The sequence below is a fragment of the Thermoplasmata archaeon genome, assembly GCA_015063285.1.
In the GTDB taxonomy this organism is placed as follows: domain Archaea; phylum Thermoplasmatota; class Thermoplasmata; order Methanomassiliicoccales; family Methanomethylophilaceae; genus Methanoprimaticola.
In genome coordinates, this window is sequence record SUST01000002.1 from 170,572 (window position 1) to 228,242 (window position 57,671).

55 protein-coding genes, 3 tRNA genes and 1 pseudogene (2 of these 59 only partly in view) are annotated in these 57,671 nt (G+C 50.7%); 26 read left to right on the forward strand and 33 right to left on the reverse strand.

Features of this window, described 5'->3' with window-relative positions:
• The 4 genes from E7Z62_02200 to E7Z62_02215 all read right to left on the reverse strand — a co-directional run.
• A protein-coding gene (locus E7Z62_02200; GenBank protein MBE6521929.1) for a methyltransferase domain-containing protein crosses the window boundary here: on the reverse strand, positions 1–306 show its 5' portion. The gene continues 1,170 nt to the left of window position 1, outside the view; only the first 306 of its 1,476 coding nucleotides appear in the window; the start codon lies at positions 304–306; its stop codon lies off the left edge, out of view.
• Between the two features lie 132 nt (positions 307–438).
• Positions 439–837 (reverse strand): ribonuclease HI family protein, encoded by a 399-nt coding sequence (locus tag E7Z62_02205; protein ID MBE6521930.1) that lies wholly within the window; start codon positions 835–837, stop codon positions 439–441.
• Entirely contained in the window at positions 837–1,175 is a 339-nt protein-coding gene (locus E7Z62_02210; protein ID MBE6521931.1) for an aspartate 1-decarboxylase, read from the reverse strand. The genes E7Z62_02205 and E7Z62_02210 overlap by 1 nt, the downstream gene beginning before the upstream one ends.
• 214 nt (positions 1,176–1,389) lie before the next feature.
• Positions 1,390–1,462 (reverse strand) — tRNA-Asp (locus E7Z62_02215).
• 125 nt (positions 1,463–1,587) lie between these two features.
• Between E7Z62_02215 and E7Z62_02220 the strand changes: the two genes are divergently transcribed.
• Positions 1,588–1,992 (forward strand): glyoxalase, encoded by a 405-nt coding sequence (locus E7Z62_02220; protein ID MBE6521932.1) that lies wholly within the window; start codon positions 1,588–1,590, stop codon positions 1,990–1,992.
• A gap of 24 nt (positions 1,993–2,016) precedes the next feature.
• Here the strand turns inward: E7Z62_02220 and E7Z62_02225 are convergent, their stop codons facing one another.
• Positions 2,017–3,222, reverse strand: coding sequence for a SufD family Fe-S cluster assembly protein (locus E7Z62_02225; GenBank protein ID MBE6521933.1), 1,206 nt, complete (start codon positions 3,220–3,222; stop codon positions 2,017–2,019).
• 4 nt (positions 3,223–3,226) lie between these two features.
• Positions 3,227–3,934 (reverse strand): ABC transporter ATP-binding protein, encoded by a 708-nt coding sequence (locus E7Z62_02230; protein ID MBE6521934.1) that lies wholly within the window; start codon positions 3,932–3,934, stop codon positions 3,227–3,229.
• A 177-nt stretch (positions 3,935–4,111) separates the two neighbouring features.
• On the opposite strand from E7Z62_02230, the gene E7Z62_02235 reads away from it, so the two are divergent.
• Positions 4,112–4,690 (forward strand): flavodoxin family protein, encoded by a 579-nt coding sequence (locus E7Z62_02235; GenBank protein ID MBE6521935.1) that lies wholly within the window; start codon positions 4,112–4,114, stop codon positions 4,688–4,690.
• Here the strand turns inward: E7Z62_02235 and E7Z62_02240 are convergent, their stop codons facing one another.
• A complete protein-coding gene (locus tag E7Z62_02240; protein ID MBE6521936.1) occupies positions 4,691–5,413 on the reverse strand; it encodes a hypothetical protein in 723 nt (240 codons plus the stop codon).
• A gap of 122 nt (positions 5,414–5,535) precedes the next feature.
• Between E7Z62_02240 and E7Z62_02245 the strand changes: the two genes are divergently transcribed.
• On the forward strand, positions 5,536–7,740 hold the full coding sequence (locus tag E7Z62_02245; protein ID MBE6521937.1) for a hypothetical protein: 2,205 nt from the start codon (positions 5,536–5,538) through the stop codon (positions 7,738–7,740).
• Positions 7,737–9,011 (forward strand): hypothetical protein, encoded by a 1,275-nt coding sequence (locus tag E7Z62_02250; protein ID MBE6521938.1) that lies wholly within the window; start codon positions 7,737–7,739, stop codon positions 9,009–9,011. The genes E7Z62_02245 and E7Z62_02250 overlap by 4 nt, the downstream gene beginning before the upstream one ends.
• Here E7Z62_02250 and E7Z62_02255 read toward each other — a convergent pair whose 3' ends face one another.
• The 7 genes from E7Z62_02255 to E7Z62_02285 form a co-directional block, all read right to left on the reverse strand.
• Positions 9,012–9,788 (reverse strand): ABC transporter, encoded by a 777-nt coding sequence (locus tag E7Z62_02255; protein MBE6521939.1) that lies wholly within the window; start codon positions 9,786–9,788, stop codon positions 9,012–9,014.
• On the reverse strand, positions 9,785–10,642 hold the full coding sequence (locus tag E7Z62_02260) for an ABC transporter ATP-binding protein (protein ID MBE6521940.1): 858 nt from the start codon (positions 10,640–10,642) through the stop codon (positions 9,785–9,787). The genes E7Z62_02255 and E7Z62_02260 overlap by 4 nt, the downstream gene beginning before the upstream one ends.
• Before the next feature lie 81 nt (positions 10,643–10,723).
• Positions 10,724–11,332: a 4Fe-4S dicluster domain-containing protein gene (locus E7Z62_02265; GenBank protein ID MBE6521941.1), complete on the reverse strand. Its 609-nt coding sequence runs from the start codon at positions 11,330–11,332 to the stop codon at positions 10,724–10,726.
• Positions 11,333–11,383: 51 nt separating this feature from the next.
• Positions 11,384–12,151, reverse strand: coding sequence for an ABC transporter ATP-binding protein (locus tag E7Z62_02270; GenBank protein ID MBE6521942.1), 768 nt, complete (start codon positions 12,149–12,151; stop codon positions 11,384–11,386).
• A 24-nt stretch (positions 12,152–12,175) separates the two neighbouring features.
• The gene (locus E7Z62_02275; GenBank protein ID MBE6521943.1) at positions 12,176–13,243 is read right to left on the reverse strand and encodes an iron ABC transporter permease; all 1,068 of its coding nucleotides are present in this window, start codon (positions 13,241–13,243) and stop codon (positions 12,176–12,178) included.
• Positions 13,233–14,342: an iron ABC transporter permease gene (locus E7Z62_02280; protein ID MBE6521944.1), complete on the reverse strand. Its 1,110-nt coding sequence runs from the start codon at positions 14,340–14,342 to the stop codon at positions 13,233–13,235. The genes E7Z62_02275 and E7Z62_02280 overlap by 11 nt, the downstream gene beginning before the upstream one ends.
• 7 nt (positions 14,343–14,349) lie before the next feature.
• On the reverse strand, positions 14,350–15,726 hold the full coding sequence (locus tag E7Z62_02285; GenBank protein MBE6521945.1) for a hypothetical protein: 1,377 nt from the start codon (positions 15,724–15,726) through the stop codon (positions 14,350–14,352).
• 251 nt (positions 15,727–15,977) lie between these two features.
• On the opposite strand from E7Z62_02285, the gene E7Z62_02290 reads away from it, so the two are divergent.
• The 6 genes and pseudogenes from E7Z62_02290 (at position 15,978) to E7Z62_02315 (ending at position 24,808) form a co-directional block, all read left to right on the forward strand.
• The gene (locus E7Z62_02290; protein MBE6521946.1) at positions 15,978–17,003 is read left to right on the forward strand and encodes a magnesium chelatase ATPase subunit I; all 1,026 of its coding nucleotides are present in this window, start codon (positions 15,978–15,980) and stop codon (positions 17,001–17,003) included.
• A 29-nt stretch (positions 17,004–17,032) separates the two neighbouring features.
• Positions 17,033–18,865 (forward strand): annotated as a pseudogene (locus E7Z62_02295) (VWA domain-containing protein).
• 10 nt (positions 18,866–18,875) lie between these two features.
• A complete protein-coding gene (gene cobN / locus E7Z62_02300; protein ID MBE6521947.1) occupies positions 18,876–22,604 on the forward strand; it encodes a cobaltochelatase subunit CobN in 3,729 nt (1,242 codons plus the stop codon).
• A gap of 39 nt (positions 22,605–22,643) precedes the next feature.
• Complete coding sequence (locus E7Z62_02305) at positions 22,644–23,495, forward strand: ABC transporter ATP-binding protein (GenBank protein ID MBE6521948.1); 852 nt, start codon at positions 22,644–22,646, stop codon at positions 23,493–23,495.
• Positions 23,492–24,238 carry an ABC transporter gene (locus tag E7Z62_02310; protein ID MBE6521949.1) on the forward strand — a complete coding sequence of 249 codons (747 nt, stop codon included), beginning with the start codon at positions 23,492–23,494 and terminating at the stop codon, positions 24,236–24,238. Before E7Z62_02305 ends, E7Z62_02310 begins: the two co-directional genes overlap by 4 nt.
• A 9-nt stretch (positions 24,239–24,247) precedes the next feature.
• A complete protein-coding gene (locus tag E7Z62_02315) occupies positions 24,248–24,808 on the forward strand; it encodes an isochorismatase family protein (GenBank protein MBE6521950.1) in 561 nt (186 codons plus the stop codon).
• Between the two features lie 2 nt (positions 24,809–24,810).
• Here the strand turns inward: E7Z62_02315 and E7Z62_02320 are convergent, their stop codons facing one another.
• A complete protein-coding gene (locus E7Z62_02320) occupies positions 24,811–25,287 on the reverse strand; it encodes a hypothetical protein (GenBank protein MBE6521951.1) in 477 nt (158 codons plus the stop codon).
• Positions 25,288–25,397: 110 nt separating this feature from the next.
• Between E7Z62_02320 and E7Z62_02325 the strand changes: the two genes are divergently transcribed.
• Together E7Z62_02325 and E7Z62_02330 are read left to right on the forward strand one after the other, a co-directional pair.
• Entirely contained in the window at positions 25,398–27,149 is a 1,752-nt protein-coding gene (locus E7Z62_02325) for an ABC transporter ATP-binding protein (protein MBE6521952.1), read from the forward strand.
• Positions 27,146–28,951: an ABC transporter ATP-binding protein gene (locus E7Z62_02330; protein ID MBE6521953.1), complete on the forward strand. Its 1,806-nt coding sequence runs from the start codon at positions 27,146–27,148 to the stop codon at positions 28,949–28,951. Before E7Z62_02325 ends, E7Z62_02330 begins: the two co-directional genes overlap by 4 nt.
• A gap of 47 nt (positions 28,952–28,998) precedes the next feature.
• Here E7Z62_02330 and E7Z62_02335 read toward each other — a convergent pair whose 3' ends face one another.
• Positions 28,999–29,535 carry a flavodoxin family protein gene (locus E7Z62_02335; GenBank protein MBE6521954.1) on the reverse strand — a complete coding sequence of 179 codons (537 nt, stop codon included), beginning with the start codon at positions 29,533–29,535 and terminating at the stop codon, positions 28,999–29,001.
• 100 nt (positions 29,536–29,635) lie between these two features.
• Between E7Z62_02335 and gltS the strand changes: the two genes are divergently transcribed.
• Positions 29,636–30,814, forward strand: a complete 1,179-nt coding sequence (gene gltS / locus E7Z62_02340) for a sodium/glutamate symporter (GenBank protein ID MBE6521955.1) — start codon at positions 29,636–29,638, stop codon at positions 30,812–30,814.
• A gap of 47 nt (positions 30,815–30,861) precedes the next feature.
• On the opposite strand, the gene E7Z62_02345 is transcribed toward gltS, so the two are convergent.
• Positions 30,862–30,934: transfer RNA gene (locus tag E7Z62_02345), tRNA-Gly, on the reverse strand.
• Positions 30,935–31,124: 190 nt separating this feature from the next.
• Between E7Z62_02345 and E7Z62_02350 the strand changes: the two genes are divergently transcribed.
• Positions 31,125–34,562, forward strand: a complete 3,438-nt coding sequence (locus tag E7Z62_02350; GenBank protein MBE6521956.1) for a tetratricopeptide repeat protein — start codon at positions 31,125–31,127, stop codon at positions 34,560–34,562.
• On the opposite strand, the gene truD is transcribed toward E7Z62_02350, so the two are convergent.
• The 4 genes from truD to E7Z62_02370 are packed head-to-tail and all read right to left on the reverse strand — an operon-like array spanning position 34,556 to position 38,089.
• Complete coding sequence (gene truD, locus E7Z62_02355) at positions 34,556–35,866, reverse strand: tRNA pseudouridine(13) synthase TruD (GenBank protein ID MBE6521957.1); 1,311 nt, start codon at positions 35,864–35,866, stop codon at positions 34,556–34,558. The genes E7Z62_02350 and truD overlap by 7 nt on opposite strands.
• Before the next feature lie 2 nt (positions 35,867–35,868).
• Entirely contained in the window at positions 35,869–36,129 is a 261-nt protein-coding gene (locus E7Z62_02360) for a DNA-directed RNA polymerase subunit L (GenBank protein MBE6521958.1), read from the reverse strand.
• A gap of 17 nt (positions 36,130–36,146) precedes the next feature.
• Positions 36,147–36,917, reverse strand: coding sequence for a DUF126 domain-containing protein (locus E7Z62_02365; protein MBE6521959.1), 771 nt, complete (start codon positions 36,915–36,917; stop codon positions 36,147–36,149).
• Positions 36,914–38,089 (reverse strand): DUF521 domain-containing protein, encoded by a 1,176-nt coding sequence (locus tag E7Z62_02370; protein ID MBE6521960.1) that lies wholly within the window; start codon positions 38,087–38,089, stop codon positions 36,914–36,916. The genes E7Z62_02365 and E7Z62_02370 overlap by 4 nt, the downstream gene beginning before the upstream one ends.
• An 87-nt stretch (positions 38,090–38,176) precedes the next feature.
• On the opposite strand from E7Z62_02370, the gene E7Z62_02375 reads away from it, so the two are divergent.
• Both E7Z62_02375 and E7Z62_02380 read left to right on the forward strand, forming a co-directional pair.
• Complete coding sequence (locus E7Z62_02375) at positions 38,177–38,464, forward strand: hypothetical protein (GenBank protein MBE6521961.1); 288 nt, start codon at positions 38,177–38,179, stop codon at positions 38,462–38,464.
• A gap of 44 nt (positions 38,465–38,508) precedes the next feature.
• The gene (locus E7Z62_02380) at positions 38,509–40,317 is read left to right on the forward strand and encodes an SEL1-like repeat protein (GenBank protein MBE6521962.1); all 1,809 of its coding nucleotides are present in this window, start codon (positions 38,509–38,511) and stop codon (positions 40,315–40,317) included.
• 124 nt (positions 40,318–40,441) lie between these two features.
• Here the strand turns inward: E7Z62_02380 and E7Z62_02385 are convergent.
• Positions 40,442–40,516: transfer RNA gene (locus tag E7Z62_02385), tRNA-Ile, on the reverse strand.
• Between the two features lie 93 nt (positions 40,517–40,609).
• Here E7Z62_02385 and E7Z62_02390 point away from each other — a divergent pair.
• A complete protein-coding gene (locus tag E7Z62_02390) occupies positions 40,610–41,077 on the forward strand; it encodes a hypothetical protein (GenBank protein ID MBE6521963.1) in 468 nt (155 codons plus the stop codon).
• Positions 41,078–41,079: 2 nt separating this feature from the next.
• Positions 41,080–41,535 (forward strand): exosome protein, encoded by a 456-nt coding sequence (locus E7Z62_02395; GenBank protein MBE6521964.1) that lies wholly within the window; start codon positions 41,080–41,082, stop codon positions 41,533–41,535.
• Here the strand turns inward: E7Z62_02395 and E7Z62_02400 are convergent.
• The gene (locus tag E7Z62_02400) at positions 41,501–42,763 is read right to left on the reverse strand and encodes an HlyC/CorC family transporter (GenBank protein ID MBE6521965.1); all 1,263 of its coding nucleotides are present in this window, start codon (positions 42,761–42,763) and stop codon (positions 41,501–41,503) included. The two genes, E7Z62_02395 and E7Z62_02400, sit on opposite strands and share 35 nt — an antisense overlap.
• A 174-nt stretch (positions 42,764–42,937) precedes the next feature.
• On the opposite strand from E7Z62_02400, the gene E7Z62_02405 reads away from it, so the two are divergent.
• Positions 42,938–43,444 carry a cysteine hydrolase gene (locus E7Z62_02405; protein ID MBE6521966.1) on the forward strand — a complete coding sequence of 169 codons (507 nt, stop codon included), beginning with the start codon at positions 42,938–42,940 and terminating at the stop codon, positions 43,442–43,444.
• Here E7Z62_02405 and E7Z62_02410 read toward each other — a convergent pair whose 3' ends face one another.
• On the reverse strand, positions 43,445–43,987 hold the full coding sequence (locus E7Z62_02410; protein MBE6521967.1) for a hypothetical protein: 543 nt from the start codon (positions 43,985–43,987) through the stop codon (positions 43,445–43,447).
• A gap of 42 nt (positions 43,988–44,029) precedes the next feature.
• Here E7Z62_02410 and E7Z62_02415 point away from each other — a divergent pair, with 42 nt between their 5' ends.
• A complete protein-coding gene (locus E7Z62_02415; GenBank protein MBE6521968.1) occupies positions 44,030–44,266 on the forward strand; it encodes a hypothetical protein in 237 nt (78 codons plus the stop codon).
• Here the strand turns inward: E7Z62_02415 and E7Z62_02420 are convergent.
• Positions 44,252–45,163: a hypothetical protein gene (locus tag E7Z62_02420; protein ID MBE6521969.1), complete on the reverse strand. Its 912-nt coding sequence runs from the start codon at positions 45,161–45,163 to the stop codon at positions 44,252–44,254. The genes E7Z62_02415 and E7Z62_02420 overlap by 15 nt on opposite strands.
• Before the next feature lie 131 nt (positions 45,164–45,294).
• Here E7Z62_02420 and E7Z62_02425 point away from each other — a divergent pair, with 131 nt between their 5' ends.
• Complete coding sequence (locus E7Z62_02425) at positions 45,295–45,603, forward strand: hypothetical protein (protein ID MBE6521970.1); 309 nt, start codon at positions 45,295–45,297, stop codon at positions 45,601–45,603.
• A 52-nt stretch (positions 45,604–45,655) separates the two neighbouring features.
• Positions 45,656–46,783 carry a radical SAM protein gene (locus E7Z62_02430; protein ID MBE6521971.1) on the forward strand — a complete coding sequence of 376 codons (1,128 nt, stop codon included), beginning with the start codon at positions 45,656–45,658 and terminating at the stop codon, positions 46,781–46,783.
• Between the two features lies 1 nt (position 46,784).
• Here E7Z62_02430 and cysK read toward each other — a convergent pair whose 3' ends face one another.
• Positions 46,785–47,690 (reverse strand): cysteine synthase A, encoded by a 906-nt coding sequence (cysK, locus tag E7Z62_02435; GenBank protein ID MBE6521972.1) that lies wholly within the window; start codon positions 47,688–47,690, stop codon positions 46,785–46,787.
• 72 nt (positions 47,691–47,762) lie between these two features.
• Between cysK and E7Z62_02440 the strand changes: the two genes are divergently transcribed.
• The 3 genes from E7Z62_02440 to E7Z62_02450 are packed head-to-tail and all read left to right on the forward strand — an operon-like array spanning position 47,763 to position 50,828.
• Positions 47,763–49,145 carry an MFS transporter gene (locus E7Z62_02440; GenBank protein MBE6521973.1) on the forward strand — a complete coding sequence of 461 codons (1,383 nt, stop codon included), beginning with the start codon at positions 47,763–47,765 and terminating at the stop codon, positions 49,143–49,145.
• 53 nt (positions 49,146–49,198) lie between these two features.
• Positions 49,199–50,239: a cation transporter gene (locus tag E7Z62_02445; protein ID MBE6521974.1), complete on the forward strand. Its 1,041-nt coding sequence runs from the start codon at positions 49,199–49,201 to the stop codon at positions 50,237–50,239.
• Positions 50,240–50,249: 10 nt separating this feature from the next.
• On the forward strand, positions 50,250–50,828 hold the full coding sequence (locus E7Z62_02450) for a hypothetical protein (protein ID MBE6521975.1): 579 nt from the start codon (positions 50,250–50,252) through the stop codon (positions 50,826–50,828).
• Here the strand turns inward: E7Z62_02450 and E7Z62_02455 are convergent.
• The 7 genes from E7Z62_02455 to E7Z62_02485 all read right to left on the reverse strand — a co-directional run bounded on the left by E7Z62_02455 (position 50,806) and on the right by E7Z62_02485 (position 56,872).
• Complete coding sequence (locus tag E7Z62_02455; protein MBE6521976.1) at positions 50,806–51,162, reverse strand: hypothetical protein; 357 nt, start codon at positions 51,160–51,162, stop codon at positions 50,806–50,808. The genes E7Z62_02450 and E7Z62_02455 overlap by 23 nt on opposite strands.
• Positions 51,146–52,093 (reverse strand): PHP domain-containing protein, encoded by a 948-nt coding sequence (locus E7Z62_02460; GenBank protein ID MBE6521977.1) that lies wholly within the window; start codon positions 52,091–52,093, stop codon positions 51,146–51,148. The genes E7Z62_02455 and E7Z62_02460 overlap by 17 nt, the downstream gene beginning before the upstream one ends.
• A 13-nt stretch (positions 52,094–52,106) precedes the next feature.
• The gene (locus tag E7Z62_02465; protein ID MBE6521978.1) at positions 52,107–53,897 is read right to left on the reverse strand and encodes a ribosome biogenesis/translation initiation ATPase RLI; all 1,791 of its coding nucleotides are present in this window, start codon (positions 53,895–53,897) and stop codon (positions 52,107–52,109) included.
• Between the two features lie 68 nt (positions 53,898–53,965).
• Complete coding sequence (locus E7Z62_02470) at positions 53,966–54,415, reverse strand: GtrA family protein (GenBank protein MBE6521979.1); 450 nt, start codon at positions 54,413–54,415, stop codon at positions 53,966–53,968.
• A gap of 73 nt (positions 54,416–54,488) precedes the next feature.
• Positions 54,489–55,604, reverse strand: coding sequence for an acyltransferase (locus E7Z62_02475; protein ID MBE6521980.1), 1,116 nt, complete (start codon positions 55,602–55,604; stop codon positions 54,489–54,491).
• On the reverse strand, positions 55,601–56,380 hold the full coding sequence (locus E7Z62_02480) for a hypothetical protein (protein MBE6521981.1): 780 nt from the start codon (positions 56,378–56,380) through the stop codon (positions 55,601–55,603). Before E7Z62_02480 ends, E7Z62_02475 begins: the two co-directional genes overlap by 4 nt.
• Positions 56,381–56,404: 24 nt before the next feature.
• Positions 56,405–56,872 carry a hypothetical protein gene (locus E7Z62_02485; protein MBE6521982.1) on the reverse strand — a complete coding sequence of 156 codons (468 nt, stop codon included), beginning with the start codon at positions 56,870–56,872 and terminating at the stop codon, positions 56,405–56,407.
• Positions 56,873–56,995: 123 nt separating this feature from the next.
• Between E7Z62_02485 and E7Z62_02490 the strand changes: the two genes are divergently transcribed.
• Positions 56,996–57,671 carry the start of an MATE family efflux transporter gene (locus E7Z62_02490; protein MBE6521983.1) on the forward strand. The gene runs 701 nt beyond the window's last position, so the window shows 676 of its 1,377 coding nt (coding positions 1–676); the start codon lies at positions 56,996–56,998; its stop codon lies off the right edge, out of view.

Below are 57,671 nucleotides of genomic sequence, written 5' to 3' on the forward strand. Positions count from 1 at the left end.
GGCGTTCATTGGATGGAAATCGCATTTGATCCCGAAGTCATGCGCATTCTTTTCGGCCTGTTTCAGCATTCCTATGCTCAGGTCGATACCGGTGACGTCATGGCCATCCATTGCCAAAGAGATGGCGAAAAAACCAGGGCCAGTTCCGATGTCAAGAACTCTAAGTTTCTCTTTTTTGGGGGCATATCTGTAGATAAGTTCCATCCATAGGTCTTTATCCTTAGATTTGAGCTGTTCCCTGACCAATTCGCTGTACTCTTCTGCAGCAGAGTCCCATGCCTCCATGGTTGTGGATTCCTCGTCCATTCGATAGCCTCATTTCATACTTTCCAGATGATTATTAAAAGGCTGAGCACGAGGCGGAAAACAATCTAAAAAAGATTGGATAGTTCCTCAATATCTAGGGCCATCAGTAGATGGATCGGATCACCCTAACGCTCAATGTCTATCCATTTCCTCATTCAAAAGGAAATCAGCACGGGGTATGAGCTCTTCAGATCTGCGTACATTGCGGAACCTCACCTTAGGGATCATCGAGGACAGATTCTTAGCATCGTCATAGAGTGCCTTCATGTCAGGATTCTTGACCTTGTATTCTCCGTTCATCTGTCTGATGACCAGTTGGGAATCCATGACGAACTCTGCTTCGGTACCTTTCAGGTCCAGGATCTTTGCGATACCGGCTATGAGCCCTCTGTACTCGGCATAATTGTTAGTGTGGATCCCGAGATACTCTGCATGCTCGTGTACGACCTCGCCGTCCTCCACGACAACGATCGCGTATGCGGACTTCCCCGGATTCCCTCTGGAGCCTCCGTCGGAGTATACAGTGAACATCAGTACACCAGTTCCCTTGAGACCCTGTTCTTCTCATCGACAAGAATGACGTTTGCCTTGATGGGCCGGTCGGTGAGTTCGAATCCCATGATGATGACCCTGTCTCCTTCTTTGCAGAGGTGTGCTGCAGCGCCGTTTATGGCGATGATGCCCGAATCACGTTTGCCCGGAAGGATGTATGTCTCGAAGCGGTTCCCGTTGTTCACATCAGCGATGAGGACCTTCTCTCCGTTCCACATTCCCGCTTTCTCGAGGAGAGCCTCATCTATGGTGATGCTTCCCTCGTAATCGAGGCGGGTTTCGGTGACGGTGGCCCTATGGATCTTGCTGCGGAGCAACCAACGCATATTTCTCGATACATCCGCATCGTTTATCATAGTGTCGGTGGTATGGTCAGTAACACTTTGACAATATAGATTATTAATTTATATACTGAGAAAATGCGGCAACGGCCATCCGAAAATAATGGACAAAGGCACCGCCCGGAAAGAGAACCTTAACGGCATCGGATGTCAGAAGAACACAATTCTTAGTCGAAAGAAAAAAGATGAGCGCCCTGGACGGAATTTGAATCCGTGTCGAAGCCTCGACAGGGCTTCATGATAGGCCGCTACACTACCAGGGCAACAATCCAGAGTATAATGGATTCATATTTAACCGTTTGGGGAGCATGATAGAACCACATCCATGGGGCTAGCAGGGAGACTGCTGGGAAGTGGTCTTTTATCCTCATCAGTAGATGCAGATTTCATGCCATTAGGGGATCCTCACGGAGCGAATTTCGAATACACGGTGGAAGGTCTGCCGGAATCGGTCCATGTATGCACAGTCCCCGTCAGGGATGTTTCCAGGGCGTTGGGATTTTACAAGGACATTCTGCACATGGAGGTCCTATCAGAGGATGACAGGGAAGCGTATCTCATCAGACGGGACTGCAGGATCATCCTCAAAAGGTCAGATGCTGTGGGCGTCGATACAGGACTCTATTTCGGTGTGGATTCTCCGTATAACACGCGCAGGCGTTTGATCGACGAGGGAGTGATCTTCGCACAGGAGCCCAAGCGCGGACCGTTCGGCACATTCTGTTCGATTCGCGATGATGACGGGAACGTCATCCATCTGATAGAGAGGAATGCGGATTTTAAAAAGGAATGAGGGGTCTCCCCCTCGATTTCAGTTTCAGTCCCCGAGGTTGGCCTTGGCGATGGCCTCATCCAGTTCCTTCTGGAGTTCTGGGGGCAGTCCGTTGATGGAACCGCCGGAGAGGAATCCCTTGACGATCATGCTGACCGCCTCATCCTCGCTGAGTCCTCTGGACATCAGGTACTCGATCTGATCCCTTGCGACCTTACCGACAGCCGCCTCATGTGTCATCTCGACATCTGCGATATGGGCTTCCAGCTCGGGGATGGCAAGAGTCGTTCCTCCATCCTTCAGGATGATGCTCCTGCATTCGAGGTGTCCCTTGGATTCTGGTGCGTTACCGACCATGCGTCCTCTGGCGCACATCTTTCCGCCCATCGAGATGGACCTGCTCATGATCTCGGCCCTGGATTTCCTTCCGTTGAGGTTGACCATTCCGCCCGTGTCTATGTCCGAGCTCTCGTGAGCTATGCACATCGTGTTGTATGTGGCCGAGGAGTTGTCTCCGAGTGTCGCCACAGGGAAGCTCTGGAGAGTTCCGACAGGGTTCAGGATGACGTAGTTGTTGGTGTAATGGCTGTTCTTACCTACGATACAGTTGGTCCTGGGGCGGACTCCCGTCTGCTTCCCCCAGCTGTGGATCATGCTGAATGTCAGGCTGGAGTTGTCTCCGATGTAGATCTCGGATACGCCGACATGCAGGGCATCGTTTGCATGGTGGGCGGTTGAGCATCCCGTGATCATCTCCAGTGATGCATCGTCCTCGACGATGATGATGTTGTGGAGATTCTGAATGGACTTGTTCTTGTTCAGAAGCATGCAGGTCTGGAGAGGATACTTGATGTGGTATCCGGATTTCACCCTGACGAAGTAACCGTCCCCGTCCTCGAGGTAGGTCTTCGCGGTGTACTTGTCCTTGGTGGGGTCCATAGCCTTCCAGTAATAGTCCTTCAGACCATCGTATTTCTTCACGGCCTCTGCTGTGCTCATGAGCTCCAGACCCTCCTGCACCTTGGGGGAGCAGTGGCTGGGCTTGTTGTCGATGAACATCAGCGTACCGGAGCGGTCCATCTCGTCTGCGACGATTCCGACGTTCTCCATGTATCTTTTGTAGTCGGAGCTCTCAAGGTCGTCGACTTTGATCTGGTCGTCCGCTCTCTCCTCGTAGTGTTCGAGGTCGATGTCCTTTCCGTAGGCGGCCTGCTTCTTGAGTGCCTCTTTGACGGTATCGCTGTTCGGCATCTCTTCACTCTCCGTAGCCGTGTTCCCTGATCTCTTTCAGGAGTTCCATCGGGTCGCCCACACGGTCGACGACTCCGTTCTTCATCACATAACCGTACTTCGCACCGATGTAATCCATGATTTGACCGGTGTGAGTGATGACCAATGACGACACATGCCTTCCGGTACTGTCCCTTCCCTCTTCCAGGATGTCGTGGACCTTCCTTCCGATCAGGTCGATGCTCTCTAGATCGACTCCGGATTCAGGTTCGTCCAAAAGGAGCAACTCGGGGCTCTGCGCTGTGAGCTGCAGGAGCTCGGACCTCTTGATCTCTCCGCCGGAGAAACCGACGTTGATCTCCCTGTCCATGAACTTCTCCATCCTGAACCTGTCGGCCTCGGCGATCGCCTTATCCGCATCGTTGGCTGTGGCGCGCAAGAGATCCCCGAGTTTGACTCCGTAGATGTTCGGAGGCCTCTGCATCATCATGCCGATTCCCATTTTGGCACGCTCGTCGACAGGCATATCTGTGATGTTCTTGCCCTTGAACAGGATCTCTCCCTGCGTGACCTTGATGGTGCTGTAACCCATGATGCTGGCCAGAAGAGTGGATTTACCACTGCCGTTGGGTCCGAAGAGTATACTGGTCTCGCCCTCCTTCACAGTGAGGTTGACTCCTTTGAGGATCTCCCTTCCGCCTGCTTCTACATGGAGGTCGACGATGTTCAGCATGTCAGTCATTTGTTCACCTTGAATGCTTTCCTCGAATGAGTGGACATATATATTGCGTGCGCCCGACGACCGCGCATATTTCGAAGAATCGGGGGTGCTTTGCTCCTTCTCAAGCACTATATTGCTATTTTGGGGTACCGGCCAACAATTATGTAGTCACCGTCCGATGCGGAGCGCATGAAAGTCATCGCCATCAACGGCAGTCCCCGCCCGATTGGGAACACGAGCAACATCCTGCACGACGTACAGGACCTCTTCGAGAGGGAAGGCATCGAGATGGAGATGATCTGCGTCTACGACTACCATTTCATGAACTGCAACGTCTGTCTGACCTGCGAGATTCGCGGGGACGGAAGATGTCAGGACGAGGACGACGGGCTGAATGACATCCTCGACAAGCTCAGGGAGGCGGATGCGGTATTGATCGCTTCGCCGACCTATTCCAATGCATGTCCTAGTGTTCTTCAGACGTTCCTCGAAAGGGCCTCCCTGGTCTACGAAAAAGGAGATCTGGGTCTTAACGGCAAAGTAGGCGGGGCGATAGCCGTTTGCGGTCACGACGGAGGTTCGATCGTCTATAACCAATTGGTCGATTTCCTGCTCCGCAACGGCATGTCGGTGTGCGGGTCAAATCCCCTGCCGATTGTACATGCATTGAATTCTCCTCAATACGAGGATGACAAACAAGGGATGAAAGGGGTGCATGCCCTGGTGAGGAACATGACCTCCCTCATCCTGAAGCTGAACGGCTACTGATCAGAAGAAATACCAGCCGCAACCTTCCGCTATGGATATCTTGGCGACGGCTTCCATCCTGTCCACGGGTCCGCCGTAGCGGTTTACGTAGACTTTTCCTTCCTTCGGAAGGGCATCCCTCAGGATAGCGACTTCTTTCAGAAGAGCCTCCGCGTCAGCGGGTGTGAACTTCTTCTGAGCCTTGGCGCTCTGGGGTGCGGATGCTGTGATCGGACAGTTGTATTTGGCAGCGATCTCCGGGAGTTTGCTGGTGTCGGGTCCGAATGCGCCTATGCATCCACGGCCCTTATCCCACGACAGAGGGCATTTAGCGCAGAGTTCGTTCATCTCATCGAACTCGAGCTGATCCCAGCCGGTTATGACATCGTCCTTGTCGCATGCCTTCAGGACCTCATCCTTCCTTCCGTCCGAGAGCCCTTCCATGGGGATCCATCCGGTGCATACCTTCTGGGCCAGCGGTTTGAGCAGTTTGATGTCCTCCTCTTTCTTGACCTTGGTCATATAGACGGCATCGGTCTCCTCATTGATCCTGTTTCTTTTGATGAAGGCTTCCCAGTCGCCAACGGCCTTCTTGGCCTTATCCAATTCGACGATCTCCTCATATTCTGCGATGTCTTCGAATCCCTTATCGCTCTTGACATGAGCTCTGATTATTGTTGACCTCAAATCCCTGCAAGAAGCGTTCTTGGCTTCCATTTCACATATCCCGATGTTTATCCCCATCAGTTAGCCTCCAAAGATGTGGTATAGGTTTCTATGATAAAGAGTGTTCCTATTCTCAGTCGGAATTCTTACGTATTATCGCTGTTAATTCGAGTGTTTTATCCTTCAATCCAGAGTATAGAATGGACGTAGCGTCCAATGCTATTTATCGTTCGGTAATGATTCCTGTTTTGATGCCGATGTATCAGCTCGCATTGTACGGAAAGGGCGGTATTGGGAAATCGACCATGGCTGCCAACATGTCGGTCGCCCTGGCAAGGAAAGGCAAGAGGATCATGCAGGTAGGATGCGATCCAAAGCACGATTCTACCAGGTTGCTCCTCAATGGTAAGGCGCAGCCGACCGTACTCGATTATGTCCGCAACACCCCTATCGGCAAAAGGAAACTGGAAGATCTCATAATGACAGGTACGGACGGGGTCCTTTGCACCGAGGCAGGAGGTCCTGAGCCCGGTATCGGCTGTGCCGGACGCGGTATCCTGACAACATTCGATACCCTGAAGAAGCTGGGTGCGGACGAATTGGATGTCGACATGAAGATCTACGATGTTCTCGGGGATGTGGTCTGTGGAGGATTCGCTGTTCCGCTCAGAGGCGAATATGCTGACGGGATTATTCTGGTCACATCAGGCGAATTCATGGCGATGTATGCTGCCAACAATATCATGAAAGGTCTCGGGAACTTCGATACGGGCTCTCCTCGTTTGATCGGTATCATACTCAATTCGCGCGGAGTTGAAGGCGAGGAGGAGCTGGTCAGGAGATTCGCATCCGCAACAGGTACGGAGGTAATCGCGGTCATTCCCAGGGACGGGCTCTTTGCCGAAGCGGAAGGGAACGGACATACCGTCAGAGAGATGTTCCCTGATTCCAAGATATCAGAGTCTATCGATTCTATAGCACAGAGGATCATCGATGTTTCGGAAGGGAAGAGGGATTGCGTCTATCCCAAACCATTGAACGATGACCAGCTTTCGGATCTGGCCGCTGGAAGGGAGATACGTTCGGGAGAGCCGCCGGCACCGACACGAGATTCTTGCGGCGGATGCGGAGGATGCAAGAGGTCGATCAAGGACTCTCGCATCATGATGTCATGTGCCGCGTACGGTGCCCTTTCTGCATACATGAAGGTAAGGGATTACGCCGTAGTGCTGCACGGACCTGAGAGCTGCCTGTACTTCATGGATACGTCCAGGAGCAAGGCGATAGTGGAGCTCTATGACAAAGACATATTCCCGACCGTGCCCACACACAACATAAGGTGCACAATGATGGACGACGCCGTCTCCATCTTCGGAGGCGTGAAGTATCTGGAGAAGGCACTTCTGGATACTATAGCTGATGGCCACACGAGGATCGCTGTCATCACTACATGCATGCCGGGAATAATCGGGGACGATTGCATTAGCGTCATAGACAGGATCATGAAACAGAATCCCGGGGTGGAGATTCAATACGTGCCTGCCGACGGAGACATATGCGGCGAATATACGGACGGATTCATGATGGCTGTCTCCAACATTGTACAGGATATCGACCTGGATGTAAAACCGGAGAAGAGTCTGGTGAATCTCATAGGTACGTCTTTCTTTGATCTGCATACAAAGAAGCATACCGAGGAATTGGACAGGATGCTCGGGAGTTTCGGACTGAAGGTCAACTGCAGATTCCTGGACGAGACCGAGTATGAGAAAGTGAAGAACTTCTGCCGTGCGTCGACAGATATGCTTATCACGGATACTGCGAACAACAGGGAAATCTATGAGCACATCCGCCATCGTACCGGAAGGGAACTCCTTCAGATACCTCTGCCGGTAGGATTGTATGATTACGAGGAATGGCTGGACCGTATCGGGAAGCTCGTCGGCATGGACAAGGAGGCCAAGGAGGAGATCGCCCGTGTAGAAGCCGAGTACGATTCCTTCGTTAAGGATCACAGGTCCCGTTTTGAGGGCAAGAGGATCATAATCATCAACAAACTGTCCTTCAACGTGGATTGGCTGATAGACATCCTGATTGATCTGGGAGCGGAACTTCCGCTCATCGCTGCTCAGCCGAGCGCTAGACGGAAGAAGATCGAGTTTGTGTCACGTCATATGGACATGATAACCACAGAATACGATACCGATCGCTTCGTGGAGGACATAAGGGCTCTGAAACCAGATCTTATAATCTCCGATATCGCAAGGCAGAACGAAGGGATACGCTTCGCCAGAGTGGGAAAGATAGGTCTCGGTGTCAGGCCCACCCTTGAATACGCGGAGTATCTGGAGAACATCATTCGTCTTCCCGAGGAGGAGGGCTGGAAGAGGGGGAGTCTAGAATGAAGAGGACGTTGCCCGACGGATTCGTAGGTGCTGTGATGGCGGTAGAGAGCATCTCCGATGCAGTCGCATTCCTTCATGGTCCCGGAGGATGCAGAGTAAGATTCATGGTCTACTCCAGCGCAGTATTCCCGAGGATCAGGCTTGAGGAGAACGACAGCTACTTCATTCCGTACTTCTGCGGATATCCAAGGGTCCCCGCTACATATCTGGACGAATACGATTACATCAACGGAGCCTACTATAAGTTGGAGGAGGGTCTTCCTATTGTGGACAGCAAGGATCCCGGTCTGATAGTCATAATAAATTCGCCCGGTGCCGCGCTCATCGGCGATAACCATGAACGTGCGATCAGAGAAGCAGGTCTGGAGGACAGGGCCATATTCATGGACGAATCATTGGTCTCCATACCCATGACGCAAGGCTACGACCATACTTTGCTGGAGATAATGAAGCATCTTAACCCGGTCAAGGAGAGGACTGACAAGGACACTGTCAATCTGATCGGCATGACCGTAATGGACAAGGATTTCAAGGCCGCCATAGACGAGATGACGGAGAACATAGAATTCATGGGATTGAAAGTAAGATGCGTCCCGGGTGCTGGAGCGGATCTTGATGGTCTCAAGGATTCGGTCAATTCTGAGTACTGCGTGGTGGTATGTCCGGAAGCATGTCAGGACCTTTCTGAATACTATCGGTCTAAAGGTCTGAAGATAATACGTTCGGAAGCTGGGGCGCCTGTGGGATTCGATGCCACCGAGGCTTTCTACAGGAAGATAGCCGAGGTCACAGGCAAGGATGCATCGATCCCGATCTCGAAAGTCTCCAAGGCGAGGGACACGATCTATCAGAAGTTCGTAGGTATGAGGTATAACGCCCTCCGCATCAAAGGGTTGAAGTTCTCTGCGGCAGGCATCGCATCGGTCGTCAGACCCCTGTCGGAATGGCTGTACAGCTATCTTGCGGTAGCACCGGTGGCCGTTGATGTCGATCCCGGTGCGGATCAGTCGGAATCCGAGAAGCTCAAGCAGTTCCTTGAATCGGTTGATTACGGGCAATCCTTTGGAGTCGAACCTAAGGTCGGTTCGGACATAGTTCTCTGCGAAGGCATCACAGCTACAACGATGAGGCTCAACGGCGAATGCAAGATAGGTATACCGATAGGTCACTCCTCAATGGGCCTAGACGATGTGATCCCCCGTCCGATTTACGGCATCCAGGGTGCTTTGTACATCCTCGATGAGATACTCCACGGTGTCCGCAGTTCCTGATCAAACCTTCCTGGTCTTCAGCAGGTAGTAGTCCAAGGCGAAGAACGCTATTCCGAATGCGATCAATACGACCAAGGATATCCATGGGAAGTCCGGGATCGCATCCGGCAGACAAGCTGCCCTTATCATGAGACTGGAGTGAGTGAGCGGCAGACAGTACAGTATGGCCTGGAATACGATATTCAGGGAGTCGACTGAGAAGAACGTTCCGCACAGGAATGTCATCGGGAGGATGACCAGGCTGTTGAATGTTGCCATGCTCGCATGTGATTTCGCAATCAATGCAGCTGCCATTCCCAACATGGAGAATACGACGCAGCTCAGGATCACGCATATGACAGCTAAAGGTGTGAGGGCGAGATCCGGGGCCAGGAATAGTCCTAGAGCGTACATCACGAAGCACCCTAGGATCCCTCTTATGAATCCGAGCATGCTCTTGCCGAAGATGATGGCAGCGTTACTGAGCGGGCACATCATCATCTCGTCGAAGCTCCTGTAGTAGAGTCTCTGAACGTTGATTCTTGCCGATGTGGATGAGAATGACGAGGACATCGAGGTCAGGGCCATGATACCAGGGATGACGAATGCAATGTAAGAGACCCCTATCTCCGTTTCTCCGGACCTGAGTCCGTACCCGAAGGCGATTAGGTACAGCAGAGGAGTCATGATAGTCATTATCAGTGTATTCCAGAAGGTGTGCTTCAGATACATGATGTCCGACCAAGCTACATGATACACTTGGTGGAAGAAGTCTGTATTTCTGACGTATTCGGTCATCTCTGATCACCTACCGATTTACCGGTGAGCTCAACGAAGACGTCCTCCAGGGTCGTCCTCCTCATGACGGCGTCCTCTAGCTTATTGTCTGTAACATACTGCTGGGCATCATGCATCGAATTGAAGTACTTGTACACGGTCTTCTTCCCTTCCAGGTTCTCTACGCACATCTTTCCCGTCCTGTCAATCAGCGCTCTCGGGGTATCCAATGCGATGATCTTTCCGCGATCTATGATGCCGACCCTGTCGCATAGGACCTGAGCCTCTTCGATGTAGTGGGTGGTGAGGACGATGGTGGTCCCAGTGGCATTCAGTCTCTTCACGACATCCCAGAGCAGACGCCTCGCGTTGATGTCAAGACCTGTCGTGGGTTCGTCCAGGAACAGGACCTTGGGCTGATGGAGCATCGCGCACACGATGGCCGCCCTCTTCTTCCATCCCCCCGATAATGAATCGACGGGCTTGTCCAGATATTCCCCCAATCCGAAGTATTCAGTGAGTTCAGAGATCCTCTCGTCCCTTTCCTTTTTGCCCATGCCGTGATACATCGCATGTGAGATCATGTTCTCGCGGATGGTGAGATCCTTATCAAGGGAGATCTGCTGCTGTATGACTCCGATGTACTGCTTCGCATGAGTCTGGTCCTTGATGATATCAACACCGTTCACCAGGACCTGTCCAGAAGTGATGTTGGTGAGCGTGGAGATGCATCTTACGGTGGTTGTTTTTCCTGCACCGTTGGGGCCCAGGAAACCGAACAGCTCACCGTCATGCACGGAGAATGATATCCCGTCAACGGCCGTCTTGTCCCCGTACTTCTTCACGAGATTGTTTATCTCTATCACATCGCCCATTATGCTCACTTCAGATGAATGGTAGGATATAACCCCCAGAACTCTATTTGAGCATATCGTCGTTAGGGAGACCTAATTTACTTAGAGGATTCTGCCATCCCTTCCGATGACAGTCTCTTCGAGCGGTATGTTCTTTCCAGAAGCTTCGATAGAAGCGTGCACAATTCTGGTCAGTTGACTGCAGCAAGGGACTTCCATCCTTATGACCTTGATCTTTTCGATTGGGTTCTCTTTTAAGATCTCTGTCAATTTGTCAAATCTTGCTCTGTCATCGAGTTTGGGGCATCCTATGATCAAAGGATCGTTTCCGACGAATTGCTGTTTGAAGTTGTCGACCTTGAAGGCGGTACAGTCTGCTCCAACAACCAATGTATCTTTGAGGAAGTCCGATTTGGGCGATACGAGAGCAAGTTGGATCGGCCACTGTACTCCAGGGGCAGACATCATGTTTGGACCATTCATCACAATTGGTTGGATTAATGGAGTTACCATCGAAGCAGATGGGACATCCACGAAAGAAATCGCATCCTGTGGACATGCGGGAAGACAATCTCCCATCCCGTCACAGTAATTGGGCCTGACAAGCTTGGCCTTGCCGTTTACAAGGGCAAGTGCGCCTTCATGGCATGCTTCTATGCAAAGCCCGCATCCATCGCATTTGGATTCATCGATCTTTATCGTCTTGGCCATGCATATAGATTAAAATTTGGGATTTAAACGGGTCGGTATCTGAACAGAAACTCAGAGTGCCCCTTCCCTCAGGATGACGTGTGGGCGCCCTTCATCCTCGATGATACTGCACTTGACATCATAAACGGTTTCTATATTCTCCTTTGTTATAACATCCTCAGGCTTGCCTGTGGCGAATATCTTTCCGTCCTTCATCATGATGATGCTGTCCGCATATTTCGCTGCAATGTTCAGGTCGTGGCATATCATTATTACAAGGACGCCGTCCTCGTGAGAGATGTCACGGAGGAGCTTGGTGACACCTAGCTGATGTTTCACATCCAGGTTTGCAGTAGGTTCATCTAGAAGGAGGATCTCGGGCTGCTGCACAAGACCGCGGGCCAACATAACCTTCTGATGTTGTCCTGCACTCAGTTCGTTGAATTTTGAATCTGCCAGGTCGTCTATGCCTAGGCGCTTCAGCATGGAATATACAATCCTCACATCATCTCTTGTTGCTTTCCAGTTGCTATGGGGATGGCGTCCGAGGAGAACGGCGTCTACTACACTCATGGGGAAGATATCGGACGATGCATACGGGACATACCCGACCTTCTGGGCCATCTCCTTCATGCGGTAATCATAAGAGTCTTTCCCGTCTATGAATACATGCCCTTCTGGTTTAAGGATACGATCAATACAGTAAATCAGAGTGGATTTACCGACCCCGTTAGGTCCAAGGATTGCAACAAGCTGTGCCCCTTCGTATTCTGCGGAGATGCCTTCTAGGACTTTCTTGCTCGGATAGGAAAATCCAACACCATTGAGTTTTAATTCCATAATTATTCCTCGTTTTTACGATTCTTATCTTCCCCATCCGCCCGTCCTTATTTTGAACAGGAAATAAAGGAATACGGGGCTTCCAATTAATGCTGTTACTGCTCCTACAGGAAGACCGGCACCGAATGACCTGGCAAGAGTATCTGCTGCAACCAGAAGGAAAGCGCCGGTTATTGCTGAACATGGGATCAGTGCGTTTGTTCTCGAACCTACAAGTAGTCTCGAAATATGGGGGACGACCAGTCCTACGAATCCGATGGATCCTGAAAAACTGACGGCGATGGAGGTGCACGCCGATACGATGACCATGCAGACGAGCCTGGTCCTTTTCGGATTCGTTCCCAGGGAGATCGCCATGTTGTCTCCGGCCGACATAACATCTAGTTTCTTAGAATGGGTAACTGTCAGAATCAGAAGTATTACTACTGAAAGAATGAGCAGAGGTATCGCTCCCCAAGTCACTTTGGAGACTGATCCGATGCTCCATTCTATGATTTGCTGAAGAACTTCCGGTTCCGCATTATATTTCAGAACCATGGTAAACGCGGAGAAAATATACATCATTGCGATTCCGATGAGGATCAGCATTGTCGGGGTTGTTTTCCTTTTTACCGATATCGCTATCATCATAGCGCAGGGAATCATGGAGAAAACGAATGCGTTGAAGACTAGTCCTGAATTGTCCGGAAGAGGTAGCAGTATGATTCCGAGTGTCAAACTGATGGTTACACCGAAAAGTGCCGCCGATGAGATTCCTGTGGTATATGGGTCTGCTAACGGGTTGCGCACGCAGTACTGCATGATAGCTCCACTAACTCCAAGAATGCATCCTATAAAGGCGGCACCGATAACTCTAGGAAGTGTACCTTCGAATATTAGAGTGTCCCTTATGCGCTCATAATAGTTGCTGGGCTCAATCCCCTGAAGATGTTTGATAATTACTTCCCAGGATTCTGCGAAAGATATTCCAAAAGACAACACACTTACCGAGTATGCCGATATTGCTATGGTGATGATCACTACGGTCAGGATCGCAATCCATCTCCTTCTAGATCTGGCCATATAACGGTCTTCTGCTTCTTCACCATACATAGGAATTCTTCCTAATTATCAAGTAGAGGAAAATCGGAGCACCTATCAGCGAAAGTGCAGCACCGATTGGTATGTTGTCGTAATCAGAGACTGCTCTGCATCCCATGTCCGCCAAGAGCATCAGAAGTATGGCGAGGCAGGATGCTGCGGGAATCACATAGCGGTTATCTGAACCAATCACCATGCGCACTATGTGAGGCGTTACCAGACCTACAAAACCAATAACACCCGCACAGCCCACGATGGCACCAACGATAAACGCTATGGCAACCAAGCAGATGATACGTAGATTATCTGGATCGACACCGAGACTTGTAGCGCTAGCATCGCCTAGAGACAAGAGGTTGAGTTGTTTGGACAGGAATGTGACAACTAATGAACCTACGGTCACGAAGAGGATTACGACCGGAAGAACATCCCAACCCACGGAACTCAGTGTTCCTGTTTGCCATGTGTAGATCACAGTTAGGGTCTCCGCGTCCACTGTGACAAGCAGGAATGTGTTTAGTGAGTTGAACAAATATGATAGGGCCACTCCTGCTAGGATCAGTGTTGAGGGTGATGACCTTGTCTTAGGAGACAGAAGAACAACCACAGCCATCGGAATCAAAGAAAATAGGAAAGATAAGATGACAATAGTTAGGCTGTCTCCATAATTGATAGAAAGGCCGATTACGACCGCTACCGCCAGACCTAAACAGGCTCCGGATGACACTCCGACCGTGTAGGGGTCCGCTAAAGGATTGTTCATTAGACTCTGCATTGATGCTCCTGCTATCGCCAATCCGATAGCGGCAACCACTGTGAATAACATCCTGGGGAGGGAGTTTCCCCAGATGTATGTGTCATCGAACCATTCCTTTGTGTAGATCTCATATTCTACGCCACATAGGTGGTTATAGATCACTTCGAGGACTTCGATGAAGCTCAAGTGACGGCCATTGACTGTCATAGAGAAAATAGCAACCACAATTGTTGCTAAAATCATTAATAAAAGGATAAGGAGTTTGTTCCTGGCAGAAGAGATGTAGCCTTCTGCCAGGTCGTCTTCGGATTCTATGTAGTTGTTAACTTTCGATTCTATAGACTCCTCAGACATTTCGAATTCACATCGCTTCGATATCAGATTGGCTCAAGACGAAGTCCAGTTCACTGACCTTATAGAGGCCCCCCATGAACTTGTCGACGAATTCCTGGTGGAGTTTGTCTGCATCTTCGAAAGAGTACACATCTGGGTAGAGAATAGCGGCAGTGTACAGGACACGAGCCACAATCGGCATATCTCCAGATGTGTGCCAAACATTCTTGGACTCATAGGCCTTGAAGTTTTTGAAGTAACCAAGTTGTTTCTGCATTTCTTCGGTATTCCAATTTGCCGAATCATCATACCATGAAGCTTTCAAGAATCCTGAGCCCGTCCTGTATGCAATTATGACGTCTCCTTGATACTTATCTTCGTATACACGTGAATCGTACCTAGAATCGCTCTGATCGAAGTATATGGTGGATCCAGCATCTGACCAGATGGGGTAGATGGCTCCTGCTTGAGTGAGGTAGGCGGTGTAGTCAGAGGATGGCCCAGATAGATATGTGTAGTATGCGGTACCGGTTGCCTTGACCTTTTCAGTGACCTTGTCTGTCTTTTTTGCGAGGTCCTTGTAGACTTTGGTGGTCCACTCAGCTACTTCCTGTGCTGCAGTATCCTTCTGGAAGAGGAATCCGATCAGCAAGAGCGCGGAACAGTAGTCATCGGGGTCGGGTGTGGCATGCTCCAGCCTTACGACATCAAGGTTGTATCTCTCTTCTAATTCCTTCTCAGAGAGTCCCTTCTTTCCGTCGAGGTAACCCTTGTTATCTGCAGTAAGGACGCAGGTGGTTCCGGGATTTGCCTCAAGGCACCCTACTAGAGGTGTCTCGTCGATGTACATGGTACTGGAACCAAGTGAGGGCATTGCTGCATAATCGGGCCAAATGATCTTGTCTGGAGGAGAACCGGAGGAGTAGTTAATTCCAACGATGTTTTCCTTAATTCCAGTTATCTGATACATGATGAGCGCGTTTGCTGCACCGTTGGCTATCGTCTTAGATACCGGCCACTTGGTGGATGCAACATATGTTCCGCTCGGATAAGTAGTAGTGTCCGTTGTGTGGTTCAGGTGGTAGATCTTAGTGTTGTATCCTTTGAGGATTGCATTGACCTGTTCCAAATCATCTTGGTCGACCTTTCCGTCAAAGTTGGCATCTGCAAGAGGATACTTCTCGAGTGTGTAGCCATCCTCGCCTTTGATAATCTTGTTGATGACTGTCTTGTCAGCCTCGTCGATCTTGTAGTCGTTGTCGGCGTTTCCGTAGACTTCGAGTGCGGCATCAATGCTCGCGCCTTTGTTAGATCCGTTGTTGAAGATCATGAAGGCGGCGATACCTGCCACGACCAGAACGAGGACAACAACGACAGCAATGATTTTAGTCGTGTTCTCATTCATAATATCACTTGGATAGATATTCCAGCACCATATTGGAAGAAGATGTATTTACGATTGGCGCTATAAACTAGTTAAGAGTAGGTTATAAATAGGAAATTGTGTCCGTTTAGTAATTATTCTCTGAAACAGATAAAGTTGCGTTACCAGTATTCAGTTTTTGATAGTATTAAACTTACTTAATGAAGGGCGAAATGATAAACAGTTGGCTTATATCTCCTATGGCCATTATCCTCCAGCAGTGAGGTGTAATTATGGACAAACTTCTCTTCCCGTTCGTTTCCATAGTTGGTCAGGAGGACATGAAAAAGGCCCTTCTCCTCAACATAGTCGATCCAAGCATCGGAGGCGCCCTTCTGAAAGGTGAGAAGGGTACAGCAAAATCCACGACGGTTCGTTCTCTGGCGCAGATACTTCCTTTCAGAGAGACCGTGGAGGGATGCCCCTTCAATTGCGATCCAAACAAGCCCGATACCCTCTGTCCTGAATGTGCTGAGAAGGTCAAACAGGGCAAACAGCTGCAGGTCGCTAAGAACCGTATGAGGGTCGTGGAGCTCCCTCTGAGCGCTACGGAGGATCGTGTAGCAGGAACCTTGGACATCGAACATGTCCTGAAGACCGGTGAGAAGAAGTTCGAACCGGGAGTATTGGCGCAGGCCAACGGGAACCTGCTGTATGTGGACGAGGTCAATCTCCTGGACGATCACATCGTCGATCTGCTTTTGGACTCCGCGGCAATGGGAGTCAACTATGTCGAAAGGGAAGGAGTTTCTTTCGCCCACGCCGCACGTTTCATCCTGGTCGGGACCATGAACCCTGAGGAAGGGGAGCTTAGACCACAGCTCTTAGACAGGTTCGGATTGTCCGTGGATGTCAAAGGCGACAAGGATATGGATGTCCGCATGGAAGTCGTGAAGAGGAGGGTCGCATTCGACATGGATCCCGCCCAGTACACCAAATCCTGCAAGGACGAATCAGATAAGCTCATGGAGAGGCTCACACAGGCCCGTGAGAATGTCTTCAAGGTCTCTGCCGATGATTCCATCATCAAGGCTATTGTAACGATCACTACCTCGTTCGGAATCGACGGTCATAGAGCAGACATTACGATGCTGAAGGCAGCCAAGGCCAATGCTGCGCTGGAAGGCAGGAAAGAGGTCACCAAGGATGACCTCAGGGCGGTGGCGGCACTTGTGCTGTCCCATCGCATGAGGCGCAGGCCTTTCGAGGAGGCCGCGTTCGATACGGAGGAACTCGAGAGATGCCTCCAGTCTATCTGAGGGCGTTCCCGTTCTCAGCGGTCCTCGGCATGGATGATGCCAAGAGGGCCATGCAATGCATCCTGGTGAACCCTAACCTCAGAACGGTGATGATAAGGGGCGGACAGGGAACAGCGAAGACCGTTCTGGCAAGGTCCGTTGGCCGTATCTCGGGGAAGAGTATAATCAACGTTCCCGTCAACGTCTCCGAGGAACAGCTGTTCGGCGGAATGGATATCGATAGGACCATAAAATCGGGCAAGGCAGTGATGCAGCCGGGGATATTGTCCAGGGCGGATGGGAACATCCTTTACGTGGACGATGTAAATCTGATGGATCAGAGGATGCTGCTTTCGCTTTTGAACGCGGTCATTGACGGAAGTGTGGTGCTGGAGAGGGAGGGCATCTCTGCGGAATACGCTGTGGACACGGTATTGATCGCAACCATGAATCCTTCCGATTCGGACGTCGACTCTCATGTATTGGATCGTTTCGATCTCTGCGCATATGCGTCGTTCCCCGACGACGAATCCCAGAAAGCGGAGATTCTCAGAAGGAATTCGGAATTCCAGAGGGATCCAGCAGGGTTCACAGAGAGATACGCGGAAGAGGAGGAGAAGCTCGCCTCCAATATCGAACGTTCAAAGAAGATCCTGCCGCTGGTCACGATGACCGACGATCTGATCGGGGTATCTGTCGAATTGGCATCCAAGGTCTTGGCCGACGGATATCGCGGTGACATCGCGATGGTGAATACTTCGAAGGCATTGGCAGCCCTCAACGGCCGCGATGAGGTCATGAAAAAGGATGTGGAAGAGGCGGCAATGCTCTGTCTGGCCCATAGGAGGAACTATGTTCAGGAACAGCAGCAGGAGCCCCCGCCTCAAGAGCCTGACGAGCCCCCGGAGGACCAAGAGGAGCCTCCGGACTAGCCCCCAGAAGAGTAGGAACAGCAGCAGGATGAGCCCGAGGAGCCCGAACAGGAGCAGCAGGAGCCTCCGCCGGACATGGACTTCCAACAGCTGCTGGATGACATGGTGTTCGAGATTGGGGACCAATTCAGAGTCATTGACTATCTCAACGATGGGAGAAGGAAAGTATCCAAGACGTCTGCCAAGAAAGGCCGCAGGATGATGGTCGAGAGTTCGAATTCGTCGGGACGCTACGCACGCTCGAGGATACCTTCCGAGAAGACGCACGACATCGCATTCGATGCCACCGTCAGGGCGGCTGCACCCTATCAGAGGAGCAGGGAGCATACAGGATTGGCGATTAACATAAAGGAACAGGATGTGAGGGAAAAGGTCCGCGAGATGCGTGCAGGCTGTACTATCCTTTTCCTTGTGGATGCCAGCGGTTCTTTGGGGGTGAGGAAGAGGATGTCCGCTGTCAAGGGGGCTATACTCTCAATGCTCAGGGACAGCTATGTCAAGAGGGACAGGATCGGGATGATGGCCTTCAGGCGCGATTCCGCCGAACTCATCCTTCCGCCCACGAGGTCCGTAGAGTACAGCTACAGGAAGCTGGAGGAGATGCCGACCGGAGGGAAGACGCCCCTGTCGGAGGCACTTGTGACCGTCAACGAGTACATGACATCCTATTCCCGTTCTCACATGGGGGAGATGTGCTATATCGTGGTGATAACGGACGGGCGTGCGAACGTTCCCTTGGAAGAGGGAGTCAACGCCAACGATGAGGTCCTGAAACTGGCAGAGGATATGGCGATTCCGCAGGTCAAGTGGATAATAATCGATGCGAGTGCGGGATTCATAAGGTTCGATAACGCAGAGAGATTGGCGCAGGCCCTGGGAGGCACATATTTCCGTCTGGAGGATTTGAACGCCGACCGTCTGGCCGAAAGTGTGAGGGCGGTCATCCGCTGAGGTGGTTCGGATGAGGTACGTCAATATCTCCATAGGGACGATGGACAGCTTCCTGATGAACAAGGCTGTCCAGGAAGTTCGTGAAATGGGCTATGATATAGACTACCGTAATTTCGACAACACCGATCTGGACGAGGATCCCCTTTTCCTCGCTGATGCCATACAATTCATCTCCGGAGCCGATTTCGTCACGATAAAGGTCCACGGTGATACGACCTATTGCAAGAAGTTCGATAAGATCAGGGACGCTCTGGAAGTGCATCATGTGTGTATGCATCTGAGCTGTACCGACGACTGCGTCACCGAAGCCTTCAGGGACTTCTTCCTGGGAACGGATGAAGAGTACGACCTTGTGATGAGATACGCGGTCCTGGGGGGAGATGACAATTTCATATCGCTCCTCAAGTGGGCATTGAACAGATTCGACGGTCTGAATCTCGCGATCGATCCGCCGAAGTGTCCGCTCACCGAAGGTGTGTATTATCCGGGAAAGGAACCTTTCACATTCAGCGATTACATCTCCGGACTGGATCCGGATAAACCCAACATAGGCATCTTCTTTTATCAGAAACAGTGGGTGAACGGCAATCTTGACAACATCGACGGTCTGATAAGGGCAGTCGAGAGATTGGGCGGGAATCCCATTGCGATGTTCTTCAACACCTTGGAGGGGAAGATTGACGGTTCCAAGGGGATCAAGAGGATCCTCAGGGAGGATATGACTGTCGACGGAAGGCCCGTGTTGGATGCTGTGATCAACACTATGAGCTTCAGTATGACCCTCGTGGCGACACCGGGTGTCGGGGACCAGGTCTGCGAGGACAATCATTTCCTTGACTATGGTGCACCGGTCCTTCAGGCGATGACCATGGTCAGTACAGAGGATTACTGGAGGGAGCATCTTGAAGGCCTGTCGCCCGCCGAGATAGCATATGATGTCGTGCATCCGGAGTTCGACGGGCAGATAATCACGGTCCCCTCTTCAAGCATGGAGATTGCGAAGGACGGGACCCGCTACTACCATTCCATAGAGGACAGGGCCTTGCGCATAGCGGATATGGCCATAATGTGGGGTAGACTCCGTCATATCAAGAACAGGGACAGGAAGGTCGCCATCCTGCTCTACCAGTATCCTCCCAAGAATGCGGATGCGGGAGGTGCCGCAGGTTTAGATACCTTCGCAAGCGTCGTCAACATACTTCACAGAATGAAAGATGACGGATACGATGTCGGCGATTCGATCCCGGAGACTCCCAAGGAACTCGTGGACATAATGCTGTCCGGACTGACCAACGATTCTGATTGGATCTCCCAAGAGGAGATTAGGAGACGTTCTGTGGATCTGATCCCCCCTCAGCAGTACGATGAATGGTACCGGGAGCTTTCCGAGAAAGTTCGCACCCGTCTCGAGCAGGACTGGGGGAAACCGCCCGGGGAGTTCTATTCGGTAGGAAAGGACATAATCGTTCCCGGAACGGTTTTCGGCAACATCATCGTAGGATTCCAACCCGATAGGGGAAGGGACATCCAGGCCAATTACCACGACCCGAACTGTGTCCACCCCCATCAGTATTATGCATACTACAAGTGGCTGAGGTATGATTTCGGTGCGGATGCGGTCATCCATGTCGGTACCCACGGCACATTGGAATGGCTCCCAGGAAAGTCCGTAGCGCTAAGTGGCGATTGTTCGCCGGATTATATCCTCACCTCGCTCCCGGACATCTACCCTTATGTCATAGGCAATCCCGGCGAGGGGATACAGGCTAAGAGACGTGCTGCAGCGGTGATCATCGACCATATGATCCCAACTATGACTCGTGCGGGAGGGTATGACGAGATCTTGGAATTGGAGGGGACGCTTCAGAATTTCATGAATGCCAAAGCCCAGGGCCAAGATCAGAACTTGGGATTCATCAGGGAGAAGCTCAGGGAGATCCTGACCAGGATGGACATGTACAAGGATCTCAAACTGGATCCAGGATGCGATGACGATACACTGGATTCCAGATTCGACGATCTGTATGACTATGTGGTCGATATCAAGGAGAATCTGATCAAGGACGGACTCCATATCCTAGGGAGCGTATCCGAAGGGAAGAGGATGGAGGAGGATGTGTACAGTCTTGTCCGTGTTCCGAACGGCGATGTGCCGTCGTTGCGTGAATCCATCGCGAATGCCTTGGGATATGATATTCTGGACATTCAGAGGAACGCATCGCAGAGAGATGATGCGGGTGTGCTCAAAGGACAGATCCTGGAGGATGTAGAGGTCCGCACAGAGAGCCTGATATCAGAGATGGCTTCCCACGATTTCAAGAAGGATGAGTGTCTGCGTCTAGTCGAGGAATACGGTCCCACGGAGGATCTTGTGAAGGTCATCTCATTCATCTGCGATGAGCTGCATCCGAACCTGATGAAGATGGGTAACGAGATCGACAGCGTGATGTTGGGTCTCGAGGGGAAGTTCGTAGAACCCGGTCCGTCAGGCTGTCCGACCAGAGGAAGGGCCCAGATACTGCCAACCGGAAGGAATTTCTACTCCATAGATCCCGATGCGATCCCTTGGCATTCCAGCTGGGAGATCGGAAAGACGATGGCAGATCAGATGCTGGAGCGCTATGTCGATCAGCACGGAGCATATCCGAAGAACATCGGCATAGTGATGTGGGCGACAGACACGATGAAGACCGGCGGAGACGACACGGCTTACGTCCTGTGGCTTCTAGGCATCCGTCCTGTATGGACAGGATATGCCGGACGCGTCAAGGACCTCGAAGTGATCCCCGTATCGGAATTGGGAAGGCCAAGGATAGACGTTACACTGAGGATCAGCGGATTGTTCAGGGACACATTCCCCAATCTGGTCAGGATGATCGACCGCGCGGTCCAGAAGGTGGCATCTTTGGACGAATCCGAAGAGGAGAACTACCTGTTGGCGAATCTCCGCAGAGATATCGTCGAAGCTATAGAGGAAGGGATCCCGGAGGATCAGGCCAGAGAGGATGCGATGATACGCATATTCGGCGATGCACCAGGATCGTACGGTTCAGGCACCAATATACTGGTCAGGACATCTGATTGGAAGGACCAGTCGGAGATAGGAGACATCTATCGCAGCTACGGCGAGTATGCATACGGTCTCGGAAGGTCAGGTGAAAGGAAACCGGAAGCTTTCAGACGCAGATTGATGAGCATGGATGTGACCGTGAAGAACAGCGTCAGCCGCGAGTACGACATGTTCGATAACGATGACGTTTACACCGATCTGGGAGGGATGAATGCGGCCGTGAAGTCGCTTCGCGGCGAGCTGCCGATGTCAGTGATCGGATTCTCAGCGGACACTTCCAACATCAAGACCAAGACGATAGATGAGGAAGGCCGTTACATTTTCCGCAGCAAGATCAACAATCCGAAATGGGTCGAAGGTCTGAAGCAGCATGGATTCAAGGGTGCGCAGGAGATCTCAAAGATGGCTGAGTACGTGTTCGGCTGGGATGCCACATCAGATATCATCGAGGACTGGGAGTACAAGTCGATAGCAGACAATTTCCTGTTCAACAAAGAAAATGCAGAATGGTTCAGGGATGCGAACCCCTATGCAATGATGGAGGTCACCCAAAGACTCTTGGAAGCGATCTATAGAGGCATGTGGGATGCTGACAAGGAGATGAAGGAGAAGATTCTCAACTTGTTTGAGGAACTGGAAGGGGACCTGGAGGGGATGAATGATGGATGAGTCATCCTTATCTTCTTTCAAGGTCATGAGGGGGCTGTCATGAGCAATATCATCGAAGTTAGGGATCTTGTCGTAAAATTCGGCGATTTCACAGCCGTGGATGGCATAAGCTTCGATGTCAAAGAAGGGGAGATCTTCGGATTCCTCGGTCCCAACGGTGCGGGAAAGACAACATCAATCCGCACCATTACGACGATTCAGAAATACGTGTCCGGTTCGGTCGTTATTGATGGGCATGACATCAGGACGGATTATCTGGAGGCTAGGAAGCTTATAGGAATTGCCCAGCAGCATATTTCGCTGGACACTGAACTTACGGTCCGCCAGAATCTCAAGCATCATGCGATCATGCATAAGATACCGTCAAAGGATATCGATCGCATCATAACAGAGAAGGCCAGCATCCTAGGTCTGGAGGAATACATGGACCGTAAGGTGATGAACCTGTCAGGAGGCTGGAAAAGGAAGACGGCCATAGTCTGTGCTATCATCCACCAGCCGAAGATCCTGCTTTTGGATGAGCCCACAGCGGGGTTGGACACCCGCTCGAGACATATGCTGTGGGAGCTCGTCAGGAAACTGAATCTGGGCGGTACTACGATATTCCTCACTACCCACTACATCGAGGAGGCAGAGTCCCTCTGCGACAGGGTAGCTGTCATAGATCACGGAAAGTTGATTGCGATAGGTACGGTCGATGAGCTCAGGGACAGGGTAGGAAGGATCTCGGTAGAAACTACCGAAGATGACGGGAGACGCAAGGTCGTCTATTTCAAGGACATGGCCAGCGCCAAGGAGTATTCGCAGACTCTGGGTGACAAGATGTTCAACATTAGGAGAACGTCCCTTGAGGATGTTTACCTAGAACTTACCGGGGGGACGATACAATGAGTATCCTCGATGAGGCCTATCGTGTGGCATGGGGTGACCTCGTTTACATGAAAGGTAACATGGTAGAGGTTCTCCTGTCCTCTTTGGTAGGGCCTTTGCTCTATCTGCTGGCGTTCGGTTTCGGTGTCGGAGGGAGTATGGACGATCCTCAGGCATACGTGATGTATATCGTGCCTGGTATCGTTGCCCTGACAACACTGTCAGCAACATTCAGCACCGTATCGATGAAGATCCTGGTCCAGAGGATGTTCTATATGAGCTTCGATGAGATGCTCCTCTGTCCCCTGCATATCTCCTCCATCATTTTGGGAAAGACAATTCAGGGAATGTTAAGGGCATTGATCAGTTGCACAATCCTTCTGATTGTAGGGTGGCTTCTTTCTCCGCAGGTGGTCATAAGCCCGTGGATATTCGTCGTGATCATTCTCGCAGGATTGATGTTCTCTCTGCTAGGGATGTTGGCAGGAATGCTGGCCAAGAAGACGCAGTCTCTGTCATTATTCTCAAGCGTGGTCGTTATACCTATGACTTTCCTATGCGGTACACTATTTGATTCAAACACACTGCCTACCGCCGCAGCATATGTGATTTATGCGCTTCCTCTCACTCATGTGAGTAATCTGATGAGGGGAATAATGCTCCCAGATTACAGCGTAGGCATGGATTCTGTAGTGATTATGGCGGCATATATCGTTGTGCTGTATCTGGTCTGCTATTATATGATTAAGAACAACAAATGCTGAGGAATCCATATGGAGAGCAAGCACCGTTCGATGAAAGTAATCGATAAGAAGGACAGAAGACTGGCCTTGGTGATTATAGACGTCCAGAAGAAGTTCATCATAGGTCCTGACGATTCTACTTTGGATTCAGCTGCAGCACACACTCCTCTGATGCAATCGGTTATCGAAAAGTTCAGAGATGCCGGTAGGCCTGTAATCTGGATTTTGTACGAGGGAGAAACATGTTTAGAAGGGATCACTGAGGAAACCTATGAACTCCTTGATGGATTCAGCATTGCTGATTCAGACATAGTCATTGTGAAGCATCACATGAATTCATTCAACGAGACAAATCTTGCTGAGACGATCAAGGCGAATGATTGCGATGCGATGCTTATTATGGGCATGTTCGCTCAGTATTGCGTCATGTCCACATATTGGGCGGCATTCGATAATGGTGTCTCCCCCTATCTCATGAAAGGGGGCCTGCTAAGCACTGAAGAGAAATACTGTGACTTGGCGACCGAGCTGTGCAAATACTATACGCCAGACGAACTAGACGAGAACCTCGTAAAGAATAGGAAGGCGTGAAATCACGCTGTCTTCTTTTTCTTCACTGTGTTGATCTTGATGCTTTCAGCCTTTTTCTTCCCGGCTGACGACTTCGATGGCTCCTTCTTGATCTCGTTGATATTGATGCTTTCCATCTTATCCTTGGCACCGACTGCGACGATGTTGCGGATGGTGGTGTCGCGAGTCTCCCCGAATTTATTCACAGCTTCCCTGGTTTCGGGGGACATGGGGACGGCATCGATGACCGCTTCGAAGAAATGGATGAATTCCAGGCAACCAGTGATGAAATGCTGCTGAACATTGTCGTCACTGATGATCGAGATGATCGTCTCATTGGCTTCCTTCGCTTTGGTCTTGGCCTTTTCCTTTTTATCGTCCAGTTTCTCTTTCTTGGAGGCCTTTTTCTTCTCTTTCGCGTCCTCGTTCAGGATTGCTTCAATGATCTCTCTGTTCTCCAGAATGAATCTTCTGAATTCCTCGGATTTCTCATCTGCCATGGATAATCGATGGTGTTGTTCGTATTTACCGATTTCATTTATTAACTCAAAGGGTGGCCTAAACATCCAATATATATCCTCAAAAGCCACTCACACGTCTGACTGGTATCATGAGCGGGGTTTTCTCTTTCGTAAGGTTCTTTCATCGTAAGGAATGGGCTCTTGCGTTAGTCGTACTGTTCATGATCATACTGGAAGTGTGGTTGGATCTGGAGATCCCCAGTTATATGGCGTCCATTACTGAAGTGATCACCACCGGAGGTACCACGCAGCAGGTGTTGGATGAAGCCATCCCAATGGTCCTGTGTGCAATAGGCAGCATGACTGTTGGTCTCGTCATCAGTGTGACCGTGGGATGGATATCGTCATCGGTGGCCAAGACCATCCGCGAGGCAGAGTTCGACCATATACAGAAGTTCTCCTTCAATGAGATAGACAGGATCTCATCATACAGTCTAATCACTCGTTCCACTAATGATGTTAAACAGATTCAAGATTTCATAGGGACGGCGCTGGAATCTCTGATCAGAGCGCCCATTATCTCCATATGGGCCATCGTCAGGATAAGTCAGAGCGATATCACGTGGACTGCGGCCACCCTGATAGCAGTGACTGCTATGGTCCTGTTAATCATAACTGTAATGCGTCTGACCGCACCTCTTTTCAGGAAGGTGCAGTCCCTTCATGATGGAATCAACGGGATGACAATGGAGATGCTGACCGGACAGAGGGTCATCAGGGCATACAATGCCGACAGTCTGGAAAGGGAGAAGTTCGAGAGGGCCAATGACGCACTCGCGGATAACAACATCCATGCCATGAGGATTATGGCAGTCAACGTTCCCCTCAACGGGTTCATCAGGAACACACTTTCTATGACCATATATTGGCTGGGTGCATTCATCATAATTAGTTCGGATTCAACCGACGACCGTCTCTTACTGTTCTCAGAGATGATCGTATTCTCCACTTATGCTTTGATGGCACTGAACGGTTTCCGTACACTGGTCCAGATATTCAACGCCTTCCCGCGTGCCCAGGCATCACTGGAGCGTATCTTCGAGGTCTTGGAGACCGAACCGACGATAATATCCGGTACGGAGAAAGAAGGTGACGGATCCGGGTCCATCTCGTTCAAGGATGTCTCGTTCCGTTATGCCGGTTCACCGGCAGATACGGTTAGGGATGTGACTTTCGATGTCAATCCCGGTGAGACGGTAGCGATCATAGGGGCTACCGGATGCGGAAAGACCACTCTCGTGGATTTGATTCCGAGATTCTATGATGCGATCGAGGGGACGGTGTTCATAGATGGCGTGGATGTTAAAGGATATGATCTGGATTCATTGAGGTCCAAGATAGGTTTCGTCTCTCAGAGGGCGACAATTCTATCCGGTAATGTGAGGGACAATGTGAACTATGGTCTGGGTTCTGAGGGAAGGAATGATGATGACATATGGGATGCATTGAAGGTAGCATGCATAGACGGATTCGTTGAATCCGAAGGAGGATTGGATATAAACCTGTCTGAGGAAGGGAGGAACATATCCGGAGGGCAGAAGCAGAGATTCTCTATCGCCAGAGCGGTCTGCAAGAATCCAGAGATCTATGTATTCGACGACTGTTTCTCAGCCATAGACTTCCGTACGGATCTGGAGGTTCGCAGAAGGCTCAAGGCACGTACCAAAGATTCCACAGTCATATTGGTCACGCAGAGGATAGGTACCGCCAGAGGCGCGGACAGGATCCTAGTGATGGATGACGGAAGAATAGTAGATAGCGGAACTCACTTAGAACTGTTGGAAAAGTGTGAGATTTACAGAGAGATAGCCGAATCCCAAAGGACGGGTGATGAGCTATGACCGGAGCACCCAGGCTTCACGGAGGCTATTACCGCGGTGTGGTGATCAGCGATAATCCAAAATCTACCAGAGAAGCTTGGAGCACGATATTCCGCTACCTGTACCGTTTCAGAGCCTTGTTCATACTGGCGATGGTAATGATTGCCGTGGAATCCATTCTAACGGCGGTCGTCCCCGAATTCATAGGCGCCATGACCGACATAATATCTGATGGACTCTATGATGGCAATATCGACCTGGCTGCGGTCACGTCTAATGGTCTGATTGCATTATCTCTCTACGGGATAGCGACATTGGCCATGTATCTCCGTCAGTATTGGATGACGGGAATAGCTCAGAATGTGGCCCGCAAGATGAGGTCTGACCTGCAGATCAAACTGGACCGTCTGCCGATGAGTTTCTTCGACAACTGTAAGAAGGGAGATGTCATGAGCAGATTCATCAATGATACCGATACGATCGGTACTTCTTTGGCCAGGGGTCTGCCGATATTCACCCATGGCATCCTGATATTCATCGTATTGGTGGTAGTGATGCTCATAATGGACGTCACACTAGCTGTGGTCTCTATGGTCTCATGCGGTGCCGGGATGTTAGTGGCAACGGTTGTCGTTGGTCGTACCCAAAAGTACTATCGTAATCAGCAGAAGAACATCGGCAGGATGTACGGGCTGATATCAGAGCTGTACACCACCCATGATGTGGTCCTGGCCTATTCAGCTTCCGAGAAGAACAAAGGGAAGTTCGATCAGATCAATGAGGAATTGCGTGCTAGCGGATTCCGTTCCGAGGTCACAATGGGACTTCTTCCAGCGATAATGAAGTTCTTCGGCAATCTGGGGTATGTGGCAGTATGTATAGTCGGTTCGATAATGGTAATAGAAGGACATATGACTATCGGAATGGTGGTTTCGTTCATATTCTACGTGAAACTGTTCTCCGGGCCACTTGATATGATATCTCATTCTCTTGGTAACATACAGGCGGCCGGTGCCGGTGCCGAAAGAATAGCGGACTTCCTTTCTCTGGGAGAAATGTCCCCTGAAATCGAAGTAAGTAAGCTTGAAGAGGTCAAAGGCAGGGTGGAATTCAGGAACGTCCATTTCGGATATGTCGAAGGTGCCGAAACCATCAAGGGATTCTCCGCTACTGTGGAACCAGGACAGAAGGTTGCCATAGTAGGCGAGACCGGTGCTGGAAAGACCACCACAGTGAATCTACTGATGAGGTTCTATGAGGTGAGCGACGGAGAGATCCTCATAGACGGGACCCCGATTTCCGAAATGTCAAGGAAGGATCTTCGCGATATGTTCTGCATGGTCCTACAGGATACATGGCTGTTCGAAGGGACAATCAGAGAAAACATCGCATACTGCAGGGACGTATCGGATGAGGATGTTAAGGAGGCATGCAGGAAGGTCGGGCTGGAGATGTTTATCGAATCCCTCCCTGATGGATTGGACACTCACATAGGAGCTAAGACTTCGCTCTCTGAGGGTCAGAGACAGCAGATATGTATCGCTAGAGCTCTGGTGGACGATTCGCCGATGTTGATATTAGATGAAGCGACCAGTTCAGTCGACACCCGTACCGAGGTGATCATTCAGAACGCCATAGACTCCATGATGGCTGGGAGGACATGTTTCGTGATCGCACACAGGCTTTCAACAGTTCGCAATGCCGACGTCATTCTGGTCATGAAGGACGGTAATATCGTGGAGAAGGGAACGCATGATGAGCTTTTGGGTAGAGGCGGAGTGTATGCCGATCTCTATCGCTCACAGTTCGAATCGAGCGAATGACTATCATAGACGACAAAGTAGTGACCGGAATCGGAGCTGGTTCGAGTTCAGTCGAGAAGGCTCTTTCCAGCTTCGCGCACACGGGCCAGCATATCAGGGTTGTCCTGAGGGGCCCCATCCTCGTTGACGCTGTGCAGGAAAATGGACGTTTCGAAGTTCCTGCGAGTCAGGATCCTCTGCAAACGTTCGGCTGTAGGTTGTGCAACCTTTCTAGGGGCTTTCGACGAGGCTATGACCAAAGCCTTCCTTCTCGGCGGATCAGGCTGTTCCGTGTACAGCTTGAATGTTCTGTCCTCGTACATGTGATAGAGGCCGGTCGCTCTTCCGAAATAGACCGGTGTCGCCACAATCAGGGCATCGCAGTCCCTCACATCCTCCAGCACCGGGACCAGGTCATCCTTAAGAGGACATGGTCTCCCCTTCTTGCAGTTATGGCAGCCTTGGCAGTCTCTGAAACTGAGCTCGTTCAGGAAATGAACGTGCCGGTCGGCATCCTCGATGGCATTCGCCGCTTCTATCGCTAAGGTGGATGTGCTTCCTTTGCGGGATGGGCTTGATAGGATGACGCAGACCTTTCTCGGCATGATTCGGTCCAATCATCCAACTTATAAACTGTTTTTCTTTGCAAACTCTATATCGATCAGACCTGATAGGGATTAAATCTTCTCTGCAATATACCTGAATGTGGATGAGATCATTCTTGACATGTTCCAAAGCGCTGCGTTGGGCGCTCTGGTGTTGGTAATCGGCGTATTCCTCGTGAATCACGTCGCATTCTTCAGGAAGTACTGCATCCCATCCGCAGTCGTCGGAGGCCTGATCTTTTCCGTCATCATGCTTCTGCTCTATGAGGGGGCAGGTGTCGAGATTGTCTTCGAAGATACCTTCAAGAACAACTGTATGAACCTGTTCTTCTGCTCCATCGGTTTCATGGCGTCGGTATCCATGATCAAGGCAGGGGGTAAGATGGTCCTGATAGTCGGCGGTCTTATCGGAGCCCTGATCATCATCCAGAACATTGTAGGGATGGCATCGGTGACCCTTTTCGGATTGGAGCCCGGATATGGTCTGGCTTTGGGTTCCATTTCATTGGCCGGAGGACACGGAACGGCGGCCGCTTATGGAGAAATCCTTGTGGAGGACTATGGGCTGGTAGGTGCCGACGTCATAGCCGTGGCTTCTGCTACAGTAGGGCTTGCGATCGCAGGATTGTTGGGAGGACCTTTGGCCAGACGTCTCATCTCAAAACACAGTCTCAAATCCGATGAGGTGGAGCCTGAAGAGGTCAAGGAAAAGGCAGACGTCATGAATAAGGACAGTTTGCTCATGGCGATGATCCTTCTCGCCGTCTGTATCGGTTTAGGGATGGTATTGGACCAAATATTTACCGACATCGGGGTCGTTTTCCCCTCCTATTTCGGCGGGCTCATTCTTGCGATAATTGTCAGGAACATAGCGGATATGAAAGGATACGAGCTGCCAGTGAAAGAGATTGAGACAATCGGCTGGCTCGGGCTTTGTCTGTTCCTTTCGATGGCATTGATGGGCATTAAGCTATGGCAGATAGCAGGCCTGGCGGGAGCGATGATAGCTACTCTGGTCATTCAGACCGTAATCATAATCCTTTTCGCATACTATGTCGTGTTCAGATTCGCCGGAAGGGATTATGAGGCGTCAGCCATAACAGCAGGTTTCGTTGGTTTCGGTATCGGTGCGACACCGAACGCGGTCGCGAATGTCGAGGCAATAAAGAAAGAGTATGGTCCGGCCCAGATTGCAACATTCGTGATTCCATTGGTCGGCGGTGTGGTATTGGACATCATCAACGTGACCGTTCTGACAATCACATTGAATCTGTTGTGAATTAGTGTGGTTGCACTCGAAAACACATCTGGACGAAGAAGAATGAGTGCAGCCGCCGGGATTCGAACCCGGGCAATGAGCTTGGAAGGCTCAGATCCTAACCAGCTAGATCACAGCTGCACTGAAACTCCGTTATTGGAGGGAACTATATAAGCCTATCCAAGACCTCGTTGATGATCCTGGATTCTCCAACACCAGCAGCGTAAAACCAGTTATAAAGAGAAGAAAAAGGCCGGGGAGATATCGCATCATGTCTCATTCTGCCACTCTTCTCGCCATTGATTAATAAAAGGAAAGACATTTGTGGACCATGGAGAATCTGCCTGTTTTTGCTAGCTCTGATGAGTACCGTCTTTGGAAGGTACTCAACGGAAAGGTTCCCGAGAACAGGTTGGAATCAATCACAGCCAAGATCCTCTCATCGGATGGTTTCATACACCCTGCCATTCTCACTAGTCTGATGGATGCTCTTTCCAAGGATCAGAAGAAGGTTCCCACTGATACGCTGATATCCCTGGCATCGAAATCGCGTCCTCAGGACAGTTCCCCGACAGTAAGGGCCACCGAGATCCTCATAGACCAAGGCGAGACGAAGGCCGCAGCAGAACTCCTATCAAGGAACAAGTCAAAGGACCGTTTCTCCATCTATCTTGCGGAGGCCAAGCTGTATCATGGAGACGGGGACAAGTTCAAATCCGTGGAAAGCGCCAAGAAAGCGTTGGATATCGACCCTGCCAACAGAGAGATCTACAGTATCCTGAAGGAAGACGATCCCTACGGCCCTTGGGAGGATATGGAATCGGTATATGATGCAAGGGAGCAACTGGAGTCGAAGACCCCGGTGGACGAGAAGTACAAGGAGCTCTATCTGATATACAAGAATTGGCATAGAGGCAACAAGGATTCAGCTACTAATAGGCTGATCAATTCTGAACATTACAAGAATGGGGAATGGGAGTTCCTGCTGGTCTCCGCCAGGACATCAGCGGACGAGGATGATTGGCGCTCCGCCAAGATGGTTTATGATAAGATCGGCAGCAAGGCCCCCACCTATGTGCGTCTTGAGGCAGCCGAGGCATTCATAGCCGGTCATGAGCCCGATGAGGCATTGAACATCTATGATGAGTTGGACCTTTCCATCGTAAGGGTACTCCAAGGGAGGATAATGGCGTATGCCCACATGGGCTCGGATAAGGACCTGATGAACGCCATCTACGATTATCTGGACAATGAGAACTCCGGTTCCCAGGATTATTCGGAGATCATCGATATGCTTGTGAACAACGGTTCCCTGGAAGATGCGAAGTATCTCCTGAACCGCATGTCTCATTCGAACAAGAAGGATCCTAACTATCAGGTATCCAAATCGAAGTATCTTTTGAAGAGAGGCGATGTCCGCGGGGCATCCAAGACTGCCAGGACAGCTGTGATATTCGCTAAGAACGAACCCTCAGTAAGGGTGCTGGCAGCGAGGATGAGGTTCATCAACAACGATGTGAAGGGGGCTGAGAAGGAATGCGACAAGCTCCTTTCAGAGGACCCGAAGTACTTCGAGGCGCTGGTCCTGAAGAAGGACATAATGGTCAGCAGGCAGGACATCCAGGGTGCATTGGATGTCTGCAGAAGGATCCTGGACATAGAGCCTAACGATATCCCGACCATGTTCACCCTTTCCACCGCGCTCAGCGGAACAGGCGACATGAGCGGGGCAATGATGACCCTGAGGAACGTGCTGCGTCTGGAGCCGTCCAGAGAGAACGTGCTCAATGTCGTGGGTTCCATGATAGAGGAGGGCATGTACAGGGAGGCCATGTTCCTCTGTTACGATCTTGAGAGGGATACCGCTCCTGATCCGATGATCAGGAGGCTGAGAGGCAATGCAGAATATGCCCTGGGCGAATACATGAAGGCATCAGTTTCTTATGCTGCAGCTGCGGAGCTGGCCCCTCATGACCCTGTCATTTGGCATTCGAAAGGAATGGCCGACGAGGCCAGAGGAGACCTTGATTCCGCAGAGGCGTCCTACAACAGGGCGGTAACGCTGGACCTCAACGAATCCCAGTATTGGATATCCAAGGCTTCGATACAGGAGAAGATGGAGGATCTCTACGGTGCGATAGATTCCCTGAACCGTGCGATTGAGCTAGATCCGGATTCCATTTATGCAATGGTCCGCAAAGCGGTGATCCTGGAGAAGAGCGGAAAATACAAGGAGGCGCTGTATTTCGTCGACATGTGTGCCGTTACAGAGCCGTCCAACGCCGATGTCGCATTGATGAAGGCCAGGATACTGAGGGAATCTGGTGCCGCAGAGAGTGCCCTGAAGAAGGCCAAGGATGTTTACGATAAGACAAAGTCGGAAGAATCCGCGTTGGAAGTAGCATCATGCTGTCTGGCCTTGCGCAAGAGGGCAGAGGCTCTGGATGTGGTCAGCGAGGCGTTGACCAAGTACCCTGATTCCGCACGCCTTAGGGTAGCCATGGATTCGATCCATGAAGGTTCAGCAGAGTTAGAGGATCAGACAGAAACGTTACCGGAGACGGCAGAGGAGGATCCGGCTGCAATCAAGGCCATAGCGGAATCCATGATGGCCATGGGAGATTATAGGAGCGCTCTCAGACAGATCGACCGTGCGATCTCCCTTGAAGGAGACGATGTTTCGTACACATGTCTGAAGGCGGAGATTCTTATACGTCTCGGCGAGTTCAGCAACGCCCAGAATCTGGTCAGCGATGCATTGAAGGACAATCCCAAGAGCGGTGTTCTGCATGAATCCTTGGGTGACGTCAAGATGGCCAAATCCGAATACAGAGGAGCGCTTCAGGAATACGAGAAGGCGATAACCCTCGGACTGAACCTTCCTTCGGTATTGGCGAAGAAAGGGGATGCGCAGCAGGGGTTGGGCTATTACGACAGGTCCATCGACAGCTACACTATGGCCGTTGCCAGGGATACTGAAAACATACCTCTACATTACGAACTCGCTTTCAAACTATATGAGAGAGGTTACATGGCCCGTGCCGAGAAGGAGGCCAAGGAGATTCTGCAGCAGGCTCCAGATGATGCCCGCACGATCATACTTTTCGCAAAGATCGAGAGGGAATCCCGTAAGGACCTTGGAATCTTGGATGCCTATAAGATGTTCAAGGCCAGCAACATCAAGGACAAGGACGCCATCAGAGAGATGGTCGAGGTCCTGAACAGTGCGGGACACGACGAGGAGGCCAGGAACCTCATAAGGGATGAGCCCGAGAAGTTCGAGGATACGAGGATCAAGAGATCCGCAGAGAAGGTTCTGCGCCGCGCATACGTATCCAGGACCGCTCCGGATGATGAGGATCTTCTCCTGTCATTGGGGTTCGAGGGCGGAGATCTGGAGGAAATCCAGGAATACATCCGCAAAGAGGCCCCGTACGGTGAAATCGTACCTGGTTCTCCCGAATTCCAGAAGATGGAGCATGCTTCGAACGACATCATCATGAGGATGAGCTGGAAGGATCTGGAGACCAAACCAAAACTGCCGTTGGACAGGGTGTATGTATCGGGTTCGTTCAAGGATGTGGATGAGGCCAAGCGTCTTATTTCCTACGTCTACAAGGCGATGAATGCGAAGGTCATCCGCGACGAGTCGATGAAGATAGTTCTGGACAGGGTACAGGGGACCAGTATCTACGAGATAATGAGGGCATGCAAGGTCGGTGTATACCAGGCCAGGCAGATACAGCTGCTGACCGGTGTGGATCAGTAATCTCTCATCTCGGACTTCATGAATTCTCTGAGAAGGCAGGTGGCGTAGTTCCCTTTAGGGAGTGAGAAGTTAAGTTTGTATCCTTCCTCAGTCATCTCATAACCGATTTCCTTGAGAGGACAGAGTATCTCCCTTCTGCTGCCCTTGGAGGTGCATCTCTGGAGTCCGGGGATGATGAAATCCTCGTGACTCAGTTTGTTCTCTTCGATGACCTTCCTCTCGATCTCACCCATCTCTCCTTCCGCCAGCTCTCCGTCCGAACCGAAGAGGGTGATGGTGACGAAAGCCCTTCCTGCCCTGACCTGTCTGGTCACCAGGTCGATGTTCTTCGAGGTTGTGAGTATCGGGTTCTCATGCTGAGGGATCTTGTTCGCATCCAGAGGGATGACGATGTCTCCTTCGACAGGCATATTCAGCGGGAGTCCCGCATCCATACGCCTGCTCAGCATCTCGTTGAAAAGCCATGATTGGTACGCGTGGACGAACATCATCTGCAGATTCGCAGGGACGATGTCAATGGCCCCGATCCAATTCTCGGGATCCTTCATAAGCACTCCGACCATCATCCTTTCGAAGGCCATCGCCGGAGGTATGGAATGGAATATCTTGTCCCATTCGGAAACATCTGTGGAGGCCAGTTCCTGTCTCTTCAGACGGAGCCTTTCCTCCTCCTCGTCTGTTGTGAATGTTATATATGTCATCGCAGCGCCCTTAATGTCGCCGCGGACGAGCCTTTCACCGACAAGATGGGTGACCGGCCTCACTGCACCGAATCTCTGTACTCCGAAATAGTTGGGGAATCCCCCGGTCTTCTTTATTATGCCGATATCCTGGTCGACAGTATCTTTGATCAGGGAAGGTTCCATGGTGCAGTCTTTGATCGTTATTTCGAACTCGTTCCCGACAAGGTCGCCGATGTCTATGCCTCTGGCGCCCCTGTAGATATCTTTGATCTCCAAATCCTTGAGGTCGACCTTTTTCCAAAGGTCCTCTGTGCCGTAGACGGACATCAGCTGCGTGGTGACCGCTCTTTTGTCCTTGGTTCCTGCGAAACCGATACGGTCTCTGGACACGCCCATGCTGCGGGACATGAGCCTGACCATACGGTTGGTCTCCCAATTTCTTGCAGTAACGGTAGCGATAGAATAATCCCCGTTGTCTTTCTGCCTAGGTGGGCTGGAGATCTCTCTGACTATGAAATCCTCTGGAAGTGTCTTCAGATGGCCACCGGTGCCGTCTGTGTCGCACAGGTAGTTGTGCATTCCGATGCCTGTCTCGGCCGTTATGCACTTGCGATACATCAGTATCAGCTGGAGTAGTATTTGGATACCGATTCCGCCGCCTTCTCGATCGCCTTGGCGGGGTCTCCCTTGGTGACCTCGACATAGAGTGCACGGTCGATGAGTTCGGGGTGCTGATCGATATATCTGACGAGTTTGACGTTCGAATCCTCGTTCAATGCCTTGATCATAGGGGTGATAAGGGTCATGTTAGGATCCTTGAACCCGATCTTGATGGAGGTCTTTGTCTTCTCGATGAGATAAGTCTGCATAGTCAATGGCATCATCACGGCTTATTTATATTTTATAGGAGAAAATGCGACATCACGAGCACGGTGTCCGTTACCGTCCTCATCTCCTTTGCTTCATCTATCGATGCCCAGATGAATCTTTCATTTTCCTCGTTCAGTATTACTTCCTGATTCCCAGCATCGAAATGGAACGGGTACACTTTGAACAGCGTCTTGCCCTCACGAACGTATAAGGGATCCATCGTTCCGAGCGGTTTCCCGACTTCGATTGCTGTTTCCTCGAATATCTCTCTGCGTGCCGCATCTTCTGGAGACTCCCCAGGCTCGATCTTTCCTGCTACCAAGGACCAGTATCCGGGGAAGGAGTGGTTCCTCTCCGGACGTTTCTCCAATACACATTTGCCGTCTTTGGAAACTACGGAAGAGACGACCTCTTTGTAGTCGATGCCTTCGATATCGACGGTTCCCGCGGTCGCATTGATATTGACGATGTCCCCATCCTCGAACAGTCTGACCGATGGGATCTGGTCTACCATGGGTATCGATGATATCACCGCACCGGTGGCCACAATTGTCTCGGCAGCCTCATTGATCACGGCCGCAGGTTCCTTGCCGTGGACCATCAGGTCGTACATGACATATGAACCGACCGTGCTCCCCTTTCCTTTGGGGAAGACCAGGATCTTTCCGGCCACATTGCCTTCTCTGACCCTCAGATCCCCAGTGGAACCGTCCACTCCTCCGAGGAAGCTCAGAGGTTCATCGAGTTTGATCACCTCTCCTCTGGCCTTTCCATTAGATATGCTGCGCCCCTGGAAGATCACAGTACCAACTCCATTAGGGCTGAGATGTCCCTGCACATGGCTTTTTGCGAGCAAAGTGTTGGAAGATAGTTTCCGGCCTTGGCCGAATTGGTGGCGGTCCTCTCGAATGTTCCCTCTATCGGTGCAACCACCATGCATGTGTCCGCCAACACAGGTCCGAACCTCTCCATGATCTTGACATCCTCCGCACATTTCTCCCTGATCTCGGTAGAGGTGCAGAACCATACCTCGATGTCCTTGTTCTTCTTCTCCTTGTCTTTGAGGAAAGAGGCGATCTGATGCATCTCCTTCTCGGTGAGATGGGGGCATCCGATCGCTATCAGCTGGACATCCTCGGTCTTGTTAAGTTTGGAGTAAGCGGCCTCTAATTCCTGCTTGCCGATGTGGATGACCTCCAGGTCGGATACGTCGAAGTTCCCTGCTTCGGGGGTAACCCCGTCCACATGGTAGAGTGCTATGGATCCTGATGCAGCCATGGCCGCACACAGCGCCTTGGCCTCCTCCACTTCGGGAGAGATGTTCTTGAAGAACGGCACGCCAGAGCCGATGGCCATTCCAACGGCTTGGCCCAGTAAGGAGTATGAGAAGATAGAACCGTCTATATCTGCATCTATCACCACTGTCGGTTTCCTTTTCTCGTCGAGGTGTAGACCATAATTCGCCGTCTTTCCGAGGATAGCCGCAGCTAGGGCTCCAGGCCCTCCTTCTCTGTTGGTCCTTGCCCCGATATATGAGTTGACGAAACTCAAGGCAGAGGATTCGGACCAGGCTACGTGATCGCCCATCGAGGGCACATTGGGGCCTACATACGGTGTGCAGGAACAGGTCTTCTTGATTCCCATCTGGCCGTAAAGGTCGATGATCCTGAGTTGCTTCTGAGCGAATTCTTCGGAGATGTGCATCTCCTTCCACCTGTTCCTATCCATGCCGACAGGGTTCAGCGTGGATGGCACCGATACGGTGGCGCCTCCTCCGACCAGGTCCTCCAGGTATTTGAGCCCGCCATCGCCGATGGTCTTGTATGATGCTCCGGACAGGTGTGCGGATGTGATATCGATGAGGCTGTCAGCCCCGTAGATCTTTCCCAGGGCAGTGACCAATTCCATGGCCTTCTGTCTGCCTTCTCCCTGTTCTCCGTTTAGAATCGCTTCCTCTTCCCTTGTGAGGTCCATGGGACTCAATGGCGGTTTGATTTAAAATGGGATACGGTCGAATCCATGTAGGTCAAAAAGAAATACTACATCGGGGTAGACGGGGTCATGATAACAGGCATTTTCGAGGCGGCTATGCTGGTGTGCTTCGCTGCATCCTGGCCTTTCAATCTGAGGAAGGCGTTCCGCGCACGCACCAACGTCGGTACGAGCATACTGTTCATGAGCATAGTGCTGGTGGGCTATATCTGCGGAGTTATAAACAAGCTGATTAACGACGATATATCTTATGTTCTGGCGTTCTATCTGTTGGACATAGCTTTGGTATCCACAGGCGTCCTTATTTACATAAGGAATAAGAAGTACGATTCAGTGAGTTCTAAAACGTTGGAGTGAGTAAGGGATACTTTTATTATGGACACTAGTTTACTCGCCTTCTAATGCAATCCTTAGAGCAATTGACTTCTATGGCTGAAGCGGGGGACGTGCAGTCCCGCTTCAAGCTTGGGCAGATCTTTGCACTCGGAGAGGGGGCGGAGCAGAACGATGCTACCGCTTTCGATTGGTATCTCAAGGCAGCGAAAGGAGGGAACACTCTGGCTGCTGTCGTCGTAGGTATCTGTTACAGCAACGGCATTGTTGTTGCAAAGGATGAGGAAGAGGCCGCCATGTGGTTCTTCCGTGCTTCTCTGAAAGGCAATCTGGATGCTTATCTGGTTCTGTTCAACTACTACAAAACGCACGAAACGCCCGAAGACGGTGCGGTTTTCGAATATTACTTAAAGAGATCGGAGGACGATGCGGATGCTGCATTCATTCTCGGAAAACTCTACGAACTCGGAGTCGGAGGCGGATTTGATCCTGTCAAGGCATATGAATCCTACAAGAAATCCGAGTCCATGGGGGATCTAGACGGTTCCTGCCAGGTCGCAATATGTGTCCTCAACGGTACCGGAGTAAAAAGGGATCGCGTGGAGGGTGCAAAGCTGCTCCAGGCGCTCGTAGATAAGAAATTCGTGCCTGCGTACCTAGCATTGGCGAAATGCTATGAGTACGGATTCGGCGTGGAGCGCGATCATAAGAAGACATTCGCTCTATATGACGAAGCGGCGGATCTGGGATCCGTCGATGCCATGTACAACCTCGGAAGGTGCTACATGGACGGAATCGGAGTGGCCAAAGACGGCAATTATTCCAATTCCTGGTATTATGTCGCGGCTACCAGAGGTTCCCGCGAAGGATTATACGGCATGGCCAGATGCTATTTGGGCGGTGTCGGCGAGGATAAGAACAGGGACAAAGGTATCCAGTATCTGGAGAGGGCCGCATCCATGGGGCAGACCGATGCTATGATCATGCTCGGACAGCTTTATGCGAAGGGCAAACAGGTCCCCAAGAACACCAAGCTCTCGGCAGAATGGTTCAAGATAGCGGCAGACCTCGGTGACGGATATGCCCAGTTGATCACCGGAGACAATTATGCTGAAGGTATCGGATTCAGAAAGGATGCTAAGACTGCTCTCGAGTATTATATGAAATCAGCGGCGCATGGAAACACCATCGCATGCTACAACATCGGAACGGCATATGCTCTCGGAAGAGGTGTGGAGAAGAATAACGAACTGTCCTTCGAATGGTTGAACCGTGCTGCGGAGGATAACTTCATGAAGGCCATGTTCTCGGTCGCTGAAGCCTATTCCAAGGGAAGAGGAACCGCAAAGGACTCCGAGAAAGCGTTTGAGCTCCACAAGAAACTTGCAGACAATGGGTTCGGAAAATCCCAATACCATGTCGCATACGCCTACTTCGAGGGTGTTGGAACCGATAAGAACGATAAACTCGCATTCGAGTGGTTCAGCAAGGGTGCCGAGACTGGAAACGTCCTCTGCCAATACTACACTGGATACTGCTACGCCAACGGAATCGGAACCAAGTCCGATGAGAAGAAGGCGCTCATTTGGTATACGCGTGCGGCAGAGCAGGGACATGTTGTCTCAAGAGAGATCGTAGAGGGGGCCACAGGCAAGAAGATAGAACTCAAGGGAGATGAATCTCCGTTCCAGTCCTATCTGTTCTCTGCCAACAACGGCGATCCCGATGCGATGTTCATTGTTGGACGCTGTTATCTCGACGGAGTCGGAACTGAGAAGGATCCTGCCGAGGCCAAGAGGTGGTTCAACAAAGGTGCCGCAGGCGGCAACCTCGCATCCAAGAGAGCGCTCCTCCAGATGAGGAACGCTGGTCTCTGAAAACTATTGGGGGTCTACCCCCATTTTTTATTGATTTTTGTGCTTTAGAGTCAAACGAACGGCTTGCCTTTGAGACAATAATGCACGTAGATATTAGTTTAGTAATCATTGAAGAAGAGATGAGTGGTCCCGCTGAGATTTGAACTCAGGACCTTCCGGTTATCAGCCGGACGCTCAAACCGTGCTAAGCTACGGGACCAACTATACCCCAGGATAGATAGGTGACATATAAAGGTTGTTGATTGGATGTCGTCCAAGATACGGATTTATATGGAGAATCCGATAAGCTGGCATGGAGCCTTCCTATCAGGAGTCACGTATGATCCTCCCAAAGAATTTGGCGATCCTTCTCGCAGCGATGCTGGTCATAACGTGGGTTGCTATGCTCGTCACCAAATTGGTCTATTATCAGGGCATGTCGATGACGGCCATAATCATCTGCGGGGTCTTCTTTGGAATATGCATCATCGCATGCTTTGCTGCTAGGTTCACCGTGACGGTCTATGACGACAGGCTTGAGATCCTCTATGTGATCAGGAAAACGGTCATCCCCAAATCGGAGATCATAACATTCAGGATCGGCGAACTGAACATCATAAAGAACTATTCCGATTGGACTCTGAAGGGAGTGAAGTACAAGACCTATGCGGCAGTCGGCGAAGACATGGGGATTGGACTCAAGGTGACTGGGAAGAGGGTATTCCACCTATCGTCAAAGGATCCTGAGGCTATAGGTGCACTGCTGCCCAAGGAGGACTGAGGATGCAGGTAACCTTCCACTGGGTAAGGGTGCAGACCTTCTGCTACGCCACTGAGAGGCAGGATCTGCTGGAAGACACATTGAAGGAGCTCTTGGGCGATATCGAGTTCGAAGAGGAGATCACCGAGAGCGAGCATGGGAACACCATGATGATCCTGGAGACCCGTATCACCAAGCAGAGGGAGTTTACGGAACTGTTCTCCAAATTAGGCGACGTCATCCTGGACAGCATACTCGAGGATATCGACAACCGCGTGGATGAGGACGATATGTTCTATCTCCGTCTCGATAAGCAGAAGGCCGTCCAAGGTATCTACGAGATTGCTCATCACGGTGACGTTATCTCCATATTTGGCAAGGTACAGGCCCACCCCGCGAAGAAAGATGTGGCCGTAAAGGTCATGACAGACTTCATTCAGGACATCAAGAAAGCTCGTCCTCGATCGGTTCGTTCTTGACCATCAATGTGCAGTCGATCACACGGTGACCCTTGACAGAATTCACGGTTATCGTGGCATTATCCAATTCGACGACATCTCCCTTGGTAGGTGCCCTTTGAAGCTTATGCATTATGAATCCGGACAGGGACGGGTCATCGTAGCCGTCACGGTCTATGAAGATGCCTACCTTTTCCATAACGTCATCCAGATTGGCCATTCCCTTGACGATGTAACATCCTCCGGTGGATGCGCTCACGTCCTGCTGGACCGCATCGCTCTCATCCCAGATCTCACCTACGAGCTCTTCCAGGAGGTCCTCCATGGTGACTATGCCCTTGGTGCCTCCGTACGAGTCCAGAACGACCGCGAGATGGATCTTGGATTTCTGGAGTTCGCTGAGCGCATCAGCGACGGTGACGGTCTCTGGGATGTATTTCACAGGCATCAGTATGTCATGGATGGAGAACTTGACGCCGAGGGCCTTGTTGGTGAAGTAGGTTTTTGAGTAAGCCACTCCGATGATGTTGTCTATCGTGTCGTCGTACACAGGGATTCTGGAGAAACCGGAACTGACGAACAGTTTTCCGAGATCATCGATGTTCTCATCGACATCTATCGCTACGATATCGACACGGTGGACGTAGACCTCGGACACATGGATGTCGTCCAGCCTCATCGCGTTCTTGATGAGTTCGCTCTCGCTCTTCTCGAGGACCCCGTCCGATTGGATCTCATCGATCATGACTTCCAATTCATCCTCTGTGATGGCAGGTCCGTCGCTGCTCCCTACCAGATTCGCAATCTTGGTGAAGAACCACGACAGGGGTGTGAAGATGATCAGCACCCAGTGTATAGCCGAACATATGCGGATGCAGATCTTCTCAGGGTATTTCTTCGCCAGCGATTTGGGGGTGATCTCGCTGAAGATAAGCAGGGTCACCGTCATAATCACAGTTGATGCCAACGCTCCGGTTTCCGCACCGAGGAATATGGCGAACATCGTCGTGGCGATGGAAGTTGCCGCGATATTGACCAGATTGTTTCCGATCAGTATGGTGGTCAGGAACTTGTCGTAGTTCTCAAGAATACCGATGGCCCTCTCTGCTTTGCGATCCCCCTCATTCGCCATCTTCTTCAACTTGATCTCGCTGACGCTGGTGAAAGCGGTCTCTGACATTGAGAAGAATGCTGATAGGCAAATAAACACAAGAATAGCTATGACATAGCCTATGACTATGGGGTCCATACCTCAGGCACGCATCCTATCCGGGGAATCGCAAAATGTCAATTCTATCCAACCGTTTATTAAACATAAAAGCCCCCTATTTAAAAAGGTTAGGCCCGAGTTTGTCAGTTATTTACTATTCTGTGACCGATTGGGAACAAACGTTAATACCGAACCTGTCCGTTATCGCCGTACATGAAAGCACTGGTTGTCGTCGATTATCAGAACGACCATGTAACAGGCCCGATGGGCGGAAAATTCATACCGATGATCGAGAAGAACATCTGCAAACGTATCGAGGATACAATCAAGATGAGAGGAGATGTCTACTTCGTTCTTGATTCATTCGGGGACAGCATTCTGCACAATGCTGATTCCAGATCCGTTTCCAAGTACTGCATCAGGGGAACGACCGGTGTCGAAGTCTATGGAAAGGTCGGCGATTACCTTCCAAACGGGTTCATCATACGCAAGACATCGCCCGGTTCGGAGGAGCTGATGAAGAAGCTCAGGCTCTATGACGAGATAGAGCTGTGCGGAGTGGAGACCGATGTGGACATACTTGCGAATGCCGTGATCGCCAGGACTGCTAACCCCAGTGCACTGGTGATAATCCGTCAGAACTGTGTAGCGAGCAGGAATTCGGAACTCGCCGAGGAAGCATTGGATATCCTGATAGGGTTGGGTGTCGAGGTGCTTTGATCAATCCGGAAGGTTATCCTTCACATTGTTGATCCTTTTAACGACCTGAATATACTTCTCGTGCTCCAGATCTGCCGCCTTCTTGCAATCCAGATACTGTTCGTGGCAGACTTGTGCCTCCTGCCTCAGCTTATCCGCCTCGTCGAAGAGCTGATGCATCTTCTCGTGGATCAGTTGACCGCTGGTGTTCGCCTTGACCATTTTCTGATGGTAGGTGTCCGCCATCTGTTTCGCACCGTTGATATCCCCTAAGCCTCCGCGTTCGCGCATCGTCTTCGCCTTGTCGTTCCACTCGTCGCGCTTCTGTCTCATCTCCGAGGCTGTGAGATTGTAATCATCCCTCTGTGCCTTGAGCGCCCTGGCCTCGTCCGAGAGCTTTCTTGCCTTGGCCTGGAGTTTGTCGCGTTTCTCAGCTAGAATATCGGCCTGTTGGTGGAATCTGTCCCTCTCCGCCTTGTGGTTGGCGGCCTCCTTGTTGAGTTCTTTAAGAATCTCGTCGAGGGAACGAAGGTCCTGTTCGATGGAATCGGATATCTCACTCATGTCTGCGAAAGGATAATGTGCATCATGGTTATATGCTGAGCGATGACCAACGAGGCATACCGCAAATGCAAGACCTGCAGGTTCTGCAACCACAAGGACGGATTGTGGGTGTGCATAGTCGAGGTCAGGAACACAGAGCCCGAATCAGGTTGCGACAGGTACCGTCCTGGGTGCTGTGAGAATTGTTCTATGTACGACGGAACGGTATGTTCGAGGACAGGGGAGGAGAAGTATGAGCTGGATGTCTGCAGCGAGTACGATCCCTCAGGTTCCCTCTGACATGCGCTGTTTGCGGTTGGACAGTACGTTTGTGACGCTGGTCTTGGCAGTGGAGCTTCCCATCATTACCTTCTTCGCAGAATCGGGTATGCCGAGATAAACGATGTTGTCGCATATCCCCTGGCCAGCACGTAGTTGGGGTCTTACCTTGGAATATGAACCTTGAAGGGATCCTATCTGTTCGTTTAGCATCGAAGTGAGGGAGTATACGTTCTTCAGCCTGAAGTCGCTGGAGTTGGTGAATCCTTTCTCGGGAAGAAGAGGATTGTACGTCCCTTCCTTGAAATCCTCATCCAAGTCATCGATCGCATCCATGAGATACACCACAGTGCCGAGCTGTCTGAAAACATTGTCCAGATTCTCACAGGCGTGCTCTCCGGCTATGTCCCTCAGAGCACCTATCAGACCTTCGCCGAACGTCTTTCCCATAAGTACGGCATCTTTACATCCATCTAGTTCCATCCCATGAAGTCTGGTGAACCCTTCGCCTACCATCCTGTCGTATTCAGGATATGCTTCGACAGCTTTGTCTATGGCTCCCTTCAGCATGGCTGAGGCACCTTTGGACTTGATCGAAGGCCTGTCGGTCTCATCATCGCGGAGCTCCCATTTGGTCAGGATGAGGGTGTATGCAGCCATTTTTCTTAGAAGATCTGAATCTGCCTTAGGTTTGTCCAGGAAACATAATCTTCTATGAGTACCCTCGAAGTCCAGAACATCTCCAGCAATCCCGTTCAGGAGGATGGTGTTGAAGGTCATGTCGTAGTTGACGGTGAGGGTGCTCCGGAGACCGAACCCCTGTTTCAACTGGTGGCATCCCTCGCAGTAATACCTCCGGTAGACCCTATTGTCGGCCGGCGACAATCTGTTGTAATAAGGCAGGGTGTACCCGAGCATGCACTGCCATGGAAGACAAACGATAAAAACTGATGTCCAGTCGCGTTAAGTCGCAGTTCCGTTTAGTCTAAATTTATATAATGGCAAATTGTACGCCAAGACATCAGCCCACCACTGATAAGGTGAATTTCATGTCCTACGATGCAGAATCCATCGAAAAACTGACAGTAATGTATGAGAGCCAGTCCCCGAACGCATTCATCGCGTTCTCTATGGAGGGGCTCCCCCAGGATAACGACCACGCAGAGCGTTTTGACAAAAAGGCAGACGATGAGCATTCTGAGCTTACCAAGTGCGACTATACTTGCTGCAACGACAAAGGATACTGCAACACCTGGGGATGGCATCTTTGTGTTATCGGAACCGTCGTAATCCTTATCGCGTGCTGCTGTTACGCCACTGACGGATTCTTTGGTGCATGGCCTTTCTGGCCCTTCTGATTTTACATTCACAGCCGTCACGGTGCATCGTCCGTGACGGTTCATCTTTAACATGAATCCACACATCACCATCGTTATCAAACCGACACTTTTCTGCAATATTGACTGCAAACACTGTTATCATACACCCGAAGAGAGGGTGAAAGGCGAGATCTCCCTGGAAAGGGTGGAGAAGCTCATCAGGATGGCTTCCGAGGAGTATCAGACAGCATGGTTCATCTGGCATGGCGGAGAACCGCTCACTCTGCCGATGTCCTTCTACAAAGAAGTCATCGCCATGGAGGAGAAGTACTTCGGGAAGAACTCCATGAGGTACGGGAACACCATCAACACCAACGGTACTCTTCTGAACAAGAGGCTCATGGCCTATTGCAGGGAGAAGAAGATCAATGTGGGAGTCTCATACGAAGGCCCCTGCAACAGTATTCTCAGGGCGGAGGATGTGGAAAAGACATTGAAGACGCTTTCCGCCAAGGACAACAAGTATTCTGTCGGAGCTACCATATCCAAGGAGTCGGCTCTCAGGCAGAAGGAGATCTATCAGTATTTCAGGGAAAAGGACATCAGCGTTTCACTCTCGCCTGTGATCGCAGCAGGATGCGGGAAGTGCTACGTCCCCGATACTAAAGAATTCGTCAAAGGAAGCATCGAGGCATATGACCAGTGGTTTTATGACAAGACCGCGAGGGTCCCGCTAATGCCATTCTACCAATACATAATGCATTATTTGGGAGAACCAATCCCTTCGGATTGCGCCCACACATCATGCCTTACGAAATGGTTGTGCATGTATCCGGACGGTTCTCTGTATCCGTGCGCTAAGGCATGTCCTAAGGATTTCTGCATGGGGAACATAGACGGTATCGATTCCATCGCGGATGCATTCAAGTCAGACGGATTCAGGAACATTCTCGTCGGCTCGATAGTGAGGCGCGAGAAGTGTTCGAAGTGCGATATCTTCGAATACTGCAACGGAGGATGCAGCGTGGATGCCTTTTATGAGAACGGTCTGACGGAGAACGGCGGACAGTCCTGTGAGGCATACAAGGTGATATTCGGACATGTTGCTGAATCCATCCAGAGGATAATCGATGAGAAGCCCGATCTCGACGAGTACAATCCCTTTGTTAAGGATGCAATAATCGGCAAACTGATCAATCCGAAGAACACTGGTCTTTGAATCAGTCGAAGATTCCGGTGCTCATGTATTTCTCTCCGCCGTCAGGCAGAATCGCCAGAATGATCTTGTCGGGTTCTTCCTCAGCCTTTTTAAGAGCGGCATAGACCGCAGCACCAGATGATATTCCGCAGAAGATTCCTTCTTTACGAGCCATTTCCACCGTGGTCCTGATTGCATCGTCGCCTTTGACTGTGACGACATCTGCGAGAAGATCCCTGTCGAAGATGGTGGGGACGAAATTTGCCCCTATCCCTTGAATCTTGTGGGGTCCCGCCTTGCCTTCAGTCACAAGGGGGCTCTCTGCAGGCTCCACACCTATCACTTTGGCCCTGGAACCAGCATCTTTGAATGCCAAGGCAAGTCCGCATGCGGTTCCTGCTGTGCCGAAACCGGAGAAGACATAATCGATATCAGGCAGGTCGCGGAGGATCTCCCTCCCGGTCCCCACACGGTGGGCGACCGCATTCATAGGGTTGTCGAACTGGCCGCATACCCATCCTCCGGTCTCTTTGGCGATTTCATTTGCCTTTTCCACAGCAGCCCCCATTCCGCCAGATCCCGGCGTGAGGACTATCTCAGCCCCGTACGCGCGTATGGCCTGTCTGCGCTCCAGCGACATGGAATCCGGCATCACGATGACTGCCCTGTATCCGCGTACTGCTGCGATCATAGCTATGGCGATACCTGTGTTTCCGGAAGTGGGCTCGATGATGGTCCCGCCCTTCTTCAGGACACCTTTGGCCTCCGCATCCTCGATCATCGATAGAACAGCGCGGTCCTTGATGGATCCCCCGGGGTTGCCTCTCTCTATTTTGACATATACCTTTGAACCCTCGGCTGGAAGTTTGTTCAGACGGACTATGGGGGTTTCGCCTATCGTTTCGATGATGTCATTGAAGACTGCCATGCCTTTTGTAATCATAAACATCCTATATTATCCTAGCCAAAATTGAAAAACAGGACGCGGTATAGGGGGTTCATGGAATACTCGGAGAAGGAGGCTAAGGCTGTTGTTTGGGCATGCTACATATCAGGCTTCATAGCCCCTCTTCTGAGCACGATGATGAACCTTTCTCTGGTAAACATCGGAGAGGACTTCAACACAGGTTCTCACGACCTCGCCTATGTGAATTCCGCATTCCTGTTGGCATCGGTCCTATTCATGGTACCGTTCGCGAAGCTAGCGGACATTATAGGAAAGAAAAAAATGTTCGTGATAGGCCTGATGATAATCGTCATAGGCTGTTTCATCGCATGTCTGGCGCCGGGATTCTGGTTCGTTGTCCTGGGAAGGGCAATTATCGGTGTAGGTGCGGCTTCGATCGCCACTGTCAGCATATCAATGATCACTGACGTCACCCCTCCCCAAAGAAGAGGGACGGCTCTAGGCTACAACACCATGTTCATTTACATGGGGCTATCATTAGGTCCGTTCATCGGAGGGACTCTCAATGATCTCATCGGATGGAGGCTGCTATTCCTTCTGACCGTACCTTTGGCGGCCATATCGACATTCATCATCCTCAAGGGTTTCAAAGGAGATATCAGGCCGGATCCAGACGGAGTCTTCGATACCAAAGGTTCGATAATCTATGGTATCGCAATCATGCTTTCGATGGGAGGTGTGATGAACCTTCCGGCTACCTGGGCCGTCGTATCTTTGATGGTCGGTCTGTTGTTCTTCATATTGTTCATCAAGAATCAGATAGGCAACAGCCATTGTCTTCTGAAGATGAGCCTGTTCAAGAATTGGGTGTTCACAGGTTCATGCATAGCCGCATTTATGAGCTATGCCGCTTCATACTCCATCTCCTTCTTCCTTGCCCTGTACCTGCAGAGTATCGGAAGCCTCACTGCGACCGAGGCCGGTGTTGTCATGGTCACTCAGCCCTTGGTCCAATGCCTTACTACCGCTTATTTCGGAAAGCTTACTGATAGGATGGAGAACAAGGCCATCCTCCCAACAGTAGGTATGGTCCTTACTGCGGTGTGTTTGTTCACATATACGACCTATGATATCGACACCCCTCTCTACATGCCGATAGTCTCTATGATCATCGGAGGATTGGGATTCGCTATGTTCTCCTCCCCGAATACTACGATCATAATGTCCTCGGTGCCAAGGGAGCACACCAGCGAGGCATCCGGAATGGTTTCCTTCATGAGACAGTCGGGAATGGTGGTCAGCATGGGTATTGCCATGCTGATAATCACAGTGACCATGGGTTCTACTGATAATCTGGGCCCGGAGACGTACGGATTGTTCCTTGATGCCATGACCCTCTCTATGACTGTTTGCCTGGTCATGTGCATCATCGGAGCGATAACCTCTGTATTTAGAGGAATTCCTAAAAAAAATTAAATAAGATTATGTAAAAATAATCAATTTATACTATTCTACGCATTTTTTCCCTAATGGATGAAGCGGCTAAGAGCAATTTTGATTTCCAGAAGATAATTGCAGTCGTAGGATTCTCTTTGATGGCGATCAAGTTTGTCGCCTATTACCTGACAGGATCGATGGCGATTCTAACAGATGCTTTGGAATCGATCGTCAATGTGGTGGCTGCTTTCGTAGGTCTGTATGCATTATACCTTTCTGCACAGCCTGCCGATAAATCGCATCCATTCGGCCACGGTAAGATCGAAAACATCTCCGCCATCATAGAAGGTACCATGATACTCGTTGCAGGCGGTCTGATCATATACGAGTCCATAATGTCCTTGCTGAATCCTGGAGAGATAAGAAAGCTGGATGTCGGTTTAGTTATTGTCGCCGCTGCGGCATTGGTCAATTTCCTAGTAGGAAGGGCTGCGGTAAGGAAAGGAAAGAAGACACGTTCTCCCGCACTCGTGGCAAGCGGAAAGCACCTTTGTTCGGACACCTATTCTTCAGTGGGCATCATAGTGGGTTTGATGGTTGTTTATGTTGCCATGTCCCTGGGGTATGATGCAGCATGGCTGGATTCTTCCATTGCGATAATATTCGGAATAATCATCGGATTAACAGGAATTCACGTCATAAAGCGCAGCATCGACGATTCCATGGATAGGAACGATGAAGAACTCATGGAGCAGATCACAGCCTTACTCAACGAATACAGGCACGATGATTGGATCGACATATACAAGGTAAGATTGATCAAGTACGGTCACGGACTGTTCGTCGATATGCATCTCGTTCTTCCCAGGGATATGTCTGTATTGGAATCATATGAGGAGGAGGCGCAGATCGAAGAGGCCATCAAATGGAAATTCGGTGAAGAGGTCGAGGTGTCGGTCACAGCTTCGCCATGTACCGAATTTTTCTGCAGATACTGCGATAGGAATTGTTTCAACAGATGCGAGGGCTATGAGAAGAATCTCAAATGGACCTCGGATTCGCTGATGAACCCGTACATGCATAACCCTCCCAGAGTCATCGTCATCGACGGTTCTTTAAACAACGACCGCTGATACGTTGGACATGAGTCAGGAAATACCTGCGGAGATCTCCGCTGTCGGATTGGAAGAGTGGTTCGGTTCGCTCAACGATATGAACAAGGTCAAGGTAAAGAGATACTTGAACTGCATAGACACCACATCCAAGCAGGGTTTCCTGGTCGATCTCATGGTCCGCTCCAGCAATGACGCGAACTACAAGCTTTCTGTCATTGCCGGAGAGTACGCTCTGTCGCAGGAACTGTCTGATTATGACAGGTTCAAGGTCACCGAGGCATACATAGACGGGCTGTTCGGAGCGGAGGAGTTCGACAAGCTCAAAGAGGAATGCTGCAAGAATCTCGATCTGTTCCCATCAATCAAGGATCAGTTCCTTGAGGATAACGGCGGCGAGCTTCCTAAGACCATCTATTGCCGTAACAGGCTCATAGACACCATGGTCGGTGTCGAATCCGATTACGAGGGTGCGATCCAAGCATTGGATGAGTTCGTTGCCATCGGCATAATGAACGAGGACGAGCTCAGCTATCGTAAGCAGAGTCTGAAGATCCACAGGATGCAGAGAACGTTCGACAGCGTCTTTAGTCTTCGCCCGAAGGAATGAGACTTCTCCAAGATATCATCGGGATCACGTCGATAGCAGGTTCCTCGTAAGGGTGGACATCGGATATCGTCGCGATCACCTTCTCGAGGTCCTTCTTTTTGACGGCGAATTCGACTCTCATCTCGTCAGCGACCTCTATTTTGCCTATCGTTCCGTTGTAAGGGTTCGCTCCAGGCAGAGGCCTCCAGGTCCCTTTCACCGGCCAATACATGTATGTGCGGTCGTAGTTGGGATAAAGAGGCTCCATGACATCATTCACGGAATCCATCAAACGCTCGAGGAATTCCTCGGGGATGTTCACGCCTATCTTGTAGATATCAGGATCTGTTGGCATCGTATTCCTTTATGATGCGGTCGACCTCTTCAAGACGCTGAGGTATCTGGGCATTCATCTTCCTTGCACCCTTTGCGAGCCATGCTGTGCTCAGGACCGTAGCGAGTCCGGCCATCCAAGGGGTTGTGTAAGCGTACGCTGCGAATATCCCGGTGACCTTCTTCAGATCATTGATGCTGAGGATCTTCTCTATCAGGTGGTCACCTTCCACAGGTTCAAGCTTTCCCCTCAGAGCTTTTCTAAGGAGTTTTGCTCCTCCGAGCGCAACCTCTATGCTCCACTGGACCTGTCCCAGTACCGGAGCGGGCACACCAGCCGCCTTCGTGGTCCTGTTCAGGATGGACTTTCTGAAGTCCTCGGCGGTGGTCCCTTCGAACTCGGTCCAATTGTATCCCGATGTGTAGATTGAGTGTGCATCGGAACCGGACATGTCGGCCCATCTGCCAGGGTACCTGTCCATGACCAATCTGGCGAACTTGTTGGAATAAGCGTCGGGATGTCCTCCGTTGATGGTCTCGAAACCATCTATGTCCAGAGTGAGGATGCGTTCCTTGAGGCCGAAGACATGGTAGCTGAAAGGATGGGGTGCTATAACGAGCCCTCCCTGTTCGCGAATGATGTCCACCGTTTCCTCGATCGGCAGATCCTCAGGTATCCTTTCGTTCAGGAAAAGTCCGATGACCTCTCCGTCATGAGTTGTGACCTCTTCCCCCACTATGACGTCGATATCGTCGAATCTCTTTGCATACTCTTGAGCGATGAATGCTCCTCTCGTTTCATCGTGGTCCGTGATCGCGATGACGTCCATACCGTTCTTTCTGCACTTGTCCACCTGCATCTCGGGCGAGAGGACAGATTCTGGAAATTTCATCACTCCTAACTTTGAAAAACCCGAGTACTGAGTGTGAAGGTGTGTGTCCGCTTTTCCCATCTTATGCCTCCGATCATTGATTGGTCTGCTGCAGAGCGTCGGAATAATAGTACTCGCCCTTGGACTTCTGTTCCCTGTCTAGTCTGGACTCGGGTTTGTTTATCCTCGGACGGTGCGAATCCGCATCTCTCCTGAATGTTATATCTACTGCTGCCAGGAACTTATTCATTCCTTCGCGCATGTCAAAAGGTCCGTCACCGACACCGTGGTGTCCCGGATCGCCTCCGAACACCATCATCGAATCGGAGACCATGTCAAGGAAATAGATGTCGTGGTCGACGATCATTCCGCTGCGTCCAGTCTTTTCCATCATTCTCCTGATGGTCTTGGCAGCATTCATCCTCTGGTTGGAATCAAGATATGCAGAGGGCTCGTCGAACAGATACATATCCGCCTCAGTGGCGAGGCACATTGTGATAGCTACGCGCTGTAGTTCTCCTCCGGACAGGTTCTTCACCTGCTTGTCCATGAGGTATTTGATGCCCAGCGGTTCAAGGACTTCTCCGTTGAAGAAGCTGGTGTTGACAGTATCGTAGTATTTCATGAACAGAAGGTCCTGAACCGTTCCGTCGAAATCTGCCGAGATGTACTGGGGTTTGTATGCTACTTTGACCTTGTTATCCATCTCTCCAGAGTCTGGCTCTATCGCTCCGGCCAGCATCTTAACGAATGTCGTCTTTCCGGTGGCGTTCGGTCCCACGATTCCGACGGATTCTCCGATCTTCACAGCTCCTCCGGTGATGTCCAGTTTGAACTCTCCGAAGTCTTTCTTCAGATCCTTGAACGATATGATGTCGGCAGTCTGCCAGTCCGCTCTGGGAGGCGACGCCTCAAACTCAATGGGTCTGTCCCTGAACCTGATATTCTCCTCGGGGAGGTATCCGTCCAGATAGACGTTGATGGCGGTCCTGACCTGCCTGGCCATTGTGAATACTCCGTATGCTCCTTCGGTACCGTAGACGACGTTAACGTTGTCTGCGAGGAAGTCCAGGATAGCTAGGTCGTGTTCGATGACCATCACCTGTTTCTCTGCGCTCAGAGCCTTGATGAGCCTTGCCATCTTGACTCTCTGATAGATGTCCAGATAGGAAGTGGGTTCATCGAAGAAGTAAACGTCCGCATCCTTCATCATGGTAGCTGCCATGGCCAGACGCTGCAATTCTCCTCCCGAGAGTTTCGACAGTTCCCTGTCCAGAACCTCTGTGAGATCGAACGTCTCTGCTGCTTCTTCAAGAGTCATGCGCTCCTGGACCTTGGACAGAAGGTCTTTGACGACTCCGTTGGATGCTTTGGGAAGAAGGTCGACATACTGGGGTTTGATCGCTGTCCTGACCTTGCCTTCGTATACGTTCTTCAGGTAATCGTGGATCTCGGTACCTGCGAAGTGCTTCAGCACCTCCTCCTTGGAAGGAGGGTTTTCATAGTTACCTAGGTTGGGAATCTCTGCACCTGATAACATTTTGATCGCAGTGGATTTTCCAATACCGTTAGGTCCAAGAATACCGGTGACCAGCCCCTTTTTGGGAACAGGCAGCCTGTACAGACGGAAACTGTTCTCGCCGTATTGGTGGATCATCTGCTCCTTCAGTTCATCGGCCAGACCGATGATCTTGACGGCATCGAACATACATTTGTTGACGCAGATACCGCAGCCTTGGCAGAGCTCTTCCGAGATGATGGGCTTGCCTCTCTCACCGAATGTGACGCACTCCACTCCAGTTCTATTGAGTGGGCAGAATTTCTCGCATTCATGATTACATTTCCTGTTCTGACATCTGTCGATCAGGACCGCTGCTATCCGCATGCTGTGGTCGATTCAATTATAATATAAATAAGGTCAGTCGGGAACTGCGACTAGCCTGAACGGAGAGGTCATTCCGCGGGGATTTCTTTCTTCTTCTTGAAGACGAAATACTTGCTGAAAACCCAATTCAGGATGATTTCGATTATGCTGGTGATGATCTTTGCCAGGAAACCGGGGGTGTCGACGATGAACGTGTCGATTCCGAAGTACAGCAATATCGGGAACAGGATCCAAGCTATGATTCCGGTGAATATCCTGGACCCTATGAACGCAGCCAGTTCCTTGGCGACTGTTTTCAAGGCTAAGCTCTTGGCCTCGAAGACGTACCATTTATTCACGACGAAGGCGAACAATACCGCTACCAGCCATGACAGTATATTGGCGACATTCAGCTCGAAATGTAGGAAGTCTGTGAAGAGGAAGTATGAACCCCAACAGACGAAGGTGGTGGCGACGCCCATTATCACGTACATGATAATTTCGCGATATTTGGTGAATAAATCCTTCGCCACTCCCATGCCCTATTGTATTCTTAGGATGTAAATATACTTATGTAAAAAATCGAAGTCTGGAACATTGGCTTTTATGTCCTTATTCAGGCTCGAATTCCGCACTTCTCCTTAGTTTGTTTCCGAACAGTCTAGTCATCAGTTTGAACATACCATATGCAAGTATCATGTCGAGTATGGCTGAGATGATCATTCCTAGAAGGTCAAGAATCTCCAGCGGTGCATCTATGTTGTCCATGACGATGAATTTGATGAAGAACATGATCGCCATGTAGAACGCATACATCCAAGGCAGTGCATTCCTGCCCAGATATTCGAGCGGTCTGCATCTGAGCCTTCCTTCAGGAATACGGAAGGTCAGAATGAAGAAGGGGATAGCGAGGACGACCGATCCGATGTAGAGGCTCGAGTACACGACGCCGGTCATCGGGGTAAAGTTGATGACCTCCCATACGGACATAGCCGCACCGATGACGGCAATTACTAGGAGAACCCATGTGTTCCAAAGGTCCGTCCTGTCGCTGTATTTGTGCAGGTAGTATCCCAACGGGAAGAAGAAGAACCCTTCGAAACAGTAGAACACCTGACCTATGCTGTATGTGCTCACCCCGGCTATTTCGGGAATCGATGCCCAGGCGCAGATGTCGGCCGTGAAGATCAGTATCGCCAGACAGATCGATCCGAATATCATGGAATACTTGAAGTTCACATGGTACCTGTAAAGGATCCAATGCAACAGATAGATGACGAACAGGAAGATGACGAACCATATGTGCTTATTGGACCAGTTCATGACAATGAGGCCCTCCATGAGTTCGTCCGCTGAGATGACTCCGAAGGCATAGTATATGCAGTCCAGTCCGAAATACAGTACTTTCATGATCACAAGGAGGATCAGGATCCTCATGGTCTTCTTCTTGAGGCTCTTCTCCGAATGTCCGTCGGCGGAATACAGGAAGTATCCCGATATCATGAAGAACATGGGCATCGCAAATCTTCCCACGCCCTCAACGAATTCATAGGCGTTCATTCCGAATAGCTGATAGCAAGGTTCGTAATGGACGAAAATGATGGCAAAGATAATCAGAACGCAGAATGTCCTCAGAAAGTAGTTCTCCCTTTTTTCGGCATTCGGCGCATCCGGCATGATGTTGCAATGGCAATCATGGTTAAAACCATGTTCCCTCCTTTTCATCATTCAGCAATGGGAGAAGGCTGCTCTTTGTGGATGCGGGCGATCTCCATGATGGTCATGACAAACGTTGCCACGATCATCAGGTTGCGGATTAGCATCAGTATCATGCCCAGGTCGTTGATGTTCGTACCTCCGCCAAGGTACCCATAGAGATAGGCGAAATTCACTTGGGTGAGAACGAATGCCGCTATCAGGGTATACAGCAGTCTCTTGCTGCGTACGCGGTCCGAAGTCATCATTATCGCCAGTGCATAGAACGGGATCGCCCAAATCAGGTACTGTGAGGAGAACACTTTCCCGATCAGCATGAACGCTAGGGTAACCCCCAGCATCGCGAGCACCAACAGATAGGCTCTTTCTTTCTCCCTTTCTTCATTCTTTCTGACCAAAGCATAGTAGAAGATGATGATCAGGATTGACAGGACCATGATTGGCGAAAGGATGTTTGCAATCGCGTCGGGGATAGGTCCTACCAGATTATCGGAACCAAAGCTTCCCTCCATCCAGGCTGGATAGATGCTGGTCTCGATCAGCCCCATCATTGAGAATGGATAAAGGAGCGTGGCCGCCAGGGAACCGATCTCTAGAGGGCGGTTGCTATGGTAGCTCAGGAATCCCATGAACAGGTCCGGGTCGATCAGCATCAGTGGAACGAAGATTATTGCCGAAGTGAGAGCGAACCAGAACAATCCCTGACCGGCACCTCTCCAGTCCTTCTGAACGATGTAGATCATCAGGAATATCGGGAAGTACATCGAAGGGTAAAGTTTGGTCATCATTCCGAGGGCCAGCAGTATGAACGCCTACATGGGGCGTTTGGTCAGGATAAGGTAGAATGCTGCCAAGGACATGACCGCTGTCACGATGTCGTAACGGTCGGTGATGAACTCCAGCAAAAGGACCATGAGTACGCTGTATACGGTCATGGCTTTTACCTGACTGAATTCCAATCTCTCAGCCAGGCGTCTTGTGAGGACCAGTCCGATGATGGTGAAAACGTACATCTCGATGACGAATCCCACATTGTATCCGAACGGATCGGAGAAGAACAGGCGCGGTATGATCATGAAGACGAATGCGAACGGCGGATACTCCATGATCGGGATCTCTCCGTTGAACAGAGGCTCCACATCCTTCCAGTATCTGTCGCGTATCACCTCGGTTTCGATGTTTCCGACATAGATCGCGACGAGGTAACCGATGAATGCAATGGCTAGGGCAAGTGAGAGGTATAGCTCTATCCTCTGTACTCTGTCCAACTCCTTCAGCATCCGTTCCCTCCGACTAATCGGTGTCGAGACTTCCCAATCTCATGATGATATTGTGGGGATGATATATGATATTCTCGTGGTTTTTATGAAATAGCGTAAATATCTAACACTGATGGAGGGGTCATGGCCGAGAGCACGGAGGGCGTAAGGGTCCTCTTGGGTAATCAGAGGAAGGGCATACTGACCCTTGCGGTACCCATAGCGATAGCTCTCTTCGTACAGAATCTCAATAATATCGTCGATAGTTTCTGGGTAGCGGATCTCGGCCAGAGAGCGATGGCTTCTTTGGGAGTGGTCTACCCAATCTATTCAATTCTCATCGGTATCGGTAACGGCTTAGGTATCGGAGTTTCCGCGGCCATTGCACGTAACATAGGTATGAAGAATCATGAGGATGCCAATGGAGTAGCCGGACAGGGTCTGCTGTTGACTTTCATCACATCCGTAATCATGACATCGATTCTGATGGTCACCGCAGAACCGGTCATAATACTGATGGGCGGAGAGGACATGCTGGATGAGTGTCTGTCATACGGTATACCGATCTACTTGGGTTCCTTTTTCATAATCCTCAGTGGAGTCATGTCGGGAATGCTCAGAGGAGAGGGTGCGGCAAGACGTTCAATGGCAATCCAGGTTGTCGGGGCGGTAGTGAACATCGTACTGGATCCCGTTATGATATTCTGGATGGACATGGGTGTGGCCGGAGCAGCTTGGGCGACCGTCGTGGCATTCGTAATCTCATCGGTTATGGCATTCTACTGGTATCTGAAAAGCAAGGATCTGTATGTCGATCTTC

Bases quoted from the DNA above. Each gene is read 5' to 3' on its own strand.
- E7Z62_02330 (MBE6521953.1), top strand. From the start codon at position 27,146: ATGACCGGAGCACCCAGGCTTCACGGAGGCTATTACCGCGGTGTGGTG.
- E7Z62_02470 (MBE6521979.1), bottom strand. From the start codon at position 54,415: ATGGGAGTGGCGAAGGATTTATTCACCAAATATCGCGAAATTATCATG.
- E7Z62_02255 (MBE6521939.1), bottom strand. From the start codon at position 9,788: ATGACCGAATACGTCAGAAATACAGACTTCTTCCACCAAGTGTATCAT.
- E7Z62_02395 (MBE6521964.1), top strand. From the start codon at position 41,080: ATGCAGGTAACCTTCCACTGGGTAAGGGTGCAGACCTTCTGCTACGCC.
- E7Z62_02425 (MBE6521970.1), top strand. From the start codon at position 45,295: ATGTCCTACGATGCAGAATCCATCGAAAAACTGACAGTAATGTATGAG.
- E7Z62_02480 (MBE6521981.1), bottom strand. From the start codon at position 56,380: ATGATGACCAAACTTTACCCTTCGATGTACTTCCCGATATTCCTGATG.
- E7Z62_02360 (MBE6521958.1), bottom strand. From the start codon at position 36,129: ATGATGCCATTGACTATGCAGACTTATCTCATCGAGAAGACAAAGACC.
- E7Z62_02235 (MBE6521935.1), top strand. From the start codon at position 4,112: ATGAAAGTCATCGCCATCAACGGCAGTCCCCGCCCGATTGGGAACACG.
- E7Z62_02450 (MBE6521975.1), top strand. From the start codon at position 50,250: ATGAGTCAGGAAATACCTGCGGAGATCTCCGCTGTCGGATTGGAAGAG.
- E7Z62_02260 (MBE6521940.1), bottom strand. From the start codon at position 10,642: ATGGGCGATGTGATAGAGATAAACAATCTCGTGAAGAAGTACGGGGAC.
- E7Z62_02370 (MBE6521960.1), bottom strand. From the start codon at position 38,089: ATGGACCTCACAAGGGAAGAGGAAGCGATTCTAAACGGAGAACAGGGA.
- E7Z62_02405 (MBE6521966.1), top strand. From the start codon at position 42,938: ATGAAAGCACTGGTTGTCGTCGATTATCAGAACGACCATGTAACAGGC.
- E7Z62_02275 (MBE6521943.1), bottom strand. From the start codon at position 13,243: ATGTATGGTGAAGAAGCAGAAGACCGTTATATGGCCAGATCTAGAAGG.
- E7Z62_02445 (MBE6521974.1), top strand. From the start codon at position 49,199: ATGGATGAAGCGGCTAAGAGCAATTTTGATTTCCAGAAGATAATTGCA.
- E7Z62_02265 (MBE6521941.1), bottom strand. From the start codon at position 11,332: ATGGCCAAGACGATAAAGATCGATGAATCCAAATGCGATGGATGCGGG.
- E7Z62_02390 (MBE6521963.1), top strand. From the start codon at position 40,610: ATGGAGCCTTCCTATCAGGAGTCACGTATGATCCTCCCAAAGAATTTG.
- E7Z62_02280 (MBE6521944.1), bottom strand. From the start codon at position 14,342: ATGTCTGAGGAGTCTATAGAATCGAAAGTTAACAACTACATAGAATCC.
- E7Z62_02440 (MBE6521973.1), top strand. From the start codon at position 47,763: ATGGAATACTCGGAGAAGGAGGCTAAGGCTGTTGTTTGGGCATGCTAC.
- E7Z62_02320 (MBE6521951.1), bottom strand. From the start codon at position 25,287: ATGGCAGATGAGAAATCCGAGGAATTCAGAAGATTCATTCTGGAGAAC.
- E7Z62_02325 (MBE6521952.1), top strand. From the start codon at position 25,398: ATGAGCGGGGTTTTCTCTTTCGTAAGGTTCTTTCATCGTAAGGAATGG.
- E7Z62_02460 (MBE6521977.1), bottom strand. From the start codon at position 52,093: ATGGGAAAAGCGGACACACACCTTCACACTCAGTACTCGGGTTTTTCA.
- E7Z62_02220 (MBE6521932.1), top strand. From the start codon at position 1,588: ATGCCATTAGGGGATCCTCACGGAGCGAATTTCGAATACACGGTGGAA.
- cobN (MBE6521947.1), top strand. From the start codon at position 18,876: ATGAGGTACGTCAATATCTCCATAGGGACGATGGACAGCTTCCTGATG.
- E7Z62_02240 (MBE6521936.1), bottom strand. From the start codon at position 5,413: ATGGGGATAAACATCGGGATATGTGAAATGGAAGCCAAGAACGCTTCT.
- E7Z62_02455 (MBE6521976.1), bottom strand. From the start codon at position 51,162: ATGCCAACAGATCCTGATATCTACAAGATAGGCGTGAACATCCCCGAG.
- E7Z62_02430 (MBE6521971.1), top strand. From the start codon at position 45,656: ATGAATCCACACATCACCATCGTTATCAAACCGACACTTTTCTGCAAT.
- E7Z62_02465 (MBE6521978.1), bottom strand. From the start codon at position 53,897: ATGCGGATAGCAGCGGTCCTGATCGACAGATGTCAGAACAGGAAATGT.
- E7Z62_02420 (MBE6521969.1), bottom strand. From the start codon at position 45,163: ATGCTCGGGTACACCCTGCCTTATTACAACAGATTGTCGCCGGCCGAC.
- E7Z62_02375 (MBE6521961.1), top strand. From the start codon at position 38,177: ATGATAACAGGCATTTTCGAGGCGGCTATGCTGGTGTGCTTCGCTGCA.
- E7Z62_02415 (MBE6521968.1), top strand. From the start codon at position 44,030: ATGACCAACGAGGCATACCGCAAATGCAAGACCTGCAGGTTCTGCAAC.
- E7Z62_02380 (MBE6521962.1), top strand. From the start codon at position 38,509: ATGCAATCCTTAGAGCAATTGACTTCTATGGCTGAAGCGGGGGACGTG.
- E7Z62_02230 (MBE6521934.1), bottom strand. From the start codon at position 3,934: ATGCTGAACATCGTCGACCTCCATGTAGAAGCAGGCGGAAGGGAGATC.
- E7Z62_02225 (MBE6521933.1), bottom strand. From the start codon at position 3,222: ATGCCGAACAGCGATACCGTCAAAGAGGCACTCAAGAAGCAGGCCGCC.
- E7Z62_02285 (MBE6521945.1), bottom strand. From the start codon at position 15,726: ATGAATGAGAACACGACTAAAATCATTGCTGTCGTTGTTGTCCTCGTT.
- E7Z62_02400 (MBE6521965.1), bottom strand. From the start codon at position 42,763: ATGGACCCCATAGTCATAGGCTATGTCATAGCTATTCTTGTGTTTATT.
- cysK (MBE6521972.1), bottom strand. From the start codon at position 47,690: ATGGCAGTCTTCAATGACATCATCGAAACGATAGGCGAAACCCCCATA.
- E7Z62_02290 (MBE6521946.1), top strand. From the start codon at position 15,978: ATGGACAAACTTCTCTTCCCGTTCGTTTCCATAGTTGGTCAGGAGGAC.
- E7Z62_02245 (MBE6521937.1), top strand. From the start codon at position 5,536: ATGGACGTAGCGTCCAATGCTATTTATCGTTCGGTAATGATTCCTGTT.
- E7Z62_02485 (MBE6521982.1), bottom strand. From the start codon at position 56,872: ATGCTGAAGGAGTTGGACAGAGTACAGAGGATAGAGCTATACCTCTCA.
- E7Z62_02315 (MBE6521950.1), top strand. From the start codon at position 24,248: ATGGAGAGCAAGCACCGTTCGATGAAAGTAATCGATAAGAAGGACAGA.
- E7Z62_02205 (MBE6521930.1), bottom strand. From the start codon at position 837: ATGTTCACTGTATACTCCGACGGAGGCTCCAGAGGGAATCCGGGGAAG.
- E7Z62_02250 (MBE6521938.1), top strand. From the start codon at position 7,737: ATGAAGAGGACGTTGCCCGACGGATTCGTAGGTGCTGTGATGGCGGTA.
- E7Z62_02350 (MBE6521956.1), top strand. From the start codon at position 31,125: ATGGAGAATCTGCCTGTTTTTGCTAGCTCTGATGAGTACCGTCTTTGG.
- E7Z62_02305 (MBE6521948.1), top strand. From the start codon at position 22,644: ATGAGCAATATCATCGAAGTTAGGGATCTTGTCGTAAAATTCGGCGAT.
- E7Z62_02410 (MBE6521967.1), bottom strand. From the start codon at position 43,987: ATGAGTGAGATATCCGATTCCATCGAACAGGACCTTCGTTCCCTCGAC.
- E7Z62_02335 (MBE6521954.1), bottom strand. From the start codon at position 29,535: ATGCCGAGAAAGGTCTGCGTCATCCTATCAAGCCCATCCCGCAAAGGA.
- E7Z62_02270 (MBE6521942.1), bottom strand. From the start codon at position 12,151: ATGGAATTAAAACTCAATGGTGTTGGATTTTCCTATCCGAGCAAGAAA.
- E7Z62_02475 (MBE6521980.1), bottom strand. From the start codon at position 55,604: ATGATGAAAAGGAGGGAACATGGTTTTAACCATGATTGCCATTGCAAC.
- E7Z62_02310 (MBE6521949.1), top strand. From the start codon at position 23,492: ATGAGTATCCTCGATGAGGCCTATCGTGTGGCATGGGGTGACCTCGTT.